Genomic DNA, 46,077 nt, shown 5'->3' with positions numbered 1-46,077 from the left:
CCAGCCCCCCCACTAGTTTGGGCATTGCTCAAGCTTGCATTTAAAAATAGCATCAAGATAATTAAACATGCGACCCTATGTTTCACTATTTTCTTCCCCTTCTTATATGTAGTGGCATATATTCTTAGAAAAACGCCATATCTTATGAAAACCATAACTCCCTCAACAATCATAAGTTACCATTTCATCTTTTGATACGGTGATATTTTGTCGAGTGAATGGTTATTTTGTCGAATAAAACTAATAATAGTCAAATTACGAAAAAGCATCGAAAGAATTGTAGATATTTCGGATAACAAGCATGGTGCCCCCTAAAGATCGGATGAAATTCTATAAAAATATCGAACCAAATTAGAGGCAAAATCATGAATGACACCACTATCCTCCGTGTTTATTGGCATGGAGCAAGTACAAAAGAAAACGCGGGTTACTGAGGTTATTACAAGCAGAACAATCACCCAAAGAGCATATACAGAAATAAATTTTAAGTATATACTCCTTTAAGATTCACACTTGGGGGGGGGGGGACTTTATCATTGTATAAAGATAGATTTCTTTTTTATACTAAAACCATTTTATTTTTATTCAGCATATTGTTTTTTTTGTTGTAGCACCAGAAATATCCTATGCAATCCAATATAATTATTCGAATTCAGACGGTAGGTTAAATAGTGTAGTAAATGATAACGGATCAATAATCATTTATTCCTACGATAAAAATGGAAACCTCATTTCTAAAAATCTCATCAAGAAACCTGCTGTCCAAGCACCAACTGAAGCAAATCTGCTAGATGGCTCCTATGTTGTCTATGCCTATGGTATTAAAAAGGATGCACTAAATGTCACTTTCCCAACCTGGACAGATTATAATGCAAGTGATGATTTGGCTTATCCATGGGTCGCCGGTGAAAAAGTATCTGATGGCATTTGGAAAGCTGTTGTTCCTTTCAATAAACACAATAACGAAACCGGACTTTACTATAATGATGTATGGGTCGATGGGGTTTATTTTGGGGGAAGTCATACGCTTGTTAAGAGAAATAATGTACAGATCCCTGTGAAAGTGAATTTTAAAGATGGCTCATATGAGGTCATTGTTGAAGGCATTCGTGATGATGTCTCTAAAGTGACTTTCTATACATGGACTGAAGCCAGCGGGCAAGATGATCTCAAGCAGAGTAATGGGCAAAAAATTTCTGCCGGTGTGTGGAAAGTTTCCATTCCACTTAGTGAACATAATTATGAAACTGGCATTTATACGACTCATATTTATACAACTGACTTGCACGGAAATAGTACCGGTATTGGTGTCCAGACTGAGGTTATTAAGTCTGTCCAAGCTCCGGCTGAAGCAAAATCTCCTAGATGATTCCTCTGTTGTATAATGGAAGTGACAATTGGGCTTATTTATCGGTGTCTGCAAGGCGCACGGGAATTGCATAATCAAGAGCCTTGCGACGATTCTTCAGATTAATTTCTTAAGTACCAAGAGCGCATGTAGGTAAGAAAGTCTATACAATATGTACGAGAAATGTTCGATACGGACCTGGGAAGAGGACGCATACTATTACACAAGTAATTATTGGTGTTAAACGCCGGATATTAATCTAATGTACTCGGCATCGTTTATTTAGAATAGTATTATAAGTTAATATTTCCCTCTTTCTTTTCCCATCGCATTTCATGTATGTTTATATGTTATTGGACTTAATGTATTCTCATAAATCTGAGACATTTCAATAACTCTTTCAGTAGTATTTCTAAACTCTCCGTTTGCACGTTCTCTGCTCTTTTCTAAGATGCTCAAATACCAATTTTGAAAAAAACCATGATGCTCTCTTCCAAATTACAACCTTAATCAATTCCTTACATCAATTGTTCACAGCTTATTTGTTCCACTTGTAAATTCTTTAAAACAGGCAAAACACGTTCCAAATACCAACTAAAATCAGTAATATCTATATCATCTTTTGCATTAATTTTCTTTCTAGCAATTGATAAACTAAACATCATTTGATTTGTATTAAAGATAAGCAACTCACATCCAACTTCAGAATCTACCCGCATTAACTCAATTCCAATAATCTCTTTTTGATCCTGCTTTTTTTTCAAGATATTGAAAAGGCTATCTCTATCAAGTACACTAGATGTCCAATTATAATCGTCATCATCACCCAAAGGCAGTATAGTAATCTCCCCATTACTTTTTACGTATGTCCAACCTTCATTTTCAAAATTCTGAAAAAAATCCGGTAGCGATAAGCTTTCACGACTATGATTGCTTAAACTTATATTTATAGAGGCTGAGATTGACATGAATCCCCTATCCTTTCGCGTTTCTCGATCGCATTTTTGTTTATTTTCGAATGATAAAACACATTATCATGACTGTTGAAATACTCTTTATATCTTCTATAAAAATGGTGTTTCATTATTGAAAATATTCTATAAGCTTATCATCATCAACAGTCTTAATAGACTCGAAATACTTCTGCTCATATAACTTCTTCACAACAAATTCTATTGCTTCTTTAGTTACTTCCTTTACTATAATCAAATTAGGTTCGACTAAGTAATACCCGTAACTCTCTGACTCCAATTCAAAATCTTGTTTAAGACGCACGATATCATAAACCTTTATATTAAATAATCGTTCAATATCTTAACATAAACATCATTTCGATAACCTTTGTTATACGCCTCAAATTCTGCAAGTTCCGTGTCCTCCAAATAAAACACCCTAATACTATTCGTACTAGTCATCCTCTTCAACCCCACCAAAGGAAAGAATATGTATATTAAGCCCTAATCCTAAAATCGATATTTTCTTCATCATTTCAGTCGTAAGCTGCAAGCCCATTTGACCATAATCCGATCTCAAGTAACAATCAATTCCAACATCTTTATAAAGACCTGTTAACTCATTAATTTCTTTAAAGTTGGGAGTTAGATCATTCAGTAAAAGCTGTAGTGCTTCTTCCGGTTCAACTTCTTCAGATATTATTACTTCATATCGCCAAATATCAAAGGGAGCCTGAGTCACTGCTTCTTTTCTGATGGCCTGCCCCTTCTTCAGGATTGAAGTTGGTCTAATCGCTAACCTTCCAGTAATGTCATCAAAATCTATAGCTTCATTACGAATTATGAAAGAACAACTACCGTTCATCTTCAAAATAAGGAACTCCTTTTAAAATCCGATAATTCCCCATAATCTCTATAGAGATCATTTTATTGCTTCTTAAAGACCCATTGATTCCGGATAAACTGTTCATGAATTAGGTTATTTCTGGAGCCTCGATATATAAAAATTCATTCTCTTCTACAAAGCTAAAAACTAACTCTAACAAATTGTCCATATCATCACAACTACCCTGAAAAATGTTTTCTAAAAAATAAACAGACATTTCATTTCATCTCGCCTTATTCAGCATTTAAAATCTCATCATTAACTTTCTTAATTTCTGCCAACATCTTATTCATTCTATCCATGTCAAAAGCACCTGTTCTTTTACCTGATAGAAAATAAAGTTTCATCCAATAAGCATCATCCTCTGCAAAGGCCTCAATAGCTTTCCGGATATTATCCTCCGTTAGGCTTCTTACAATAATATCTGGGGGAGACGGTGGCACATAATCAAGCCCTTCCTTGTCCATATACCAATAATAATTTTGGGGTGTAGCCACAACCATTGTGTATGTAACACCATCCTCTAGCTCTATGAAGACATCAATATTGTCGTTTTCTATATTTTCTATACTTGAAAGATAAGTTGGAAATGTGATATTAACTATTTTCATAATGAACCTCCTACTTAAATATTCAGCATGTGCTTGCATTATCTTTCAATTCGGTATTATCATTAGACTTTTCTCCTCATTTTTACAGCATCAAGCATCATAATCTTATGTATGTAATGGAATGAATTAGCAGCTGCTTCATTCTTAATAAGTTATATTTTTTTCTTTACTGTCCAAAGTCAATTCTATATACTCCTCGTACCAATCTATACGGTGCGCTTTTATTAGTGAGAGTGCTTCATTTAAAACACTCCCTTTAAGCCAGATTAGCTTTTCAAAGTTGATTCTCCTTCCATAAAGTATACTGACATTTGATTTCCCCCCGCCATATAACTTCTTCATCACTATGTGGTCATGCTAGAATAATTCTATCCCAAATACCAGCAGCTACCCGCGTGTAATCCAAAAGATTACGCTCACCTGCACCCTCTTCGGTTCCAAAAACCCATCTCGCCACATTATGACTATCAAGATGCATCTTATGAAAATCCTCATCGTAGTCCACAACCACCTCGACACCTAAAGCAGAAACAAGTAAATTATTCACCATTTCAGAAGATAACAATAGGTTCGAAATTTCATCATAGATAGGACGAGTAACATCGTTAAGCGTATCGCTGTCTAAGTAATCTATGTATTTTGTATCTAGAGACACTCCTGTTTCATAGATGGTACCGGTCTTACTTAACATCAGCACAAACTTATTGGACTGGACTTCACCAAATATTAGTATAATTCGGCCTTTCTCAAGAAGCGCGAGGACTTCTGCTATCTCAACATCATGCGGGTGGTTTATTAAATCGTTGAACTCCCAATTTCCGATAGATTCAATCTGATTAATATTAGCGTTATACCCTCTTTCTTGAACGACTTCGAATAGCCAGCTTAAATCAATTATGCTTTTGGTAAAAGTGATCACATTGAAGTTCGCAGCCATATATCTACCTCCACAATCGTCTACAAATCATCGAGTCTTTTTAGTTATGAACTTCATAACAATATCACTTACAGTATAATACATATCCAGCTATAGTAAGACTAAGCAAATTCAAATACTCTAACCTTTCCATCTGACGGAGGCGGAACAATGAACACTGTACTATTAGACGAATTGGTAGCATTGGTGAACAAGCAGAATCTGCGCGTTTTGAATGTGGTGGTCAGACAGAACGGTGAGCTGATGGCCAGGCATGATTTCGAGAAAGAACAGCCTCACTTATTATATTCTGCAAGCAAAACCTTTACTTCCATGGCTGTCGGGATTGCCGCTCATGAGGGTTACTTCAGACTTAATGACCTTGTAATAGATTTCTTTCCTGATTATTTACATACCGGTACTGGCGATACTGAATTTCTGAAAAGGATCACGATCCATGATTTGCTCTGTATGGGGGCCGGGCATGCGGAATGTCCGGTGAATAAAGCGGATTGGAGAAGCGGGCAGAAGTGGGATATTGCTGAGCTGTTTTTTGAGGAGCCGGTTGTCTTTGAGCCTGGGACTCATTTTACCTATGATAATTCAGCCACCTATATGCTCTCCAGAATCATTAGCAGCGCTACCGGAACTAACCTGGACGACTATCTGTATGAGAAAATATTCCACCCGCTTGATATTCCCAAGCCGAAGTGGGACAGATGTCCATTGGGATTCCCCCAAGGGTTCTCGGGATTACACTTAACCGCAGAGCATTTATCCAGATTCGGACAGCTGCTCCTGAATAAAGGCGCGTGGAACGGACAACAGCTCATTCCATCCGGTTATGTGGAACAAGCAACTTCCGTCCAGATAAAGACCGATGATTTCACTCCTGACTTTGCAACCGCAGATTATCAGCAGGGCTATGGATATCAGCTATGGATGAACTCTTATCCTAACTCATACCGGCTCGACGGATTGTACGGGCAATATGTTATCGTCATTCCGGATAAGAACGCAGTAGTTACCTATGTATCCGATGAACGGGATAATATGACTGCGATCATTGAGCTGACCTGGAATACATTAGTGGATAAGCTCTAAGACTCCATGTGGAAATTCGTGGAATACACCCGGAATAGGTTTCAATAACTTATCCGTAAAGATTATTCTCACTTGACCTGTCATTTAGCAGCCGCTTCGCTCATAGAACCGCCGCACCCGGATAACAGATGGATTAATAACACTTATTGCTCCCGGCTCTGGTGCTTCAGCAAGAACAGTTGGATTTATGGCACTTAATTCTGCCCCTACACCGGATATTGCCCGTTCCTGCAAAATTAAGTGTTGTTTATCCAACTACGCCCGGTATGTTAGGGAATTTCCCGGAATTAAGTGTTGTTTTTCCAACTGTTGTTCCCAACCGGCGTGCGTGAGCGTCCATAGATAAAGTTAGTTTACAAAAGCGCTGGGCACCAGTCAGCGGGAGTGCAACCGATCATCGCATAAGCACATCAGCACATCCTGACACCCCACATCCCAGGATTCTACGCATTCCCACATCCCCCATTCCAGCACCCTACACATTCCCATATCCCTAGCATTCCCACATCCCACCCACATCCCTGCACCCTACGCATTCCCACATCCCTAGCATCCCAGCATACTACGCATCCCCACATCCCAGCTTCCCCCCAAACCACAAAGAACCCCGCGCCTGATGATGACACTCACCTCAAGCACGGGATTTCCTATTCGCCAGAACAGCCAATTGGGCCAGTCTAACAGATATGCTTACTATATTCCTCGTACAAATACCTGCTTCAATCCTCTTACCTGAACTTCAGGCAGTAGCCCGGTTCCAGCCCTACTCCTTCTTCCCCCGCAGCAAAGCAATCGCCGCCAGCAGGAAGGACAGCAGCGAGATGCCGAGCGCAATGTACAGCATCGGTGACACGCTGGAGCTGTTCCCCTCTTCCTCCATAATCGCTTCATGCTCGTCCATGGTCATGGTGCCGTTATCCGCCATGTCCATGGAGCCGTGGGAGTGGGTGCCTCCGCCGGAGGCTTCGGCGATCGCCGTGATGGAATGCGGGGATTCCGAGCCTTCTTCGCCGGACCACTGCACCACGCTGCCGTCGGCATAATGCTGGTAGGCATTCCAGGCGATATCGCCTGCGGCGGCCGGGTTCTGGACGGTGAAGTAGAAGCGCTGGAACTGTCCGGCCTGAATGCCGTCTCCGTTCGCGATCCAGCTGACCTTGTCGCCATCCACCGTTACGTCCCAGCCGGGAGCAGCCTCATATTGCTTGAATGCAGCTCCTGCCGGAATGCGCAGATCTACCTGCACCGTAGCTATATCTTTCTCAGATGGTACTTTGAGCGTGTAAGTCTCCCAGGCACCTGCACTCGATTGTGCAGGGCTGACGGTTACATGCGCACTGGCTACGGCTGCGAATACCATTAATGCCGCGGCCGCTGGTACGGCCAGGGCTGCTATTTTGCGGAAAAGTCTGTTCAATTCGATCTCCCCTTCTCTCATATGTAATCCCATTATCATTCTGTAAGCTCTATCTTTTCCCCGGAAAATCCCGCTCCCGCGAAGCCAGTCCCTGCTCCATGGCATACCGGGTGAGCTGCGTGCGGTTCTGAAGCTGGAGCTTCTGGAGAATGTTCTTGAGGTGATTCTTGACGGTGTGCTCAGAGATCCCGAGCGTGGCCGCAATCTCCTTATTCGTTGACCCGGAAGATACACAGCCCAGTATTTCCTTCTCCCGCGCCGTTAATGCCTCCCGCTCCTCCTTGACGGAGGTCACGGCGAACTCTTTCAGAATCTGAAAAGCCAGCTCCCGGCTCAGCGGAACCTCCTCACTTACGATTGCCAGCAAATACTCAATCCAGGTAGACGGAGCCAGATTCTTCAGGAGATACCCCTGAGCCCCCTGCTTGAGCGCTTCGAACAGATAGGAGATTTCATCCGATACGGTGACGATGACAATCTTCACATACGGATATTCCAGCTTAATGCGCCGGGTAGTCTCCAGGCCGTCCATTCCCGGCATCTCGATGTCAATCAGAATCAGGTCCGGCATCCATTGCCCCGTCCAGACGATCGCCTCCGCCCCGCTCGCAACAGCGCCGATCACTTCGAACCGTTCATCCAGCGCCACAATTTCACTCATGGCTTCACGCGCATGCGCATGGTCATCTACGATCAGCACCCGGCAGCGTTCCATCCGTCGTCCCCCCTTTCGCAATCTCTACCACTGTTCCGGCAGAACCGGATTGTAAGTTAAGCTTCCAGCCCATGCTGCGTGCCCGTTCTCTCATAATCTGCAGACCGTAGCTCCCGCTCACTGCAAAAGGATCCGCATGCACAAATCCGGCACCGTTATCGGTAACAGCCACGTTCCAATTCAGCCTATCGCCTTGGCCGGAGACGGATACTTTACCTGCACGCGTATGCTTGCGTACGTTAATAATGGCTTCGCGGATGCAGGACAACAGCTCAGCCTGTTCGGCTGCCGTTAGCGCCTGCTCGTCCAGATGCCAGTCCAGCGACACCTCAATCATCACTTCACCGGCAATTCCGGCAAGCTGCTCTTGAATGGAACGCTCCAGGGAGAAGCTCTCTTTACCGCTGACCGGCACCTTCAGATTGGCAATGGCCTGGCGCACATAACGGTTGACTTCGTGAACTGTTTTCTTGATCTGGTCTACACTCTCTGCACTGATCTCACCGTCTTTGCGGTTCTGTTCCAGGCGGTCAATCCGCACGGAGAGCAGAAACAGCGACTGTGCCATCCCGTCATGCAGCTCCTTGGCCAGCAGCTCACGCGCTTCCATCGCCGTAGTTGCCGCCCGCTCCCGTTCCAGCTCCCGCTGGCTCCGTTCAAGCATCCGGAAGAGCGGCAGCAGCAGAATAATACTGAACAGAAAGACAAGCACCGGCGTTAAATAGTTTCCCATGTCCATGGAGATGTACTGCATCAGGAACTGATGCCGCACAAACTCCCAGATGCCGACCATAAGTGTTGGAATCAGCAGGATGAGCACTTTAATTCGGGTATACGTCGCTGTCGCCTCCCTAATACTGAAGATAACTTTATCATTACCGGGACTTCCCCGGCATGACTCTTTCGGGCTATGCCCGGCAATAAATGTTACAAATATAAGTATTTTAAAAATAATCTTATCTCGTCCGGACTCCATACTTACACTAATAGCAGGTCGCGAAACCATATCCGATAGGGTACACTAGGAACAAAGCACAATCAAGTATGATTTCATGCTGACTATACAGGAGAGACATTGAAATGAAACGTATTACGATTCTTATCGCCGATGATGATGCGGATATTGCCGAGCTGATCGGACTGCATCTCGAGAAAGAGGGCTATCACCCCATCAAGGTTACAAGCGGCATAGCGGCTGTGCAGGCGGTCCAATCCCAGCATATTGATCTAGCCGTATTGGATATTATGATGCCCGGCATGGACGGGTATGAGGTGACCCGGCAGATCCGGGAGAAGCACGGGCTGCCGATTATTTTTTTGAGCGCGAAGACTTCGGATCTGGATAAAATCACCGGACTTGTCATCGGCGCCGACGATTATATGACCAAGCCGTTCAACCCTATGGAGCTGGTCGCCAGAGTGAATGCGCAGCTTCGCCGGTCCACGCAGCTGAATCAGCCGGTTACGGAGCACAAGGCAGTGCTGGAAACGGGAGGTCTGATCATTGATCCGGACCGCCGGTCGGTCACGCTATACGGACAATCGGTTGAGCTGACGCCGAAGGAGTTCGATATCCTCTATCTGCTTGCCAGCTATCCCAAGAAGGTGTTCAGTGCAGAGCATCTCTTCCGGCAGGTCTGGGGCGAAGCTTATTATGAAGGCGGGAACACAGTCATGGTTCATATCCGCACCCTGCGGAAGAAGCTTGGCGAAGAACAGACCAAAAACACGTGGATCAAAACGATCTGGGGGGTAGGGTACACATTCAATGGCTAATCTGTTCCGCAGCTTCCGCTTCAAAATGATCTCACTGCTCGTTCTGAGCATGATCTGTTCCGGCGCCATTACTTTTGCCCTCTATAAAGGTCTGCAAATGTACTATACCTCACAGGTTAAGCTGGAGGACCCGCTGGCCCGCTTCCGCTGGATGATCGCCAATTTCGGCGACCTCAATTTCTTCCTGATCTTCTTCATCCCGCTGGCTCTGCTGTTCTTCTTCCTGTTCACCAAGCCGTATGCCCGTTATTTCAAAGAGATCTCCCACCATATCCGCCTTCTGGCGAACGGGGATTTCAAGAGCCGCATCAGCATCACTTCCAGCGATGAATTCGAGGATATTGCCGCCGATTTGAATCTGGCCAAGGATAAGCTGCAGCAGGCGGTAGAACGCGGGGATTTCGCCGAGAACAGCAAGGACAAGCTAGTGCTCAATCTGGCCCATGATCTGCGGACACCGCTGACCTCCGTGCTGGGATATCTGGATCTGGTGCTGAAAGACGGGCAGTTAAGCGCCGATCAGGTTAAGCATTATACATCGATTGCCTACACCAAATCGCAGCGGCTTGAGAAGCTGATTGATGAGCTGTTTGAGATTACCCGGATGAATTACGGCATGCTGACCGTCCAGAAGCTTCCGCTTGATCTAAGCGAGCTGCTCGTCCAGCTGAACGAAGAGCTGTATCCTGTGCTGGAGAACAACGGGCTGACTGCCCGCCTTGCGCTGGCTCCGCAGATGAGAATATCCGGGGACGGGGAGCTGCTGGCCCGGGTGTTTGAGAACCTGCTGACCAATGCCGTGCGTTATGGCAAAGACGGCCAGTATGTCGATATCCGCTGCAACCCGGAGGGGGAGAACGCGCTCGTCCAGGTGATCAACTATGGGGATAGCATCCCCGGGGAGGAGCTGCCCTTTCTCTTCGATATGTTCTATACCGGCGACCGGGCACGGACCCATCAGGAAGGCAGTACCGGACTGGGCCTGTTCATTGCCAAAAATATCGTCGAGCAGCACCACGGCACGATCTCTGTCCAGAGTGACACGATCCGCACTCTCTTTGAGGTGCGGCTGCCGGGTCTGCTCAAGTAGAAATTTAAGAAAAACTTTATCTTTACCCCACTTCTTTTTAAATTCACTCCCCTATTCTTATGGACATAGAGTCCTAGGAGGAAGATGAAATGAAGAAGTGGGTTTTTTGGGTTGTTCTTGCCGGTTTGCTTGGATTGGAGTGGGTACACCAAGGCGGAGGAGCTGTTGTTCCCGGACAGGACATCCCAATCGTTCAAGTCCTTACGGACCACGGCTCCAAGAATCTGACGGTTATCCCTAAGAGCAGGGTTCAGCAGGGCAATCTGCTGCTCGTCAACAAAGAATACCCTGTACATAAAGCGGGAGTCAGTAAAGATATTGTGAATCTGTCTGAGCATCAGGAGCTGACCGAGGGCTATGGTCTGCTGGACAACAAGACGATGCTCTCCGAGCAGGTAGCGGAGCAATTCTCGATTATGATAGGAGCTGCAGCCGGGCAGGGTGTCCAGAATTTCCTGATCAGCAGCGGATACCGGAACAACCCGGAGCAGAAGCAGCTCTATGAGGAGAAGGGAGCCGAATATGCCCTTCCACCCGGCCATAGCGAGCATAATCTGGGCTTATCACTTGATATCGGCTCCTCGCAGATGGCGATGAGCCAGGCTCCGGAAGGGCAATGGCTTCGTGACAACGCCTGGGATTACGGATTTATCCTGCGCTATCCTGAAGATAAGACGGATATTACCGGCATCCAGTATGAGCCTTGGCATTTCCGTTATGTCGGCCTGCCGCACAGCGTCATTATGCGGGATAAGCATTTCACTCTGGAAGAATACCTGGATTATCTGAAGCAGCAGGAGACGATTACCGCTACCGTTAACGATACAGAATATCAGATTTCCTATATAGCGGTCTCTGGAAATACTCCGGTTCCTACCCCTGAAGGCCGGCATGTGGAGTTCTCGGGCAATAATATCGACGGCGTTATTATGACGGTATATCCATAAGAGCCAAGCCATATAACAATATAATCTAGAGAAGGCGGTGATGCAGAATGAATCCGGCACACAAACTGAGAGTATACGGGTTGCAGGCACTTTTCGCCGTATACATCTATGTACTATTCAAAATCATCTTATTCAAGTTTGGTTCGATTAACTTCAGCTTTCTCTGGCAGCAGCTGCAGAAGAGCCCGGATAATATTGCCGGCAGTCTGCGCACAGGAAACTTTGTTCCACTCGCTACCCTGACCAATACGTATCATCATCTGACAGCTACTACCCTGGTTAATTTCGCGGGAAATATCGCCTTGTTTATCCCTTATGGCATATTCCTTGTGCTATTGTCCCCGAACGGGAAAGGCGGCGGCTCTTTCACTGGTGTCCTGCTGCGTTCTTTGGCGTTAAGTGCAGTGCTTGAATGTTCGCAGGCGGTATTCTACATCGGAACCTTTGATGTGGACGATCTCATTCTGAATACCTTCGGCGGGCTGCTGGGGTATATCCTGTTCCGGCCAGTGATCAAGGCATTTAAGCCAAGCGGAAAAAGCGGTGCCGCCAATAAGGACGACCCCGCACCAGCGGATAATAGAAGGATCATCTATGATACGAAGTCTAATCCTCCTGTTATAACCGGCAAAGGCTCCTCTGTCACCAAAAGGTGACGGGGAGCCTTTGTCATCGTTAAGGATTTATATCCCGCCTTATATCGGAGAAGTGTACCGGCCGTACTGGATCTCCAGTTCTTTGAAGGCATTGCCTTGCTGCAGCAGGAAAAAGGAGTTCACACCCTCCGCTCCCCACCAGTTCAGGCCAAGCAATAATCCGTCTGCCGACTGTGCAGCAAACAATAACGAGAACATCTCCGGCCGCATCTCCCCGCCGTCATCGACACGCCAGACCGAATATTCATCGTTATCAATAACCGCAGGATAATCCATGAAGCTGAGCTTACCGTCTTCATTCAGGACAATACTGAACAGCATATCCTTATCCTGTCTTGTGAACTGGACCAGATACAGCTCCCTATTCAGGGCCAGATCAGCCAGCTTCCAGGCGGACTGAATCTCCCGGTGCTTAACGGCAGCTATGCTCTTGCGCACGGGATCTCCGGCGGCAAGCTGTAGAGCAGCCGGGTCAGCCGGTTGAAGCTCCAGCAAGGCAGCCGGCGGGAAGAGGGCGGAATCAGCCAGATAATAGGTTTCATCCGGTTTCGCAGCGCCACCCTCTACCGTATAGACAAATCCGGCCAGATTAGCGAAATTATTCGCCAGCTCCCGTCCATTGCTGTTCTCACTCCCCGCTTGCCGCTTCCCGAACTTCACAGCCAGTACCTGGCCTCCGTTGCCGATAGCGGTATTCAGGGATTCCATCTGCTCCCCGCTCCCGTCTTCCTGCGAGGTCACAAGAATATGACTCCCGGTCTCGTCGGCGAAGCCGAAGACAGGCTGCAGCTTGGCGGGATCAAGGAATGCCGCCAGGGTAGGCGACTCGTCACCTTCGGCGGCTGCAGTAGGGTCCGCCGTTTGCGGGACAGCGGTCTGCTGCGGGACAGGCGACGGACTCTGCGCCACAGGTGATGGCATGGCCGGAGATTCTGCACCGCCTGCATTGTCATTACCGTCTGTCCTTGAACACCCGGACAAGGCGAAGACTACTGCTGCCGTAAGAATAATCAATCCGGCTGCTTTCAACCGGTGCCGGGAACTTCTCTTCACGCGATTCATAGGGTCCCCTCCAGTGGAGTTATTCGAATATACCCATACTAAGGTAGCGTTCACCAGTATCGGGAGCAATGCACAACACGCGCTTGCCATGCCCCAGACGCCGGGCTTCCTGCAAGGCTGTCCATACTGCGGCTCCGCCGGAAGGACCAATCAGGATCCCTTCGGTACTGGCCAACCTCCTTACCATATCCAGTGCATCTTCATCGGATACCTGCACAATCTCATTATAAATGCCGGTATTCAGAATCGCCGGCACGAATCCCGGGCTGGTGCCCACCAGCTTATGCGGTCCGGGCTTGCCGCCGGAGAGCACCGGTGACCCTTGCGGCTCCACGACAACCACGCGGAGCTCCGGCAGCTGCTCACGCAGCGCTTCTCCTGTGCCGGTAATCGTGCCGCCAGTTCCGGACGTAGCTACGAATACGTCCAGCCTGCCTTCCATCTGCTCCAGAATTTCCGGAGCGGTGGTAATGCGGTGAATGTCCGGATTCGCCTGATTCTCGAACTGCTGCGGAATGAAGCTCCCGGCAATCTCTTTGCCCAGCTCTACTGCCTTGGCAATTGCGCCCGGCATCCGCTCTGCCGCAGGTGTCAGCACAACCTCCGCTCCGTAGGCCTTCAGGATATTGATCCGTTCCTTCGTCATATTATCCGGCATGATCAGGATTGCCTTATACCCTTTCGCCGCCGCATTCATCGCCAGGCCGATGCCGGTATTGCCGCTCGTCGGCTCGATGATCGTCCCGCCGGGCTGCAGCCGCCCGTCCAGCTCCGCCTGCAGGATCAGATTATATGCGGCCCGGTCCTTAACGCTGCCGCTGGGATTGAACATTTCCAGCTTCACGTACAGCTCCGCATCCTCCGGCCCGGTAATGCGGTTCAAGCGTACAACCGGCGTACCTCCGATCAGCTCTGTAATATTATTGACTACCAGCTTAGTCATATATATACCTCCCCTATTCCTGTCTTAATCTTCATGCACGATGTAACATCCATTGTATCGCTACCGGGTGGCACTTGTCGATTTGGCGGATGGTGCAGCTGCCGCTGGACTGACATTAAACCCCTATTACCCAGCAGACTTCCGGTAAAAGCTGGTGACAAAACTTGGCGGAAACATACTCAGGTTGAAATTGTTGTACATTATGCAGGATTACCTGCGTATTAGCAGCCCAGATTCAATATTGTTGTACATTATGCATGAATTTCCTGCAGATGAGCTGGTCAGCACCCGAAATGTTGTAATTTATGCAGGAATCTAAGGAGTTACACGGGGTAGAGACTAAATTGTTGTAATCCGTGCAGCATTTCCGGCAACCAGGCGGATTCCAATATGTGGTATTATGATAAAGATTAGAGGAGGGAATGTATGAGAAAAGAAGACTGGATTAAAGTAATCTTAATAGTATCACTGTTCGGGAATGCGGCTTTATTTATGAATCAGCAACAAGTTAGCAAAAGACAAGAATTGAAATATGAGATATTAAATGCGTACATATACCGGGACCTAACCCAACTAGAAGTCACTATACAGTATCAAATAGATAATAATTGGGTTAACGAACCCCTTGTTACGCAGAAATTAGATGACGCAATAGATTCAGTTATCTTACACATAGGAATGGAGGGTGACGATAAGGATGCTGTTCTTTGGAAGCTGCATGATTACTTGAAACGGTTCAAGGTTGGTGACGAAACCTTGGCAGTTAGCCTAACCGATAAGCAACGAGCCGATTATATTTATTTAGCCGAGAAGCTCCGGTCAAGCGGCTGGAACTATAATGTAGGATATGATACCCGATGGAATATTTTTGCATCCAAAGTAAAAGGGCTCATAACCGAATCATAATATCAAGATGATGCAACAGTAGACCCCTACTCTCCTTACATCATCAAAAACCGCCCCACGGACACACGGGAGGCGGTTTTTGGCAGCACGCTGAATATAATGCAGCTGAGCAATATTCAGCCATACAATAATCTGCTATACAATTTCAGCCCTACGGATTCACCGTAATCGTAAACGTTGACGTGGTATTTTTAATAGGCGTTACAGTGTTCAGGATCTTCAAGTTGTTGAAGACAACGTTGCCTACCGCCGGGCCTTGGCCGGCTTCTGCCGATTCGTTGGCCCAGATGCCGACTCCGGATTTGGCGTCGAAGGCATCGCCGCTCTTCTGCGCGCCGGAAATCGTAACATTCGTAAAAATCGTGTCCGCTACAGGGAATTGCGGTGAATTGCCGACATAGTTGGTCTGGAACATAATCCCGTGATAGGTCGGATCAATGATATCCACATCGCTGACGCGGATGCCCTGGAACACCTTGGAGGCGGAGAATACCCAGATGGCCGGGAAGGTCTGTGAGCCCCAGAAATGTCCGCCCGCCCGGACGACCGAAATATTCTGGAAATTCGTCGTCGGCGATGCGCCGAAGCCGTTCATGGCATACCCGAAGTCCAGTGAGCTGATCGTAATCCCCGAATAGCAGAGTGTATCCGCAATATAGATGTTGCGGAAGGTGTTGGCATAACCGCCGTAGACGGCTACACCGGCTGCACGCCAGGTCAGGATTGAGGTCAGGTTCTCATATACATTGTCCTTCATGTCCGAGCCGCCGGAATCGATTGCCGAGAACAGCGCGAAGCTGTCATCTCCGGTCGCCCGGGCTTCGTTGTTGGACACGAGGTTGTTCGTGCTGCCGTTGGTCATATTGATGCCGTCGGCGAAGGTGTTGCGGATACGGGAGTTTCGGATCACCATGTAGTCGGTATTCGCCCCCCAGTACATACATACCTGATGTTCGGTCCAGATGTTGTCGATCGTAATGTTCGCTACATTGGAGAAGTCGAACACTTTGCCGGGACCGTCTATCCGTGAGGTATAGTTGCCGAAATAGGCAAACCCTGAGAAGGTTGATCCATTCGCTGAATCGGTAGCCCTGAAGCCAACATCCGTATTGGACTGGTTAACCGGCGCATAGAACCGCGTATACCAGGGTCCGGCTCCGACAATTTTAATCGCTTTGCCGTAGACCTGGAACTTGTTCGAGGTTTCATACGATCCGGCTGGAAGATATACACCGGTAAGGTTGCCGGTTGTATCCATACGGACCTTATCAATCGCATTCTGCACGTCCTGGTGCGTGAAGCCGAGCGGAACCGTATATTTGGCCGGGTCCGGATTGGCAATCGGCGCTACCTGCTCCAGGCTGACGAAGTCAATCGCATACTGTGAAGTGTTGGCTGCGTCCTTCTGAAGTCTGATTGTGCTGCCCGCCGGAATGGTGCTGTCGAACATAATATTCGCTTCATCATAGATGTGGCGCGGCGAACCGGCGCTTGGCGAATTGCCCGGGCTGATCTCTGAGCCATACAGCCAGGCGTATTTGGAGTTCAGCGTGATGGCTTTATTGAATACACCGTTCACATAGATATTAAGTGTAGCGGTTGTTCCGTCTCCGCTTGCCGAGTCCGGAATCGAGAACCGGGTAACGAGCGTGTTGGTGCTGGCTTTGGTGGTGAACTCAACATAGCTGCCTGTAGTATTCAACGTGACTGCTCTTCTGCCCGAGGCTTCACCGGCAATATCGCCGATATTACGGTTCGGATTCAGCTTGACTGCTCCACCCCCGACAACCCCGTCCTCCGCTTCATACATATCGTAAGGCATATTGGCCCCGCGTCCAATGTACAGCGACTGATTCTGGATGTTGTTGGCCCGTTTCACTGCCAGTTCATTAGCGTCTGCGGCAATTTCAGTTTTCACATTATATTTCCCGTTCACTGCGGTCCAGGTTCCAAGAGTAACCGGAGCTGTAGTGCTGCCGCTGGCAATGACACCGTTATAAGCACCGGTCAGCGTTTTGATTACCGCACCGGTGGTCGCATCAGTCAAGGTCAGTGTGATGTTATGTGCACCACTTGCCGAGGCTGCCGTTCCCTGATTCTTAATAGCGACTGAGAAGCTCACCGTATTCCCGCCAGCCGGATTCCCCGGCGACCAGCTGACCGGAGAAGCAATCAGATCCGAGCTGGATACGGGATTTACGGTAAGCGATGCGGGATTCGAATAGCTGTTATTCCCTTCATTCAGCTCAATGACGGTGTTGCTCTCGTCGACCTTGGCACTTAAGGCATAGGTTGCGGCATCTTTGGCACCGATGTTCAGCGATACTGTAGCCGAAGCTCCTGCGGCCAGAGCCCCGACTGGTGCTGTCCCGGCAAGTGTGGTACCCAGATAGAAGCTGACGTTTGTTGCTGCCGCTGAAGCAGACCCGGTATTCTTGACGGTAGCATTCAGCGTGATGACATCGGTCTCTACCGGAGTGGAAGGGCTCCAGGACATTGCCGTTACCGTCAGATCCGGATTCGCAGCCGGTGTGCCGATGATCTGAAATTCAGCTACCTGTCCGGCGCTTGAACCGGAGTTCGTGGTGAATTTCAACTGCAGCTCGCTGGCCGTTGCTGTAACTGGAATAGTCACGGAGTTGCCGCTGGCCGGGTTAAAGGTGTACACCGTTGCCGGAACTAGACTCGTGAAGGTTCCTGTAGACTGGTTATGACCCAGTACCTGAATGGTTTGGGTACGGGTAGCCCAGGCCGCTGCCGGATTGAGCTTCACAATTACCGAGGTTACATTGGCGTTCGCGCCAAGGTTCACAGTCAGTGTATTTGGATAGCTTCCGCCCGCCGCTTCCCAGTACGTATTCAGGTCCCCGTCATTGGCGTTAGCGGGTACAAATGTAAAGACTGAAGATGAGGCATTAACCGCTTTGCCGATTGCCAGGTTCGAACCAGGACCCGCGCTTGGGGAGGCCGTCGGCGAGGCAATTGGCGAAGGCGTTGGTGTGACAGTTGGGGTTGGAGCCGGCGTTGGGGTTGGTGTGGCCGTCGGGGCTACGGTAGGAGAAGCCGTTGGTGCTACTGTTGCCGTTGGCACTGGTGTGGCTGTCGGCGCTACCGTTGGTGCCACCGTCGGAACGGGGGTTGCTGTAGCCGTCGGTGCCGTTGAGACGGTCAGGACCAGCTGATCCAGATTCACGTTGCCGGAGTCGGACGCATCGTATTTGTAGGTAATCGTGTTATTTCCGGCATTTAACGCCAGGATTTCTGCCTGTGTGGACCAGGTATCCCAGTTGGCCAGATTAGCAAGCGGGGTCTGCTTGATCTTGGTACCGTTCACGTAGACACTCAGCGTCCTGGTGCTGCCGGAGGCATTGGCATACCGCAGCGCTGCGCTGTAATTGCCAGCAGATGCAGCCGAAACGGTGAACGTTGTCGCTGCTCCTTGGGCAAGATAACCATCAACAAACGCCGACCCGGTATAGCCGGTGTGATCTGTGTTGGTTTTGGCCCCGCCGGACAAGGCGGCAGCTTCCGCTTCATAAGTTCCCGGTGCAGAAACCGCAGTTCCGTACACCTCGAGTTCGGATAACTGCGCAGCAGGCCAGCCGGTGTTGGCCGTGAAGGTTATTTTAATATAACGGGCTGTTGCAGCAGTGAAATTAACAGTGACTGTGTTAGAGCCGCTGGAAGGATTGAAGCTGTAGGCAGCTGATGCAGCCAGGTTGCTGTAAGAAGCATCATCCGTACTGCCTTGAACGGACAATGTCTGTGTTCTTGCTTCCCAGGCTGACGGCAGCTTGAGTACAACCTGATTGACACTGCTGCTGGAGCCTAGATCGACCTTGATCCATTGCGGAAAAGCATTGCTGGCACTCTCCCAATACGTCCCCTGGTTGCTGTCATTGGCGTTCGCTGCCACATACACATCACCGACCGAGCTAGCGGTAATCGTCTTGCCTTGAGCCAGATTGCCTGCCGCTGCCCCCACTGCCGGGAATAACGCCAACTGGCCCACACATAGCGCAAGAATCAGACTGTACAGCAGGAATGTCCTTTTCACAGAAGCCTTGTGTCTGGTAATCATCTGCCAACCACCTCCTATAATTTTATGATGCAGCCTTAAAGTATGCGCTTTCAAAAATACTCCTTCCCCTTATACTCCTCGCCTCCTTGATTCCCCCTGTCTTCCTGCTGTCCTGAAGATAATATTGCAATCAGCCAGATCAGCCCTCTCCGCCAGCGCAAGTGAAACGGACCGGACCCGGAGACCAGCTATGAACTAACTAATTATGGTAATAATATAAGATATCACTAGGTTTAGGTCGATGGCGTATTCTATGATTAGTATGTGCATAAATACGGATTTAATATTTTTATGCAGCACTCCTGAGCGGAGCAGCAGCACTCGATTCCACTGAACAACACCGGGAGAGTTTAAACTTAACTAAAGTCGGCATACCCCCGCAGGCAAGATGCCTATACAATGAATACACAAGGCGCGGGCCAAGGGGGAACTACACATGAATGAAGCTGACCAACAGGAACTATTCCTTAAAAACGAGAAACTCATTAACATGGTGATTGAGCGGGCCAAGCAGGATTATCCGGAGGAGATTGCAATGATCGGGCTTACGGGCTCTTTTCGTACCGGAGATTTCCATGACAAAAGCGATCTGGATCTAATTATCATCAATAACAACCATCAGGGCTGGGGCATCTCTTCCTGCTTCATACTGGGGATGTCGGATACGATATCTATTGCACTCCATGGGAGACCCGGATTGAAGAGCAGGCTGCGCTTGAGAGTCCGATGACCTCCAGTCTGATAGATTTGCAGGTGCTCTATTGTGCCAAACCGGAATATATGGAGAAATTCAATGCGTACAGACAGAGGGCGCTGGACACTTTAGCTAAGCCTATCGGGAGCGAATGCATCGGCAGAGCGAAGAAGTGGATCGACAGTGCCAAGCAGGAGTATGCGAATACCATGCTTGCTGAGGATCTCGGAACCGTCAGGCTGGCTTCATGCGAGGTGGTCTACAATCTGGTCTATGCACTGACAAATTTGAATAATACGTATTTTAAAAGAGGGCTTAAGCGATATCTGGAGGAAATTTCCACCTACCGTTATATTCCTGAGGATTTTGAAACGATATATATGGATGTGATTCATGCCAAGAATATGGATGACATACGAAGCACCACCTACACCCTTCTAAGAAGCATCCATGATCTGTACAATACACTGTATCAAAAATATGTAATCCAGCCTGTACCGGCCTACGATAATCTGGCGGGCACCTATGAAGAGCTATGGTGTAATTACCGCCATAAGGTTATTGCAAGCGCCGAAATGAAAGACAAATCCTATGCTTTCTATACCGCAATGGGGGCACAGCAGTTCCTGGATGAAATGACAGAGTCGCGGGGAACCCGGAGGTTTGATCTGCTGCAACACTTCGATGCGGATCAGCTTGATGGATTTAAGGAGCAGTTCCTGCTGGCGATGGATGAATATCTGGAAGAATATAACCGGACTGGGCGTTCAGTCGAACGCTATGATACTTTTGAGGAGCTGTATAGACAATATATGAAGGTTTAGGTAATTCTACGGGATAATTAATTGACCAGACGATCAGGAGGTTATTATGCTTAGTTATAAAAATACAACGACCGAAGTTGCAGCCAGCGGAATTGATACTGTTATTATCTCCGTTGGTGCAACCGAGCAATTCGGACCCTTTCTTCCCATGCATTTGGATACATTAATTGCAGAGTTGTATGCTGAATCCTATGGAAAAGCATTAAATGCCTACGTTCTGCCTACCCTCCCGTTTAACACTTCAGAAGAGCATGCCAACTGTAAGGGAACGGTAACGGTCAGCCCGAATATTTTAACTGCAATGTTAGAAGCTATTATTATGAATTTAGCAAGACAGGGATTTACCAAGTTCGTAGTTTGCAATGGACATGGTGGAGCGTACTGGGAAGCGGCCTTTGTTAAGCATATCAATTACAAGTACCCCGAGCTTCTGTTGATTGCCCCAAATCACAACACTCCTCATGCCTGGACAGAAGCAGCGAAGCAAGCTGGTTTGGAGGAGGTAGATGAAATGCATGCCGGGTTATTGTCGGTGTGCACCGCCATGTGGCTCTGCCCTGAACTTGTCCAGACGAAGTCTATGGGCTCCAATATCCCTGCTGATAACCGGTTGTATGCAGACTATATGGGATGGGACAAGCTTACCGAAGATGGCTGCTGGGGAAAATTTGAAGAAGGCAGCTACACAGATCAAGAATTAAGTGAGAAAGGCAGGCTGTTCTGGGAGACGTTCATCCATAAACGGAGTGAAGGGTTACTTCAGATTCTTGAGGAAGCCTACCGGAGAAAGATGGCGAAATAGTATATTCGTCCATCGGGCATGAATGATTATGATTGCTTCTACCCGCTGAATGCATAGACCCCCGCCGTTTCCGGCGAGGGTCTATGTTATATTCTCTGGGAGAGAATTCTCTATTATTCTGCACGATCAAGCTGAAAATAAGCTGAAGACCGGTTAATCTACACGTTGAAACGTGCCACGAGACCCTGCAAACCTTGCGCCAGCATACTCAGCGCGCTGGCAGATGAAGCAATTTGTTCTACCGAAGCCATCTGCTCCTGCGAGGCAGCGGATACCTGCTGCGTATTCGCAGCAGTGGTCTCCGAAATCTGCGTAACCGTGCGGATGGAGTCTACGATTTCCTCCGTTGCCGCCGTGATTTCTTCCACGGCTCCGGATACCTCCTGAACCTGTCCGGCCAGCGAATCAATCGAGCTGCGGATTTCATGGAAGGAATGTCCGGCCTCTTCAATGATATTAGTTCCGCTTTGCACTTCGTTCATGCTGTTCTTCATCACCTTCACTGCATGGTCGGCATCGGACTGGATTCCGGCCGCCATCTCTGCAATCAGATTGGCGGATTCAGCTGACTGTTCGGCTAGTCTGCGTACCTGATCGGCCACTACCGCAAATCCTCTGCCCTGCTCTCCGGCCCGTGCCGCTTCGATCGTCGCATTCAGCGCCAGCATATTCGTCTCCGAGGCAATCCCCTTGATCACTCCGACAATGCTGCCAATTTCCTGTGACCGCTTCACGAAGCCCATGACCTGGTGCGAGAGGGACTGAATGGATTCGTTGATGGAATCCATCTGACGGCCGGCGGATTGCAGCGATCGATCTCCGGCAACCGCATATTCGGCAGAGCGCAGCGAGGCTTCCGAAATATCCTGTACACTGGCAGCAATCTGCTGAATCCCGGCTGACATTTCAATAATCGTGTTCATGTTGGTCTGCAGATCATTCATCTGCCGGCCCGTTCCGGTGGCAACTTCGCCCATAATCCCAGCAATCTTCTCAGTCGCTTCAGCAGTCATCCCGCTATCAGCAGTCAGCTTGACCGAAGAAGCGGCGAGGCCGCTGGCAGAAGCATTCACCTGGCCGATCATCGCCGCCAGATTATCGGTCATTTTATTGAAATTCAGGGCCAGATCACCGATCTCATCCTTCGTCCGTACACTCAGCTTGCGGGTCAGATCGGCATCGCCGTCTGCAATCTCTTTGAGCTGCTTGTTCACATCACTCAGTGGCTTCAGAATCCGTGCCGACATCACGAACGCGATCAGCACAGCCAGCAGGACAGATAATCCCGTGACTCCCATACTCGTAACCATAGACGAGCTGCGGTGGGTAGCCGCCTGACTCTGCTCCTTCGCAATTTCTTCATGCAGCATATTCTCAAATACAAGCTGTGAATCGATAATGGTATCCAGAGAGAGCGTCGTAAACGACTTTTGGGCTTCCGGGAAATTCCCGTCTTTGGCTAAGGCAAAAGCTTCCTCCAGCACGGTAAGATAATTGCCCCATTCACTCTCCAGATTCGTAATTCCCGCAAGCTCAGCTTCGTTCAGGCCCGCACCCTTCAGTTCTTCAGCCGCCGCCGTAATCTGCGGGATCATCGCTTCATAAGCAGTCAGGTTGGCCGTTCTTTCCTCATCCGTATTGCTCATGACATACCTCGCCGCCAGCCCATCTGCTGTACGGATATCATCGGTTAACCCCTGCACCAGTGACAGCTTGCTGTAATTACGGTTGATCTGCTCCGTAAGCATGGTTACCTTCCCCTGAAATAATGTGCTGCCCGCGATTGCGATAATGAACACGATAATAACGGCGGCGAAGCCGGACATGATTTTGGCACGTATCCCTCTAAGTCTATTGAACATCATGAACTCCTCCACTCCATATGTAAGCTATATTGCATAACCCCTGCCCTTAGGGGCTTGTAGACTATGTATCCTGCGTGTATCCACCTGCATGCACGCTCCATGCGTCTGGCGCTGGCCCGTCCCTCCTCAAGCGTGTTGCTAATCTTTTCCTCATGCCTGTATCTTACGTTCCAATCCTTAAATCAATCTGAAATGGAGCTGAGCATTCGCTGAAACATGCAGGCAAGGCTGTAAGAATGATGAATTACAGTAACATACCTCCGGGGAAGCACATTGTATTCGGTTTTTCGCATACATTGGGCCCGGCTCCGTGGGTTTCAGTGAGATTCCTGATGCAAGAACATAAACACCATATTTTCATAAACAACACAAAAAAACCGCCCCCCCGGCCAAAGGCAGGAGATGACGGTTTTCTGGAAGAGTACTCTATGCGTTAAACTTCTATAACTATGTAAGTAGGCTGCTGTCATTCACCCAGGTTCACTCAGTCTCACTAGAGTTCACTTTCACTTAGGTTCATTCATACAAATTCCCGTTCGCCAGCATGGCCAGCCTCTCTTCATCCAGCACGATCAGCCGGCCGCGCCTGCGTTCAATGATCCCTTCTTCGATCAGGCGGCGCACCACCCGGTTCAGATGCCGGTAGCTTGTCCCCAGCAGATCGGCAGTCTCTGTCAGGCTGGAGGTACGGATCTCCTCCACGCGCTGAGCGCCGGTGTTGTCCGAGAAGAGTGACATCAGGTAGCTGGCGAAGCGGTTCTCCACCGGATACAGCACATTCATGGCCGAGGTCTGGCCCAGCGTATACAGCTTATGGCTCAGCTCCCCGACGAGGAAGCGCAGCAGCGCCGTATTGTCTTCGAACTCTTTTAGCAGCAGCTTTCTTCCGGCCACCAGCAGCAGGCTGTCCCCCACCGATACTACCTCATTCTTGACCGGATACTGGCGCAGCAGCTCCACATCCCCGATCACCGACATCGGCCTGGCGAACCGGACCAGCATTGATTTGCCGTTAGGCAGCAGCGTATGAATCTTCAGCTTGCCCTGCACCAGAATGAACATGCTCTCCAGCCGGTCGCCCACCGAACACACTGCGTCCCCGTCGCTGTAGCGCCGAAGCTCCATTTGGGCAATTGCGCCGCTGCTGAACATTGCCGTAAGATTATTCTGCTCCGCAAGACTGCGTACCGCCTCCGGATTTACTATCGAATTCATGCCGTTCTTCCTCTCCCGCCGTGTAAAGTCAATCTTATGTTCAAACTGTACCACAGCTCCAGGGCAAAGGGCTAACCGGCGTTACTTCATATCGGCGTCGTCCAGGCGGATTTCAGCTACAGTTGCATCCGGAGAACACCAGAATTCCAAAGTTACCCCTTGTTTATGATCAATGTATCCGATAATATCTGCGGTCTGCTCATTGCTTTTGTAATATTTGCTTCCATACAGGTCAAGCACACTTTGTTTGGTGTCTCCCAGTCCGATGCCTAAGGCTGTATGGAGCGGATCATCCGAACGGTTATTATCCGTGGCGGTGATCATGATCCGCTTAATCAGACCGCCGTCAGGGCCGGAATGGACAGAGGCAGTGACAAGACCGTCCTCCCAATGGTAGTAATCATACAGCTCATTATCCTCTTTACTTAACGGGCTGCCTAACTGCTTAAGCAGGTGACTGTCATTAATATTGTCATGCAGGTTCACACCGCCGATCGCTTCGCGGGCAAGGTCTGTGGAAGGCGTCAGCTTTTCGGAATATGCCGAGAATTGATAGACACCGAAACCCGCAATGATCACCGCAATCAGAATAAATACTATCCGTTTTATCCCCATATTAGTGTGCAACGCCCTTCTCAAAATATTGTTCCAGTTCCCTACGCTCCTGGAACTTGGCTAGATTGAAGGATGGCCAGCTCTTCAGCGGCTCTGACCGGTCAGACAAACGGCTGTGCAGCGCTTCGTCAAGAATACCTTTCTCCTGCTTGCTGAACTCAATCAGCTCCGGAACCACATCCGCGGACAGTCCGGCCAGATAATTGGCATCCAGGGTGCCGCTTGCGGCGTACCGCTGAATATTTTGCCTGGCGATAATATGATCCATCCCGATATAGTTCATCAGCACATAAGACAGCAAACCGAGCACGATGTAACACTTAAGCAATGGGAATTCTGCCCGGCTGATCCGTACCGCAGCCAGAACAAGCAGCAGCCCGAGGAAGATCATGAAGGCATGCACCAGGAAGCGGATATAGGTATAGCCATACGCTTCTTCATACAATGTCAGCCGTGAGTAGGCAGAGTAGAGCATAACCATCGAGCACAGAACCAGAATATAGAGCAGAATCTGAATTACCCGCTTTAGCCCGCCGCCTGCTTTGCGCACCGCCAGCAAGGAGAGCAGCAGAATAGCGAAATTGATCGCTGTCACCAGAATCAGCTCAAAGAATCCGCTCCGTGCATAATCCGCATAGGTCTTGTCATCCGGCAGAATGCCTTCCCAGGCTCCGAACAAATACGAGAATTGCACGCTCACAAACAGCATGTATACGGCATTGATCACCGCCAGAACCGTAGTAATGATGATCGGATCATCAACGCCGATGCTTTCCTCCTCCGGTTCATTCACATCCTGCTCTGTCAGAGTATCCAGCCCTCCAGGCGGATAGGTCCGGATATAGGACTTACTGTCAATGAATCCCCACACAAAGCCGAACATCCCGAGGCCAAGCAGGATAATCCACAACGCCCTGCTGATCCATTCGCCAAAGGAGATATTGTCAAAGTAACCCGGGAGCTCTGACAGCAGCCGGTTGAATACCCCATCCGCCGTGGAGAGAAGCGAGGTGACGATCAGCAGCAGCGGAACGGAAATCAGCAGCCCGATTACTATACGGATCAGAACCTGCTTGCGTGCATTAGACACCCCGCCCTGGTTACGGCGTAACAGCTTCACCGCTGTGTTCCAGTGGCGCAGGCTCTGGGGGAAGAAATGCTCCAAAGCCGCTCCGATCAGCCCGAAGCCGCTCCAGGAGGGCAGGCGGTAACTGAACATATAAGTCATATGTAATAGAATCAGCGCCGGAATGACAAGAAAATTCAGCCCGAAGAAAAACCAGTTGCCAAACAGTGCGTACGTCAGCGACAAAAGGAAGACTGAACCCGTCCACATATAGCTGAACCAGTTGTGCTTACGCAGCTTCTCCTTGCCGAAATAGAACATAAAGGCGTAGAACAGCACTACAAAAATAGGGTAAGAGATTCCGGGCATCTTGCCGTAGAACAGGAACTGATGCACAAGCGCAAGCAGAAACGCGGCCAACAAAACAACGCGCGCAAACCCCGGTTTGGATACGGTTTGATTGTCCATGGTAAATTCCTCCATCTTTTTACTTTCCTACCCTGATTCTAGCTGATAAAATAAGAAGAAAAAGAGAAATATATTATTATTAATTTCCTATTTTGTGAAAGGAGAGCTTATAGATGAAGCTGCACAGTCAATTTCTGAAGCTGCATTCGCATCATGGAGGCCCGGCAGAGGTCCTTGTTACTCTCGATGAGCTGGCCTTGACCCTCGGCTGTACCCACCGCAATGCACTGCATGTGATCCGCAAAATGGTAGAAATGAACTGGATCACCTGGACGCCCAGCCGTGGACGGGGGCGGCGCTCCAAGCTGGTGTTCCTCGCAGCCTCCGAGGATATTGCTCTGGAATCCATGATGCAGGCCATCAGCAGCAAGGATATCAGCAGCGCTCTGGAGGGAATCCGCGGGCATACCCGCACCTCCGCCCTGCAGGATACACTCCAGGGCTGGCTGCTGGCTTACTTCGGACATCATGCCGAGATGCAGAGTGACAAGCGGATTGATACGCTGCGGCTGCCGGTCACGCAGCAGTTGCATACCTTCGATCCGCTGTATATGAATCTGCTGGCAGAGTCTTTTGTTTCCAGCCATGTCTTCGACGGTCTGGTCGGCCGCAGCGGCGAACGCGGCAAAGTGATCCCCGGTCTGGCCCATGCCTGGGAGACCGACGAAGCCCGTACCGCATGGACCTTCCATCTGCGCAAAGAAGTCCTGTTCCATCACGGCAAGGTACTGACCGCCGAGGACGTAGTCTACTCGTTTGAACGGATGATGTCTACCTCACAGCGGACGCTGTACAGCTATATTTTCAAGGAAATCCAGGAAGTTAGAGCACTGAATGCCTCCACCGTCCGCATTCTGCTGAAGAAGCCGAACGAGCTCTTCCTCCCGTTCCTCTGCACCAGCCGGGCGGCGATCGTCCCCCGTGACCTGCAGTCCATCGGTGAGAATATATTTGGACGAAGACCTGCGGGAACGGGGCCTTTCAAGGTAGTGGAGATGAGCGAGGATACTTGCGTGCTGGAGGTGTTCCCTTATTATTTTCAGGGGCGGGCTCATCTGGATCGTGTGGAAATCATCTATGTACCCTGGGGGCTTGCGCCGGGACCCTCCGAGACGGGTTCGGGCTTCCATGTCATTCCGAATCCGCAGGCAGCGGGTACCGGCTCCCTGAGCAAGATTCATTCCGAATCCTCGGTACGCAAATTCGTCACCTGCAACACCAAAAAAAAGGGACCGCTAAGCGATCCCCTTCTCCGTGCCGATATTCTGTCCTGTCTGCATGAAGCTCCCCGCGAACCCTTCCGCCATTCAGCCAGTCTTCCGGCGGCAGCACTGCAGATTGCCACCATTCCGCAGTATGCCGGGGACGCTGAATACATTGCCTCAAGGCTGAAGCAGCACGGATATTCCTGTAAGGTGGTCTCCGTATCCCCGGAGGAATTCAAAGGACCGATCCGCCTGCAATCCGATCTGATTGTCTTCTCTCTGCTCCGTGATCAGGATGAACAGCTGCGGCTGTACGATCTGTATCTGACACTCTCGCAGCATATTGAGCCGCGTACCCGCGCCGATATTGAAGGCAGGCTGCATATGATCTCCAGGGAGCCTGACGCCGCTGCCCGGACAGAGGGCTTCAGGATTATCGAGGACAGCCTGACCCGGGATCATCAGCTGCATATCCTGTACGAGAAACCTGCCGAGACAGCATATCTCCCCTCTGTCCGCGGGGTAACCTTCAACAGCCAGGGCTGGGTGGATCTGCGTCACCTTTGGTTTCCGCCGGAGCTGTAAAGTATACTCTAAGCTCCACTCGCCTTAGCCGAGGCTGTTACGGTTTGTGCCGCAGCATTCCAGAGCACATCCAGACCGAGTCCCTCGGAGATGAATCTTACCGGAACCAGAGTGCGGTTGCCGATGATCTGTGCAGGAACATCCAGCGTAAGCGCCTGTCCATTAATCGTAGCAGTTTTGCTGCCAATGGTCATGATGATTGTAGTGCTTCCTTTAACCGCAGTGATTTTCTTGGCAGCCTGGTCCCAGGTCACCTCTGCGCCCAGCGCACTGAGAATAGCATTCACAGGTACCAGCACTCTTCCATCCTTGTTGACTGGCTGCTGATCCTGGAAATCAACCGCCGCGCCGTGAAGCAGTACAGAAATGCCTGTTCTGCTTGCTGTTCCTGCAGCTGCCGGTGTTGCCGTGGCCGCAGTACTGCTGCCCGCCGCTGTCTTGACGACCTCCGGCAGCGGTGTAACGGTCAGGCCGAGCTGCTCCTGCAGATTAGCGAGCCTGTTCAGTGCAAAGGTCATCAGGGAACCCGCTGCCATCGTTCCCATGCCTTGACCTGCTCCTCCAGCCTGTCCGCCCTCCGGCCGGGTTGCTGCGGTTCCGGCGGTAGTGCCGGCTGTTCCCGTAGTGGCCGTTCCTGCTGTACCTTCCGGACGCGCCGGAGGAGTTCCGCTTGGCATCGTTAACCCTTCTGTACCGGCAGGAGGTGTCATAGTTCCGCCGCCCAATCCGGCAGCATCAGCCGTGTAAGCCACATTGTTCTCGAACTGTTCAATCGTATAGAACTTGGTCGGATCGGCCTGCACATACGGCCGGACCAGTGAGGCAAGCCCGGTAATCCGGCTCTGAATCCCGCTCAAATAAGTAACCAGCTCAGACACATACGTATTGTATCTGGCCTTATATTCGGGCACCTCCAGCAGGTTGCCGATCAGCGGAACCTGATCCACATCAATCCCAAGTGTAGGGGTATCAATGGAAGCCGTAACGGCATTGACCGCTGAAGCTGCAGACGTGGACGTTCCGGTTGCTGTAACACTGCTTGCAGCAGTAACCGTTACCGTTCTTCCGCCTCCACCCGTGTATCCGTTAAAAGACATATTCATATCCCAGGGAATCACGGAATATTTGCCCGCTGAGTCGCCATACAGCAGATAATTATGCCCTTTATCCCCGTTGTAGCTGTCATAGTTGCCGAGCACGGCATTGGCGGCGATATATTTCAGTGCAGAATCTACATCCAGTACACTTTCAATATTGCCCTTCTCTCCGTCAGGCATTGCATTCAATACGCTGATGAAATTCTTGAGTGAAGTCTTGTCATCCTCAGTACCGGTCTCATAAGTCAGTGAATCATAGTCACTTCCTTCTTCAGCCTTGAGATAACTCTGCTCTTCCGTATCGTATAGCACACCGGAATCGGCATCCTCACCGAAATTACGCTCCAGATAACTGTCATCCACAGCTTCAACGCCGACATAGAAGCCATACAACTCACCGTTGATGTACAGATTAGTGAATACCGTCAGCGGAACATCCTCACCAATGGAGCGCAAGGCTTCATAATGCAAGTATTCGCGCAGAAATGACGGATCGGAGTAGCTGTTGTTCAGCACCATTTTATCCAGCCCCAGCAGGGTCTGCGTCTTGTCGTACTTATCGAACTTCAGCCGGAAGCTGTACCGGTCCGAATCCGTCATGGCCGCTACAGACTTAAGCGTCAGGTTCCCCTTGGTCGAGAAGCCTACATTCTCCAGCACATTTCCATCCACATCTACGGTTACACTCTTATACTCCTTATCCAGCGGGCTAGCCAGGATACTTGTCCAGTCCTCGTCAGCAATCGTTACCTTCACATTAATGATCTTGTCCGGGGTGAACAATGACTCATACGCCTGTGTTGCTCCCGCATCCGCCGCATACACTGCAGCAGGAATGCCCGCAACCACCGTTAACGATGCCGCTACCGTCAGTGATAATGACGTCAGCATCAGCTTTTTCAACATGTTCTTCATTCGCAAAATGTGTATTCCTCCTCAACACTCAGATTTGTATCTTGTTCATGCCTGCTGGCATTGTAAAATACAAACCTGAAAGAGGACTGAAAGTATCCTTTATTCTCCGCCGGGCAAACTGCCTGCAAGCCCTCTGCCCACCAGATTGGCGGATACCGGCTTCCTGCCCAGCTCCCTGGACCATACAGAGAGCTGGCCGGAATGATGAATCTCATGAGCGATAATGTGGCGCATAACCTCACCCCAGGCATCCTCAATGACCCGTCCATCCGCCCGTTCATCCTTCAGTATGTTCTGCTCCAGCCCCTCATGCCACGCCAGCACGAACTGCTCTACCTCCGGCCGGAACCTTGCATCCAGCTCCCTGATCTTCTGCAGAGTGTTATATTCCGGGAAATCCGCCCGAAAATCAGGCTTCCCCTCCATATCCCGGATCCAGCTCAATTCCACATCGATAATGTGAACCAGCGTCTTCAGGATTCCGCCCATTCCGCCAGTCCGTTCCTTCAGCAGTTCTTCCTCCGGCAGCTCCTCACACCATTTGTACCATTCCTCGCGGACCATCCAGTTATAACGGAATAATGTTTGCATAGGCTGCCTCCTGAATTGTAATGTAATCTTCAACCTTCCGGCACTCAACGTTCAGTTTCCCTGCCCTGCTTGCGCCTTACACTGTAGAATCTCATTGCTGTCGGAACACCCTTAATCTCAAGAACACCGCTATAGATCAGCTCTCTCACCCGGTGCTCAAAATAAGCGTCTCCAATACACTGCTCGCAATATCCCAGCGCCTCTCCAATTAACCGTGCGGATTTCAGGAATCCGTCATCTCCGGACGGCGGCTTCAGATAGTCCAGCTTCTCCAGCAGGTAGCTGTCATAATAGTCAGCCGGTACCTCAAGTACAGCATTGTCTTGCCATATCCGCAATACCCGGGACTGTTCTGAGATGTTCTTCCATTCCAGGTCCAGCCGCGTGATATCCGCAGCAGTAAGCTTGTTGCCGTCCTGGATGCGCAGCAGCGCCTCCCGAAGCTTATCGGCCGGAATCTCACCGGAACTACGGTATTTGATGGAGGCATCCGGAGTGTTGTACAGCTCTTCACAGATTGCGCAGGCATCGCACACCACAATCCCGTTCGGTCTGTTCCCCAGCAGATGAACAGCAAGACGCAGTCCGGTCTGCTCGCAAGCATTGCCGCTGGTCCAGATCACGACCTGAGCCTGTTCGGGAATCTGCTCCAGCTTGTCCATAAGCTCCATATACATTTCTTCGCACTCATCGCTGGCGGTAGAGTATCCCAGGATATTCTGAAGGAACCAGTCACTCCGGGCCTTCCTTCCCTCCGGCGAATCCAGCTGGCGAAGCGGACCTATGGCGTAATTCTCCCGCAGTGTAACAAGCTTGTGCGAGTCTGTCCAGCCTAGCCCTGTCAACGCTTGCTTCATGCCTCCGGCGAAGGAATCACCGCACACGATATGCACATGCGTGCAATCCGGTGAGGGGTCCCAGAATGCCCGCTTTTTGGGAGTATCCATCAGACTGGTGTAGTATCCCAGTAGGCTGGCAACCGGTCCCGCGATATGTTCATCAAGCGGTGCTTCAAGCCGCTCACTCTGTTCCTTTAACCGCTTGATCTGCGCCAGAATCCGCATGAAATACAAGTGTACTTCATCTTCCTTCAAGCCGCTAACAGCGTTTACGATTTCCTGCATATCTTTCATCATCTGATTCTACCTTTGTTCAGGTAATTATATGGGGGAGCGGTCAAGCAGCCTCCCTTTGACAAGCAAATAAAGCGGGGGATAGGGCGATTGCTTCTGAGCGGTAACCAAGGTGAACCCGCCCTTCCCGACAGCCGGTCTGTCCCGTTTCTGCACCGGGAACTGGACCGAATCTTTAAACACCACATATGCTGCCACATCCGATGCTCCTGCCGGAATATCATTTCCGGTTATATTCTGCGACTTGACAGTAAAGCTGCCCTTTGCCGCGTCATACGTGTACGAGACAGGACGGAAAGCCTCATTGCTGATAATCGCCCCCGGCGGTGCTCTAAAGGCGCTTCTCTCCAGATCCTCTATCGCTAATTTAATAATATCCGTCTGCATCAGAGTGTCCCCTGTCATTGTATAGAGATGATTACTCTGATCCCATTTACTCACGATGCCCAAACTGCCCGCCAGCACACTGACCGGGATGAACATCGAATTCTGCTCCAATACCGGAATCGTATCCATGGAGCGGGCAACCCCGTTAACCGAAACGGATTTCGACCTAATCGTGAACATAACCGTTACATCATCCATCCCGATTGTAGCTGTTTTACTTTTGGCATCGTAGCTGACCTTCGCCCCGAGCAGCTCGCTGATCGAGCGCAATGGAATCATCATTCGTCCCTGTGAATCCACATAAGGCGCCTTCGGTGCCGTATAGAGCACATAATAATCGTTAATCTTGAGCAGCACCTGATATTCCTTGGCTGCGGCCTGCACCTTCCCCGCACTAACCCCTATTAATAACGCCAAGCTCATTCCCGCTGCCAGCAGCAACACCACCAGTAGTTTCTTTCTCTTCTTCATAGGATGAATCATCCTCTCATTCTGCTCCGTTTGAAATAATGTAGCGCTCCCGCTACTTCGTTTCTTGGTCAATCGCTTGTTGAGGGTTGCCGTGACCCGATTATGGTATATCCTCCGTTACGCTTAACTGCACTTTGTACAACTAAAACGTCTGATTTACAACCAATTACCTGTTTAGTTGTATTTCGTACAACTAAAGAGTCCATATATATGGGTTCTCACCCATTCAAGCAAATTTAGTTGTACAGACTACAGTTAAAAGAGGCGAGTCTACCTTTTCGCTGTTTTTAAGTGTACAGAATACAACTATTGCTGAATTCCGCTTGGAGCTGAATACATCAATTGCTGCATGGTTGAACGAACACCGCTCCAGCCGCCACATTCGGGATGAATGTCCGCATTTAAGCAACTCATCTTATCTCTCTCCCCCCCTAATTTAACCCTCGTCTAGTAAAATAAGCAAGCGAAAGAGGCAAGCAGCATCCTTTCTGCTGCTTGCCTCTTTCGCTGATCACTTGCCCTTCCTTGCCCACACCCCATCAATCAATTGAACTTGAATCTTTCCCAATTGGGAAGAGTGGCGGAAGAGATGTTTGGAACTGTAGGAGCGGTAGCGTCCGCCTTTAGATTTGAATTTCTACCGCAACCAATGCGGCTTAAATCAGGAAATTCAAATATAACAGCGGCCGGAAGTCCAAACTATCTCTGCAGCCAAGACTACTCCCAATAATAGGAAGCTTCTATTTCAATTTATTTCACCGACCCGATCATCCCAGCCACAAACTGCTTCTGCATCACAAAGAACACCAGCGCAGTCGGGATCGTGCCGATCACAATCGCGATCATAATCATGCCGTAGTCCGGGGCGTAGCCCGAGCCCAGAGTAGAGATCAGGAGCGGCATCGTCTTCGTCTGCGGCGTCTGCAGCACGATCAGCGGCCAGAGATAATTGTTCCAGCTCGACATGAATGTGATGATTGCCCCGGCGGCATAAGTGGTTTTCATGGTCGGAAGATAGATGCGCAGGAAGATGCCCAGCTCGCTGAGACCATCCATCCGTCCAGCCTCCAGCAGCTCCTTCGGGAACATCTTCGTGCTCTGCCGGAAGAAGAAGATCAGGAATGCCGTCGTGACCGTAGGCAGGATGACCGAAGTCATTGTATCAATGCCCATCCACGGGAACACATTGGAGATTTTGCCGAACATCCGGTACAGCGGAATCATCAGCGCGGCGAACGGAATCATCATCGACAGCAGCAGGATGTTGAACACAATATCCTTCGAGCGGCTGCGGAAGACTTCGAAGCCGTAACCGGCCAGCGAGGCAATCAGCAGCGCCAGCAGGGTGGTGGTGATCGAGATTTTAGCGGAATTGATCAGGGATAACTGCAGATCTGTGGTGTCCAGCAGCTTCTGGAAATTATCCAGCAGATGTGTACCGGGCAGCAGCCTCCCGCGGGTGACGTCAACCGACTTGTTCGTGGAGCTGACCACCATCCATAAGAACGGAAAGATCGAGACAATGGCCGCGATGCTTAGGAACAGATACATGAAGAAACGTTTGCTCTTAGCCATTTTTATCACCTGCCACTTTGAACTGGATGACCGACAGCAGCGCAATCATAATCACGATGGAATACGATACGGTGGCTGCATAGCCGAAGTCCGCTGAATATTTGAACGACAAATTATAAATGTACTGGGAGATCGTCTGCGTCGCATTCCCCGGACCGCCCTTCGTAATATTCATGACCTCATCGAACAGCTGCAGGGTACCGATGGTGGATGTGATCGAGGTAAACAGGATGATCGGCTTCAGCAGCGGGACAGTAATTCCGAAGAACTGCCGTGACGCCGAAGCCCCATCAATTCTGGCGGCCTCGTAGATGGAATTGTCAATATTTTGCAGAGCGGACAGATAAAAAATCATATTGTAGCCCGTCCAGCGCCACGTGATCGCGATAATAATCGTAATTTTGGCCCAGAACGGATCAGTGATCCACTCAATCGGGGCACTGACCAGCTGAAGCTTCAGCAGCATGGTATTCACCAGTCCATTGCCGGCGAACAAATATTTGAACACTACGGAATAGGCAACCAGCGAAGTTACACAGGGCAGGAAGATCGCCGTCCGGAAAAAGCCCTTAAATTTCAGCTTGCTGTCATTCAGCAACACCGAGATGAACAACGCCAGTACAATCATCAGCGGCACTTGTACCAGCAGATAAATGAAGGTGTTCTTAACGGACGTAATGAAGGTTTTGTCAGACAGCAGCCGTGAATAGTTGTCGAATCCGGTGAAAGTAAGATTGCTGCCCGTTCCTGTCTGGAACGACAGAATCAGCGCCTGGAGCATCGGGTAGAAATAGAAGACGAAGATCAGAATGACCGCGAGCAGGACGAAGGACCATCCGGTCAATACGCTTTTGGTACGGATACTCACGCTCGAATTTGTTTTTTTCACATCGGCCCAGCCCCTTCATGGTATTCAAGTAGAAACGGCTTTGCCGTCCTTTTTTAGGACGGTACCGTTTCAGCGAGAAAGATAAGGATAATTTATGCGCGGAGCATATAAATTCTTATCTTTTAAAATAAACCCAGGACGCTGCCCGCCCTCCTGAAAGCCCGGGAGCCGCAGGCAACGCCCAAGGTTTACCTGTGTGTCAGACTCAGCTATTTAATCTGTGATTCGGCCTGGGCCTGGGCATCGCTCAGCACACTGTCAATGTCCTTGCCGTTCAGATAGTTCTGCATTTCAACAATAAGGATGTCTTCGATAGCGTAGGTATTGATACCATAATTAACACTTGGAATCTGCTCTGTCCAGGCGGCGAAATCCGATACAACCTTCTGGCCGCCGAAGAACTCATTGGCCTGGCCGTAAGCCTCTCCGCCCGCAGCCGCTTTGAACGTACCGATAACACCGATATCCGTGAGCAGCTTCTGGTACATTTCCACATTGGAGCCGAAGGTCTTCGCCATGAAGTCTGCTGCCGTTTCCTTGCCGTCCACATTCATCACATACCATGAGCTGCCGCCGAGATTCGAGGCATGAACCGACTCATTCGCGGTCAGCTTCGGAAGCGGTGCGATGGCCCACTTGCCGGATTGCGATGCTTCAGCCGTGATTGAAGGCGTGATCCAGTTGCCTGTCGGCACCGAAGCCACATCACCGCTATTCAGCGCTGCAACGAATTGGCTCCAGTCGGCATGCACATTCGCCACATTGGAATCTGTCAGCCCTTTATAGATTTCAAAAGCTTCCTTCAGCGGAGCATTGCCGGCAATATTCGGCGTCTTGCCGTCTTCCTTCAGATACCATTCACCGGCGGATTGAATCATCATCCGGATCAGCCCAAGGTCGTTCGGGTCCAGTGTAATCAGCGCCTTGCCGGTCTTCTCTTTCACAGCTTTGCCGATTTCAATATATTTGTTCCAGTCGATATCCTGCAGATCGGCCAGCTTATAGCCTGCCTGCTCCAGATAATCGGTTCTGACATAGAGTCCGGTTACGCCGGAGTCAAAAGGAATGCCGTACTGCTTGCCGTCCAGGCTGGTTGGTCCTGCCTTATAATCAGCGAAGTCGGAGCCTTTAATCGAGCTGCTGAGATCATAGAAGGAATCCTTATAGGATTGCAGGAAGCTCTGGGAGCGGTAATCCTCGATCAGCACGATATTCGGCAACCCTTTGGTTGTACCGGAGTTAAGGCCTGTATTCAGCTTCTGGATAATATCATTCTGTGCGTACTCTACAATGTTAATTTTGACATCAGGGTTAGTTTTGGCATATTCCGCTTTGGCTACTTCCAGCGCGGCAATATTGAATGCAGGGTCCCAGGCCCAAATTGTAATTTCTTTCGCCTGAGCAGGTTCTGTCGTTGCCGGATTCCCCGCCGTCCCGGTGTCCGCAGCTGCATTACCTGTGTTCTTGGAGCCGGAGTTAGAGTTCGAATTGGAGCTGCAGGCAGTAAGCATAAGCAGGCAAATCAGCAATAACGCAATGCCTTTTTTCATTTGTAATCCTCCCCTTTGATGCGCTTTTATGAGTTCCGCTTCAATGTAAGCGCTTATTTATTACATAAGTAATCTTATCATCCGCGAAAGAGGCCCCGTTAGAACTTACTTTATAGGGATTTGTCATTTTATCGCCTTATTGTAAGCGCTACCTATCTGCAATTTGTTCTTTTTTTAGATATTGGTATTATTTTTGTCCCGGGATCAGCGGCAGGCGGATTCTAATGGCTGTCCCCTCACCTGGTACGCTTTTAATAGTAATCCCGTACTCTTCGCCGTACATCAGCACCAGCCGGTCGTGCACATTCTTGATCCCAATCCCGGTGAACAGCTGGCGCTTGCTCGCAGGCCCGGACATGGGGAGATCGGCTTCTCCGGTATCCATACCGTCTCCGTTGTCGACAACCTCACAGAGCAGGGAACCGGCATCCTGGGAGATGAGGATATGAATATACCCGCCGCTTTTCTTCGTAAACGCATGGAAAAAAGCATTCTCAATAAACGGCTGAATGATCAGCTTCGGCAGATGGAAGTCCATACAGTCCGGTGAGATGAAGAAATTCACTCTGATCCGTTCCCCGTAGCGTACATGGTTGATAAACACATAGGACTTCAGGTTCTCAAGCTCCTGCGCTACCGTGATACTCTCACTGACGTTACTCAGCGCATTCTGCAGCATCGAGATCAGGGCATGAATCGTGTGAACCGCCTTCTCTTGGCTGCCCTGCTGCACCAGGAAGTTGACCGAGGCCAGCGTATTATACAGAAAATGCGGGTTAATCTGATGCTGCAGGGCAGCCAGTTCGGCATTGCGCTGCTCCTTCTGCGTCTCGACCAGCTTCTCCACATACTCATTCAGCTCATCAAGCATATAGTTATAGGCATGTCCCAGCTCCTGAAATTCAAAGCTTCCGGTAACCGTGATGTAATTATGGAAGTTCCGCTGGGTGATTTTGGACATCTGCCGGGTAAGCAGGGTCAGCGACCGGGTCAGCCTTCTGAAGATCAGGAACACGACGATCAGGGCCACGATGACGATGGCTGAGCAGATCAGCACCACCATTTTACCGTTGACCATCTGGCCGAGAGCCGTCTTTTTATCAATCAGATTCACAATATAGAAATCATATGAAGACAGATAATCTGCAATCAGAATGGAATCTGTGCCGCGGAAATCAACATTTTTGTAATCCAGCTGCTTCTCTTCAATCTCCTTGGCAAACTGCAGTAAATCCTCCGCCTGCTGGCCCATCAGATCACTGCGGTTGCTCGAGACAATGACTCCATCCCTGTTCAGAATCGCCACATCATTCCCGGTGCTGACAAAGCTTGCATAGAAGGGGCGGAAATCCTGCTCATGAATGGTAAAATACAAGGTTCCGTAAATATCGCCCGTTGTGCGTTCCATGAGTGCTTTGCTGGCTACGATCACAGCCTCTTTCTGCGGGGAATCCTTGCTGCTCTCCTCATAGAACTGGTACATCAGCCGTTTCGGCTCAGCCAGTGTATTCCTGGTCAGCTCATGCTGCTGCAGCTCCTGGTCACTCATCAGCAGATTGTTCGTATTGGTGGAATAGCTGCGTCCGTTTTTGCCCATGATTTTGATCCCGACCTGGTAGGAGTCCAGAGTAGACTGGATCTTCTTCATCTGCGTGGTCATATTGTAATAGGTCCGCAGCACCCGCAGGGAATTCGAGTCCTCTTCCGTCAGGAAGCTCTTAATGGTGCCGCTCAGCTGTGTGTTGTTGGTGGCAGTAACGATGGAATAATGAAACGATTCGAAGCTCGCCTTAATCTGGCTGATCACCTTGGTATTCGTAATGCTAAAGGTGTTCATGAACAGCTTCTCCGACATACGGACCGTGGTCCATGAAGAAGCGATGGCTACAGCAATAATGCTGATCAGCATCACGATGAATATTTTGATGAACAGGCTGTGAAATTTGAAACGGTCCCAATATCTGCGCATAAGCTCTACTCCTGTCCGTAATGCTGACGTCTGTAGCCGCTCGGGGACAAGCCGGTGTATTTCTTGAACACTTTGCAAAAATAGCTGTGATCGCCATATCCGACCATGCTGCTAATCTCGGAAATTGGCGCCTCACCTGCCCGCAGCAATTCTGCCGCCTTGCCCGTACGGATCGTATTGAGATGCTCCTTGAAGCCCTCCTGATTGTAGGTCGTGAACAGACTGGACAGGTAAGAAGGGTTGAAATGAAAATGACGGGCCAGCTCCGTAAGACTCAGCGGCTCGGCGTAGTGCTCCTCCATATACTGGAGCAGCTTGGCCATATTGGCATTACTCCCTGGTGTCAGCGCTGCCGATGAGGTCAGCTCCATGACCCGGGCAAGAAAATGATCCAGAATCCTCACGGCCCCATCCGCTGAGCCTGCCTCATCTATGGCCCGGAACAGCCCGTATTTCCCTTCCTCCAGCTCTCCCAGATGGCTGAACTGATTCGTCACATTGAAGATAATATTGCCGAGAAAGGACTTGAACTGAAACACATCCCCGTCATATTGCCGGCTTAGCGCATCGACATGCTGATGCAGATCGCCGAACGCCTCCTCCAGCTGCTGGCGCTTCAGCTGCTCCGTGAACTGGGTCAGGTTGAATTTCGGCAGCTGTGCTTCCCGCTGCGGCAGCTCATCATGGACCAGCAGTACCTGATCCGGCAAAAAGAAGCGGTACTGCCGCAGCTTCAGAACACTCTCCTGATAGACCGCTGCCACCTCGCTAAGCGAACCGAAGGCCCGGCTCAGGGTCATGCGCAGCTCAGGCTCTTGTCCGGCCAAGGCATGGGCCAGCATATTCACAGCCTGCAAGAGCGCCGGCCACTGCTCTTCCTGCAGGTTGACCAGGAGCAGTGCCGCATTCGGCTCGCCGCCAGGGATGATGAACTGCACCAATCCTGGAACAGTCCGTTCCAGTTCCCCGGTTATAGCTGCGGTGATGGCTGCCAATGCGTCTGCGTCATTGTCTGCGTTATCGGCACCAGCGGTGGCAGCATTGCTGTCAGCACCGGTAACACCGGCTGGTCCGGTCTCCCAGCCGAGGAAGCTGAAGCAGTCCTGCGGAAGCTGCCGCTTCACGAACTCCTCACCCTCAGGCTGCAGCCGGTAGCCTGAGATCATCCGGCTGAGCAGGGCATCCAGCCGCTGGGGGGCCGCTTCCGGCTGAACTCCAGCCGCGGCGGCTCCCAGTCCCGGGATACGTTCCCGGGTCTTCTGCAGCACCTGGAGCAGCGAACCGGCTTCCAGCTTCGGCTTCAGAATATAATCGGCCACCCCATTCTGGAAGGTGGAGCGCACATAATGGAACTCGCTGAAGCTGCTCAGCACGATTACCTCCGTAGCCGGATAATCCCGCTTCACTAGGCGTGTTAATTCCTCGCCGTCCATCACCGGCATCACAATATCGGTAATGATGATATGCGGCTGCAGGGTCTGCAGCGAATTCAGCGCTTCCTGCCCGTTGGCCGCTTCACCTACAATCTGAAATCCTTCGCGTTCCCAGTCCAGCACATATTTAATCCCCTGCCGGACCAGAATTTCATCGTCCACAATCAGCACTTTGCATATTTGATTCACAGTTGTCCCCCGCCTTCTGTAGTCATGACCACTGGTCCGCCACTCATGAAGGGATTATAAAGCGCTGTCATCGGGATGGTCAAACGGTAATTTTGGGGGGAGAGGTGATAATGCTCTCTGGAGAAGAATATTAAGGCTACTACGGGGGATGAAATCTACCACAAAGTATAGCTTAGCGGGATAATTGTATTCCATACAGTTAAAAACGAGGCAAAGCCGGATTTTCCAAGTTTAACTGTATTCAGTACAACTAAAAATAAGAAAAGTGCTTCCTAAGAGAATAAGCAGGTTTTTAGTTGTAGAGAATGCAACTAAATTACAATTGGAACCCCAATCCTTCTTTTTAGTTGTATCAAATACAATTAAAGCTGGAACGTGTACGTCCCAGCTTTACTGAATAATCCATTTATGACTGATTCGAAGGCTTCATCAAATCTTAGTCAGAGATGTATTTCCGAGGATCTCAACAATTGAAGCAATAACAATCTGCGGGTTCTCAATATGTATGTTATGTCCGCTGCCCGCTGCTTCAACCAGCTTCCCGTTGACTGACCAGTTCGTCAGATCATTTGCCGCTTCCAGGAGCTTCGCTCTGATTATTCTCTTCGTATCTTCTGAAGTCCCGGGATAGAATTCATTGACTACACCTGATTTGATGACAATCAAGGGAATATCTGTTGCGGGCAACTCCCTGACTTTCCGGTAGCCATCCTGCACATTGGAGAATTCACTATGCATGGCCGCAATAGTCTTTTTCTGAAACGATGTCTTCCATAAAAGCGTCCGGGTCTGCTTTGAAAAAGGGCTAATGGTTGCAGAGAACCCGGGGAACTTTTTGAAACTCGAAAGAATCTTCAATACTCCGATCTTAGACAGTACTTTTAATACAGAATAGAACTTAACAGCCATAAGCTGTCCCTTAACATGTTCTTCCGGAAAGCGGTCTGTTATTTCATCTTCATGCATGGAATCAACCAGCACAACCCCTGCCACGAGCTGCGGATATTTCCCGGTAAACAGCCTTACATTTAATCCTCCGAAGGAATGACCCACAAAAATATAAGGACCCTCAACTCCAGCTTGCAGCAGCAGCTCATAAAGCTCTGATATACACTGCTCATTGCTACGCGGGAACGGCCCTGGCTCACTCCATCCGTAACCTGCGCGATCATATACGATGACTTGTGTAACCTTGGCAATTTCGGGGGCTACAAGCGACCATAACAAGGCAGATGAACCACAGCCATGCTCAAATACTACGGGGGGCAGGCCCTTATTGTTACCTTCGATAATGTTATGCAATTTATGATTTCCTACGCTTGTGAGCTTCCCTCTACTCGTTTGCACCTTATCCACCCTAATGCGAGCTCAAATGCTTACGGTACCCCTCCACCCGCTCTTCCTTGTAGCCCATCTTCTCATAAAAAACATGCGCTTCCTTCCGCTTCTCTCCCGACACGAAAATAATATAGTAGCAGTCCCGCTCGTGGGCGATGTCTTCGAGGGCGGTCATCAGTTTTTTGCCAATGCCCTGACGGCGTGCACGCGAAGAGACCACTACATTCTCAATCACCATGAACGGGCGGCAATCCCCAACGAGGTCCTGGCAGACGATCCCCATCATAGAGCCCAGCAATTCCCCGTCTACAAAAGCACCCAATAACACATACCGGCTATCCTCCCGGATGGCCCTGAATGCCGTCTCCAGCTTCACCGGATCTGTCGGTCCGCCAATCAGTTCTTCGTACAGCGTATTTAGCGCCTTAAGCGATTCAATGCCGATTTCTTCGATTGTTACCATAGTCTGTGTGCCCCGCTTTCATATATTTGTGAGTTCTTTATTTTTTCTCATACAGAAATAATTGCCCATTGCGCGGAAAAAACATCCGTTCTGCCTTATAGCCCCTGCGCCGGAGTTCCCTGTCAAGCACCTTCATGAACGCTCCATGGCTGACGATCAGCACACGTCCTTCCGGTGCAGCTGCTTCAGCTTTTGCCGCTAGAGAATCTATTACCATATGGGCACGCTGCAGAACAGCCGCTTTGCTCTCCGGTTGAGAGCGATGACCGGCAGTCCAGGACAAACGTGCAAGTACGAGCCAGCAGGAGAGAGGCAGGCGCAGTCCGCTTAGCTTAAGTTCACCTAAATGCAGGGCTGCTATACCAATTTCTCTTAGCTGCTCTGTATATACGAACTCTTGAGCATCAAAATAACTTGCCGTATGTACCGCTCTCGCCTGATCACTGCACAGACAAATATCCCACTTCTGCATATTGCTCTTATGTCCCGGTTGCTGAATTGGGGCTGACTCATATCCCTGTATCCATAGATTGAACTGCTCTCCAGTCAGCCAGGTCCGCTCCGGCTTGTGCTGCACTCTGAAATGCCTAACCAGCCCTAAGCTCATTCCACCGCAACCCTCTCTTTTTTCATCATGGGCAGCCTCTCCTAATCAGTGACAACATGATTATCTATGTAAAAGACTAATTCTCTATGGAATTAGCCTCTACTTGCCCTGCTTTTCATTCTTAAGTTCAAATTCCTCACTGTTGCCGTCCCATTCTACTTTTACTTTAATGACGGAGTCTTCCTTTGCAAAAGAACCGCTTCCAGCGCCGCTCATCTTCATCAGTGCTACAGGTATTGGACCTTCCATAGTCTGACTTCCGCCACCGCCGCTAGAGGCTTTATATTCGTATTTGAACTGTTTGATCTCTCCCAGGTCTGACTGTTCTCCTTTGTAATGAAGATCAAATGTATACCGTTTGCTGGTTTCGGAATCCTTCACGCGGTCATTTTTGATGATCAGCTTCTGGCTTGCTGTCTGCTCATATACAGCCGACCAGGTTTCACTCTCGCCTTTGAACGTATAATTGAAATGAGTAGTTTCCGTATTGCAGGACGTAAGCAGCATAAGCATGACTCCGGGAAGCAGCAGCGCACGCACGATCTTCTTCATGTTTAGCCCTCTTTTCCATAGCTTATATTATGAAAAATCAATCCTGATCCGGTCATGCCGGGATTTACCGGGATATATGGTGTAGTACAGCCGCCACCCGTTCTTCCACTTGCATATCTCCTTCTAAACGTACAACATCACAATTCAGCCCCGCCATCCATTCCTCATGCAGCGCCCGGCTCCGGACCTCCGGTCCAGCCGTATCATAGAGCGCCGCCCACTCCATGAAGGTCTCGACATCATCATACTTGCTTCCCCCAGGCAGCCCCTCATCGCCATATCGCTCATATTCCCTCGCCCGCAAACGTTCCAAGCGAAGTTGCTCAGGTATCCACAGGAAAATCACCAGATCAAAAGTATCGCGCAGCCCGTCTCCCCATCCACAGACCGCACCGGACAGAATCCACGGCTCCTGCCGCTCCAAATCGGCCCGCAATCTGCTTAAACGCGCTGCAACCGGTGTTTGCTTACTATATTTCTGCTCCCAGAAATAATCGTCACTGTCCAGATGAACATGCGGAAGCCTTGCCGCGAGCGCCTTGCCAAGTGTGGTAGTCCCCGCTCCGGAAGCTCCCATAATATGAATTCTGCGGTTCATAGCGCCTCCTGAATAATTGAATAGATGTTTTCAATTGTATATTTTACCATGCTTTAATTGGAAGTGGATAGTCTGAGAACACCTGATTCCTTTCTTTAAAATCAGATCGTAATTACAACTGGCACTTGCATAATAGTTGGATAATTGTATCTTAATTCGGAACTTTCATTGCAACTTAACTAATTAGTTGGATAAACGTTATTTAATTCCATGTCTTTCCTCCACTCTGACCTATTTGCAGCTTAGTAAGTGCTGATTATCCAACTGTTGCCTGGCGAGGGCTCCTCCGTTCATGAGCAAGTGGAGAAAATCCAACTGCTTCCCTGCCTCTCGCCTTCGCCAAACCCTCGGCCATCTTATTAATAATGCATAAATCCCAAATTGCAAAAAGCCGCAAGCCATAGTGGCCGCAGCTTCATTTGCCTTGTCAGTATTCAAGTTGCTATCCGGGTTAGCACTCTCCGCTCAGCTAATATCCGGCGGAATACGCCGCGCTATGCCGGTAGCGATGGCTGCCTGAATAACAGCAAGACGCACCTGCTCCACTACCTTTTCGTTAAAAATACTCGGAATAATGTACTGCTCATTCCGCTCATCCGGATGGACAACTGCAGCGATGGCCTGTGCCGCCGCCAGCTTCATCTCCAGATTCACGGTCTTCGCCCGGCAGTCCAGCGCTCCGCGGAAGATCCCCGGGAAACAGAGGACGTTATTAATCTGGTTCGGATAATCGCTTCTTCCGGTAGCCAGCACGCGGACAAAAGGCTCAGCCAGCTCCGGTTCAATCTCCGGGATGGGATTAGCCATAGCAAACACAATGCTGTCCGGCGCCATGGTCTGCAGATGCTTCACTTGAAGAATCCCTCCGCCGGATACGCCGATGAATACATCTGCCCCGCGCATCGCTTCGTCAAGACCTCCGCTCATATTCTCCGGATTCGTAGCCTCAGCCAGCCAGCTCCATTCGGAGTTGGTGTAGGTTACGTCCCGGTTCAGAATCCCTGCCCGGTCCACAGCATATATCTGCTTCGCCCCTGCTGCCAGCAGCAGACGGCAGATCGACACACCAGCAGCGCCGATGCCGACGACAACAATTCTGCAATCGGCTATAGCCTTGTCCACGACTTGGAGCGCATTCAGCAGACCCGCCAGCGCAACCACTGCTGTGCCGTGCTGATCATCATGGAAGACCGGGATGTCAAGCTCGGCTGACAGCCGGCGCTCAATCTCGAAGCATCGCGGAGAGCTGATATCCTCCAGATTGATTCCGCCGAAGCCCGGAGCAACCGCTTTCACAATCCGGATGATTTCATCCGGGTCCTTCGTGTCCAGACACAGCGGAAAAGCATCAATATCCGCCAGCTGCTTGAACAGCATGGCCTTCCCTTCCATCACCGGCATCGCCGCCTCCGGTCCGATATCGCCAAGCCCGAGCACTGCGGTGCCGTCGGTGACGACAGCTACCGTATTTCTTTTCATCGTCAGCGAATAGGCCTTTGCGGGATCTTCGGCAATCGCCATACAGACACGGGCCACACCAGGTGTGTAGACCAGGGACAGATCCTCCCGG

At 49.9% G+C, this 46,077-nt stretch carries 40 protein-coding genes (1 of these 40 running past the window's edge); 11 read left to right on the top strand and 29 right to left on the bottom strand.

The annotated features are described in order from the left end of the window. Positions 1-577: 577 nt before the first annotated feature. On the top strand, positions 578-1,369 hold the full coding sequence (locus GC101_RS26655; protein ID WP_343049831.1) for a GBS Bsp-like repeat-containing protein: 792 nt from the start codon (positions 578-580) through the stop codon (positions 1,367-1,369). Positions 1,370-1,866: 497 nt separating this feature from the next. On the opposite strand, the gene GC101_RS26650 is transcribed toward GC101_RS26655, so the two are convergent. The 4 genes from GC101_RS26650 to GC101_RS26635 form a co-directional block, all read right to left on the bottom strand. Then, positions 1,867-2,316 carry a hypothetical protein gene (locus GC101_RS26650; RefSeq protein WP_171719785.1) on the bottom strand — a complete coding sequence of 150 codons (450 nt, stop codon included), beginning with the start codon at positions 2,314-2,316 and terminating at the stop codon, positions 1,867-1,869. Between the two features lie 439 nt (positions 2,317-2,755). Further along, positions 2,756-3,166 (bottom strand): DUF4279 domain-containing protein, encoded by a 411-nt coding sequence (locus GC101_RS26645; RefSeq protein WP_246354527.1) that lies wholly within the window; start codon positions 3,164-3,166, stop codon positions 2,756-2,758. A gap of 254 nt (positions 3,167-3,420) precedes the next feature. Further along, a complete protein-coding gene (locus GC101_RS26640) occupies positions 3,421-3,798 on the bottom strand; it encodes a hypothetical protein (protein WP_171719783.1) in 378 nt (125 codons plus the stop codon). Between the two features lie 352 nt (positions 3,799-4,150). Next, positions 4,151-4,735: a hypothetical protein gene (locus GC101_RS26635; RefSeq protein ID WP_171719782.1), complete on the bottom strand. Its 585-nt coding sequence runs from the start codon at positions 4,733-4,735 to the stop codon at positions 4,151-4,153. A gap of 150 nt (positions 4,736-4,885) precedes the next feature. On the opposite strand from GC101_RS26635, the gene GC101_RS26630 reads away from it, so the two are divergent. Next, complete coding sequence (locus GC101_RS26630) at positions 4,886-5,818, top strand: serine hydrolase domain-containing protein (protein ID WP_171719781.1); 933 nt, start codon at positions 4,886-4,888, stop codon at positions 5,816-5,818. 763 nt (positions 5,819-6,581) lie between these two features. Here GC101_RS26630 and GC101_RS26625 read toward each other — a convergent pair. Genes GC101_RS26625 through GC101_RS26615 form a run of 3 tightly spaced genes read right to left on the bottom strand, consistent with a single transcriptional unit; the run spans position 6,582 to position 8,926 of the window. Next, positions 6,582-7,235, bottom strand: coding sequence for a YcnI family copper-binding membrane protein (locus GC101_RS26625; protein WP_171719780.1), 654 nt, complete (start codon positions 7,233-7,235; stop codon positions 6,582-6,584). Positions 7,236-7,284: 49 nt separating this feature from the next. Then, entirely contained in the window at positions 7,285-7,950 is a 666-nt protein-coding gene (locus GC101_RS26620) for a response regulator (protein WP_039297122.1), read from the bottom strand. Further along, positions 7,919-8,926 carry a sensor histidine kinase gene (locus tag GC101_RS26615; protein WP_171719779.1) on the bottom strand — a complete coding sequence of 336 codons (1,008 nt, stop codon included), beginning with the start codon at positions 8,924-8,926 and terminating at the stop codon, positions 7,919-7,921. Before GC101_RS26615 ends, GC101_RS26620 begins: the two co-directional genes overlap by 32 nt. 104 nt (positions 8,927-9,030) lie before the next feature. Between GC101_RS26615 and GC101_RS26610 the strand changes: the two genes are divergently transcribed. The 4 genes from GC101_RS26610 (at position 9,031) to GC101_RS26595 (ending at position 12,419) form a co-directional block, all read left to right on the top strand. Then, complete coding sequence (locus GC101_RS26610; RefSeq protein WP_171719778.1) at positions 9,031-9,726, top strand: response regulator transcription factor; 696 nt, start codon at positions 9,031-9,033, stop codon at positions 9,724-9,726. Next, entirely contained in the window at positions 9,719-10,816 is a 1,098-nt protein-coding gene (locus GC101_RS26605) for a sensor histidine kinase (RefSeq protein ID WP_171719777.1), read from the top strand. Before GC101_RS26610 ends, GC101_RS26605 begins: the two co-directional genes overlap by 8 nt. An 89-nt stretch (positions 10,817-10,905) precedes the next feature. Continuing rightward, on the top strand, positions 10,906-11,763 hold the full coding sequence (locus tag GC101_RS26600) for a M15 family metallopeptidase (RefSeq protein WP_171719776.1): 858 nt from the start codon (positions 10,906-10,908) through the stop codon (positions 11,761-11,763). A gap of 47 nt (positions 11,764-11,810) precedes the next feature. After that, positions 11,811-12,419, top strand: a complete 609-nt coding sequence (locus tag GC101_RS26595; RefSeq protein WP_171719775.1) for a VanZ family protein — start codon at positions 11,811-11,813, stop codon at positions 12,417-12,419. 39 nt (positions 12,420-12,458) lie between these two features. On the opposite strand, the gene GC101_RS26590 is transcribed toward GC101_RS26595, so the two are convergent. After that, complete coding sequence (locus tag GC101_RS26590) at positions 12,459-13,481, bottom strand: hypothetical protein (protein WP_171719774.1); 1,023 nt, start codon at positions 13,479-13,481, stop codon at positions 12,459-12,461. 19 nt (positions 13,482-13,500) lie between these two features. Next, the gene (gene cysK, locus GC101_RS26585; protein ID WP_171719773.1) at positions 13,501-14,424 is read right to left on the bottom strand and encodes a cysteine synthase A; all 924 of its coding nucleotides are present in this window, start codon (positions 14,422-14,424) and stop codon (positions 13,501-13,503) included. A gap of 426 nt (positions 14,425-14,850) precedes the next feature. Between cysK and GC101_RS26580 the strand changes: the two genes are divergently transcribed. Next, positions 14,851-15,330: a hypothetical protein gene (locus GC101_RS26580; RefSeq protein WP_171719772.1), complete on the top strand. Its 480-nt coding sequence runs from the start codon at positions 14,851-14,853 to the stop codon at positions 15,328-15,330. Positions 15,331-15,481: 151 nt separating this feature from the next. On the opposite strand, the gene GC101_RS26575 is transcribed toward GC101_RS26580, so the two are convergent. Further along, on the bottom strand, positions 15,482-19,411 hold the full coding sequence (locus tag GC101_RS26575; RefSeq protein WP_171719771.1) for a galactose-binding domain-containing protein: 3,930 nt from the start codon (positions 19,409-19,411) through the stop codon (positions 15,482-15,484). Between the two features lie 436 nt (positions 19,412-19,847). Here GC101_RS26575 and GC101_RS36305 point away from each other — a divergent pair, with 436 nt between their 5' ends. From GC101_RS36305 to GC101_RS26565, 3 genes are read left to right on the top strand one after another with little or no spacing between them, the layout of a single operon-like run. Next, positions 19,848-20,141: a nucleotidyltransferase domain-containing protein gene (locus GC101_RS36305; protein WP_246354524.1), complete on the top strand. Its 294-nt coding sequence runs from the start codon at positions 19,848-19,850 to the stop codon at positions 20,139-20,141. After that, a complete protein-coding gene (locus GC101_RS26570; RefSeq protein WP_246354523.1) occupies positions 20,138-20,929 on the top strand; it encodes a nucleotidyltransferase domain-containing protein in 792 nt (263 codons plus the stop codon). The genes GC101_RS36305 and GC101_RS26570 overlap by 4 nt, the downstream gene beginning before the upstream one ends. 46 nt (positions 20,930-20,975) lie before the next feature. Continuing rightward, a complete protein-coding gene (locus tag GC101_RS26565; RefSeq protein ID WP_171719770.1) occupies positions 20,976-21,731 on the top strand; it encodes a creatininase family protein in 756 nt (251 codons plus the stop codon). Between the two features lie 158 nt (positions 21,732-21,889). On the opposite strand, the gene GC101_RS26560 is transcribed toward GC101_RS26565, so the two are convergent. From GC101_RS26560 to GC101_RS26545, 4 genes are all read right to left on the bottom strand, one after another. Beyond that, positions 21,890-23,596: a methyl-accepting chemotaxis protein gene (locus GC101_RS26560; RefSeq protein ID WP_171719769.1), complete on the bottom strand. Its 1,707-nt coding sequence runs from the start codon at positions 23,594-23,596 to the stop codon at positions 21,890-21,892. Positions 23,597-24,112: 516 nt separating this feature from the next. After that, positions 24,113-24,811: a Crp/Fnr family transcriptional regulator gene (locus tag GC101_RS26555; protein WP_171719768.1), complete on the bottom strand. Its 699-nt coding sequence runs from the start codon at positions 24,809-24,811 to the stop codon at positions 24,113-24,115. Between the two features lie 81 nt (positions 24,812-24,892). After that, positions 24,893-25,426, bottom strand: a complete 534-nt coding sequence (locus GC101_RS26550) for a hypothetical protein (RefSeq protein ID WP_171719767.1) — start codon at positions 25,424-25,426, stop codon at positions 24,893-24,895. A 1-nt stretch (position 25,427) separates the two neighbouring features. Beyond that, positions 25,428-26,960 carry a DUF4153 domain-containing protein gene (locus GC101_RS26545; protein ID WP_171719766.1) on the bottom strand — a complete coding sequence of 511 codons (1,533 nt, stop codon included), beginning with the start codon at positions 26,958-26,960 and terminating at the stop codon, positions 25,428-25,430. Positions 26,961-27,073: 113 nt separating this feature from the next. On the opposite strand from GC101_RS26545, the gene GC101_RS26540 reads away from it, so the two are divergent. Then, positions 27,074-28,750, top strand: coding sequence for an ABC transporter substrate-binding protein (locus GC101_RS26540; RefSeq protein ID WP_171719765.1), 1,677 nt, complete (start codon positions 27,074-27,076; stop codon positions 28,748-28,750). An 8-nt stretch (positions 28,751-28,758) separates the two neighbouring features. Here the strand turns inward: GC101_RS26540 and GC101_RS26535 are convergent, their stop codons facing one another. The 15 genes from GC101_RS26535 to GC101_RS26465 all read right to left on the bottom strand — a co-directional run. Beyond that, positions 28,759-30,762: a CotH kinase family protein gene (locus GC101_RS26535; RefSeq protein WP_171719792.1), complete on the bottom strand. Its 2,004-nt coding sequence runs from the start codon at positions 30,760-30,762 to the stop codon at positions 28,759-28,761. Positions 30,763-30,861: 99 nt separating this feature from the next. Further along, a complete protein-coding gene (locus GC101_RS26530; protein ID WP_171719764.1) occupies positions 30,862-31,353 on the bottom strand; it encodes a DinB family protein in 492 nt (163 codons plus the stop codon). A 44-nt stretch (positions 31,354-31,397) separates the two neighbouring features. Next, positions 31,398-32,489: a DUF1835 domain-containing protein gene (locus tag GC101_RS26525; protein WP_246354522.1), complete on the bottom strand. Its 1,092-nt coding sequence runs from the start codon at positions 32,487-32,489 to the stop codon at positions 31,398-31,400. Between the two features lie 24 nt (positions 32,490-32,513). Continuing rightward, positions 32,514-33,344: a stalk domain-containing protein gene (locus tag GC101_RS26520; protein ID WP_171719763.1), complete on the bottom strand. Its 831-nt coding sequence runs from the start codon at positions 33,342-33,344 to the stop codon at positions 32,514-32,516. Positions 33,345-34,094: 750 nt separating this feature from the next. Further along, positions 34,095-34,919, bottom strand: a complete 825-nt coding sequence (locus GC101_RS26515) for a carbohydrate ABC transporter permease (RefSeq protein ID WP_042136184.1) — start codon at positions 34,917-34,919, stop codon at positions 34,095-34,097. Beyond that, complete coding sequence (locus GC101_RS26510) at positions 34,912-35,808, bottom strand: ABC transporter permease subunit (protein ID WP_171719761.1); 897 nt, start codon at positions 35,806-35,808, stop codon at positions 34,912-34,914. Before GC101_RS26510 ends, GC101_RS26515 begins: the two co-directional genes overlap by 8 nt. Before the next feature lie 209 nt (positions 35,809-36,017). Beyond that, complete coding sequence (locus GC101_RS26505) at positions 36,018-37,358, bottom strand: ABC transporter substrate-binding protein (protein ID WP_171719760.1); 1,341 nt, start codon at positions 37,356-37,358, stop codon at positions 36,018-36,020. Between the two features lie 187 nt (positions 37,359-37,545). Continuing rightward, complete coding sequence (locus tag GC101_RS26500; protein ID WP_171719758.1) at positions 37,546-39,327, bottom strand: sensor histidine kinase; 1,782 nt, start codon at positions 39,325-39,327, stop codon at positions 37,546-37,548. A 5-nt stretch (positions 39,328-39,332) separates the two neighbouring features. Continuing rightward, positions 39,333-40,949: a response regulator gene (locus GC101_RS26495; protein WP_171719757.1), complete on the bottom strand. Its 1,617-nt coding sequence runs from the start codon at positions 40,947-40,949 to the stop codon at positions 39,333-39,335. A 429-nt stretch (positions 40,950-41,378) separates the two neighbouring features. Beyond that, positions 41,379-42,251 carry an alpha/beta fold hydrolase gene (locus tag GC101_RS26490; protein WP_171719756.1) on the bottom strand — a complete coding sequence of 291 codons (873 nt, stop codon included), beginning with the start codon at positions 42,249-42,251 and terminating at the stop codon, positions 41,379-41,381. Between the two features lie 55 nt (positions 42,252-42,306). After that, positions 42,307-42,750 (bottom strand): GNAT family N-acetyltransferase, encoded by a 444-nt coding sequence (locus tag GC101_RS26485; RefSeq protein ID WP_171719755.1) that lies wholly within the window; start codon positions 42,748-42,750, stop codon positions 42,307-42,309. A gap of 37 nt (positions 42,751-42,787) precedes the next feature. Continuing rightward, positions 42,788-43,357: a histidine phosphatase family protein gene (locus tag GC101_RS26480; protein ID WP_171719754.1), complete on the bottom strand. Its 570-nt coding sequence runs from the start codon at positions 43,355-43,357 to the stop codon at positions 42,788-42,790. 99 nt (positions 43,358-43,456) lie between these two features. Continuing rightward, the gene (locus GC101_RS26475; protein ID WP_171719753.1) at positions 43,457-43,909 is read right to left on the bottom strand and encodes a hypothetical protein; all 453 of its coding nucleotides are present in this window, start codon (positions 43,907-43,909) and stop codon (positions 43,457-43,459) included. Positions 43,910-43,973: 64 nt separating this feature from the next. Beyond that, positions 43,974-44,507, bottom strand: a complete 534-nt coding sequence (locus GC101_RS26470) for an AAA family ATPase (RefSeq protein ID WP_171719752.1) — start codon at positions 44,505-44,507, stop codon at positions 43,974-43,976. Positions 44,508-44,972: 465 nt separating this feature from the next. Further along, positions 44,973-46,077, bottom strand: the 3' portion of a protein-coding gene (locus GC101_RS26465; RefSeq protein WP_042136165.1) for an NAD-dependent malic enzyme. The gene runs 302 nt beyond the window's last position; only the last 1,105 of its 1,407 coding nucleotides appear in the window; the start codon falls outside the window, past its right edge; its stop codon occupies positions 44,973-44,975.

This window comes from Paenibacillus phytohabitans (assembly GCF_013141775.1).
GTDB classification, from domain to species: Bacteria; Bacillota; Bacilli; order Paenibacillales; family Paenibacillaceae; genus Paenibacillus_AQ; species Paenibacillus_AQ phytohabitans.
The sequence above is the reverse complement of the archived record's forward strand: the minus strand, read 5'-3'. Positions and strand labels throughout refer to the sequence as shown.

Coding starts and splice junctions, on each gene's coding strand:
- GC101_RS26560 (WP_171719769.1), bottom strand. CDS start 23,596: ATGATGTTCAATAGACTTAGAGGGATACGTGCCAAAATCATGTCCGGC.
- GC101_RS26595 (WP_171719775.1), top strand. CDS start 11,811: ATGAATCCGGCACACAAACTGAGAGTATACGGGTTGCAGGCACTTTTC.
- GC101_RS26535 (WP_171719792.1), bottom strand. CDS start 30,762: ATGAAGAACATGTTGAAAAAGCTGATGCTGACGTCATTATCACTGACG.
- GC101_RS26575 (WP_171719771.1), bottom strand. CDS start 19,411: ATGATTACCAGACACAAGGCTTCTGTGAAAAGGACATTCCTGCTGTAC.
- GC101_RS26630 (WP_171719781.1), top strand. CDS start 4,886: ATGAACACTGTACTATTAGACGAATTGGTAGCATTGGTGAACAAGCAG.
- GC101_RS26485 (WP_171719755.1), bottom strand. CDS start 42,750: ATGGTAACAATCGAAGAAATCGGCATTGAATCGCTTAAGGCGCTAAAT.
- GC101_RS26635 (WP_171719782.1), bottom strand. CDS start 4,735: ATGGCTGCGAACTTCAATGTGATCACTTTTACCAAAAGCATAATTGAT.
- GC101_RS26520 (WP_171719763.1), bottom strand. CDS start 33,344: ATGAAGAAGAGAAAGAAACTACTGGTGGTGTTGCTGCTGGCAGCGGGA.
- GC101_RS26650 (WP_171719785.1), bottom strand. CDS start 2,316: ATGTCAATCTCAGCCTCTATAAATATAAGTTTAAGCAATCATAGTCGT.
- GC101_RS26645 (WP_246354527.1), bottom strand. CDS start 3,166: ATGAACGGTAGTTGTTCTTTCATAATTCGTAATGAAGCTATAGATTTT.
- GC101_RS26550 (WP_171719767.1), bottom strand. CDS start 25,426: ATGGGGATAAAACGGATAGTATTTATTCTGATTGCGGTGATCATTGCG.
- GC101_RS26515 (WP_042136184.1), bottom strand. CDS start 34,919: ATGGCTAAGAGCAAACGTTTCTTCATGTATCTGTTCCTAAGCATCGCG.
- GC101_RS26565 (WP_171719770.1), top strand. CDS start 20,976: ATGCTTAGTTATAAAAATACAACGACCGAAGTTGCAGCCAGCGGAATT.
- GC101_RS26505 (WP_171719760.1), bottom strand. CDS start 37,358: ATGAAAAAAGGCATTGCGTTATTGCTGATTTGCCTGCTTATGCTTACT.
- GC101_RS26590 (WP_171719774.1), bottom strand. CDS start 13,481: ATGAATCGCGTGAAGAGAAGTTCCCGGCACCGGTTGAAAGCAGCCGGA.
- GC101_RS26605 (WP_171719777.1), top strand. CDS start 9,719: ATGGCTAATCTGTTCCGCAGCTTCCGCTTCAAAATGATCTCACTGCTC.
- GC101_RS26640 (WP_171719783.1), bottom strand. CDS start 3,798: ATGAAAATAGTTAATATCACATTTCCAACTTATCTTTCAAGTATAGAA.
- GC101_RS26610 (WP_171719778.1), top strand. CDS start 9,031: ATGAAACGTATTACGATTCTTATCGCCGATGATGATGCGGATATTGCC.
- cysK (WP_171719773.1), bottom strand. CDS start 14,424: ATGACTAAGCTGGTAGTCAATAATATTACAGAGCTGATCGGAGGTACG.
- GC101_RS26600 (WP_171719776.1), top strand. CDS start 10,906: ATGAAGAAGTGGGTTTTTTGGGTTGTTCTTGCCGGTTTGCTTGGATTG.
- GC101_RS26540 (WP_171719765.1), top strand. CDS start 27,074: ATGAAGCTGCACAGTCAATTTCTGAAGCTGCATTCGCATCATGGAGGC.
- GC101_RS26480 (WP_171719754.1), bottom strand. CDS start 43,357: ATGAGCTTAGGGCTGGTTAGGCATTTCAGAGTGCAGCACAAGCCGGAG.
- GC101_RS26530 (WP_171719764.1), bottom strand. CDS start 31,353: ATGCAAACATTATTCCGTTATAACTGGATGGTCCGCGAGGAATGGTAC.
- GC101_RS26545 (WP_171719766.1), bottom strand. CDS start 26,960: ATGGACAATCAAACCGTATCCAAACCGGGGTTTGCGCGCGTTGTTTTG.
- GC101_RS26580 (WP_171719772.1), top strand. CDS start 14,851: ATGAGAAAAGAAGACTGGATTAAAGTAATCTTAATAGTATCACTGTTC.
- GC101_RS26620 (WP_039297122.1), bottom strand. CDS start 7,950: ATGGAACGCTGCCGGGTGCTGATCGTAGATGACCATGCGCATGCGCGT.
- GC101_RS26555 (WP_171719768.1), bottom strand. CDS start 24,811: ATGAATTCGATAGTAAATCCGGAGGCGGTACGCAGTCTTGCGGAGCAG.
- GC101_RS26615 (WP_171719779.1), bottom strand. CDS start 8,926: ATGGAGTCCGGACGAGATAAGATTATTTTTAAAATACTTATATTTGTA.
- GC101_RS36305 (WP_246354524.1), top strand. CDS start 19,848: ATGAATGAAGCTGACCAACAGGAACTATTCCTTAAAAACGAGAAACTC.
- GC101_RS26475 (WP_171719753.1), bottom strand. CDS start 43,909: ATGAAGAAGATCGTGCGTGCGCTGCTGCTTCCCGGAGTCATGCTTATG.
- GC101_RS26500 (WP_171719758.1), bottom strand. CDS start 39,327: ATGCGCAGATATTGGGACCGTTTCAAATTTCACAGCCTGTTCATCAAA.
- GC101_RS26470 (WP_171719752.1), bottom strand. CDS start 44,507: ATGAACCGCAGAATTCATATTATGGGAGCTTCCGGAGCGGGGACTACC.
- GC101_RS26570 (WP_246354523.1), top strand. CDS start 20,138: ATGACCTCCAGTCTGATAGATTTGCAGGTGCTCTATTGTGCCAAACCG.
- GC101_RS26525 (WP_246354522.1), bottom strand. CDS start 32,489: ATGATGAAAGATATGCAGGAAATCGTAAACGCTGTTAGCGGCTTGAAG.